Consider the following 55138-nt stretch of genomic DNA (forward strand, 5'->3'; position numbering starts at 1 on the left):
CCGATATTGCGCAGGTTGAACAGAATTGCGTGCGCCAGTCGATCCTCAACATGATGGTCGCCGGGCGTATCATCACCGCGGCGGCGCTGAAGCGCGAGGAAAGCCGTGGCGGGCATTTCCGCAAGGATTTCCCGCAGGAAAACCCTGACATGGCAAGCCGCTCCTACACCACCTTGAAGGAAGTCGAAGCCATCACCGCCGAGGCCCTGGAAACTGCCTGACCGGAGAGGCGCATGACCCGTAGATTTTTGCCCGAGCTGCCACGCCTGATGGTGGATGAAGCCGTCAAGGCCGCTCTTCTGGAAGACTGGGGCCGGGCGGGTGACGTCACCAGCCAGGCAACACTGCCACCCGATGCAAAAGCCTCCGCCGTGATTGCTGCGCGCAAACCGGGGGTTCTCGCCGGATTAGCCTTCGCCGAAAGCGCCTTTCGTCAGACGGATGCCGGTTTGCATTTCGAGGCCGTTCTGGCAGATGGTGACCGGTTGTCGCCCAAGGCGGTCGTCGCCAGGATCGAAGGTCCGGCCCGCGCGCTTCTGGCCGCTGAACGGGTGGCGCTGAACTTCCTGGGTCACTTGTCAGGCATTGCGACGGCTACGTCGAAATTCGCCGATCTGATCGCACACACCAAGGCGGACATCGTCTGCACCCGCAAGACGACACCGGGTCTGCGTGCGTTCGAGAAATATGCGGTTAAATGTGGCGGCGGTTCCAACCATCGCTTCGGTCTCGACGATGCGATCCTGATCAAGGACAACCACATCGCGGTCGCCGGCGGTGTGACGCAAGCCATCGAAGCCGCCAAGGCTTTCGCCGGTCATCTGGTGAAGATCGAGGTGGAAGTCGACACGCTGGAACAGCTGGACGAGGCACTTGCTGCCGGTCCTGACGTGGTCATGCTCGACAACATGCCACCTGAAGTCCTGAAGCAGGCCGTTGCAAAGGCCGGAGGCAAGGTTCTGCTGGAAGCATCCGGTGGAATAGAGCTCGATACGGTCAAGGCCGTCGCCGAAGCCGGGGTTGACCTGATCTCCTCAGGCTGGATCACCCATTCGGCTCCGGTTCTGGATCTGGGTCTGGATATCGAGATCGGCTGAGATCCCTTTACCGGCTACCCGTTCGGTGTTCTGCCCTTTCTGCCATCCCGTCTCTACGTCATCCTGAGAAGGACCGTCAGGTCCATCTCGAAGGATGGGCCGCTTGCTCTGAAGTTTGCCGGCCATCCTTCGAAACAGCGCTGCGCGCGTGCTCAGATGAGGGTGAGCAGTGGGACGACAGTCGCGGCTGTTTTAATCAGTCACCGAACTCACGCTGCTGCAAGATACAAGCCGCCGAGTGCCGTCAGCACACCCAGGCTGCGAATGATGCGTGGTGCCCAGGCGGGATCGTTCCGGGTGGCCACATTGGCGCCGTAGCCGATCAGGAGCCCGGCCGCATGCAGAAGCGCTGTCGCCAAAACAAAGCCACCGGCATAGGAAAGTTCGCCAGCCGAGCCGATTTCACCGCCGTGGGCATGGCCGTGACAAATGCCGAACACCCCCACCAGTGCCGCACACACGCCAAGTGGCAGGCGCAGTGCAAGGGCGACAACGACACCCAGAACCACGACCGATGTCAGAATGAACGGTTCGACGTAGGGCAGCGGAACGCCGGCAAGCGAGAGCAGGAAACCGACGATCATCGCACCGACGAAGGCGGTCGGCAGAGCCCAGACGGCGCGCCCGCCAAGAAGGGCGGCCCAAAGGCCAACGGCAATCATCGCCAGCACGTGATCGGTGCCGAACAGTGGATGTGTAAAGCCGGCAGCAAAGGAGCCGTGTTCGGACGGATCCAGATGGGCAAGGGCGGGAGAGGCGGTCAACAGGCCGAATGCGGTGGCAAGGCCGAGGCGGTAGAGCATGAAATGTTCCTTCGGTTGGTCACTCCGGTGCCCCGGGATGGGTCGCACCGTTCATGAAGAGCTCAAGACCTGTGTACTATCGATGATTCTGGGAGCCTGTAAACCACAACGGCGGTCTCTTTCGTGAGGCGTGTGCCGGGTAGCGCAACGGAAGAACTGCGACAATGTAGTCCGGTTTCCCGATAGGGAGCAGCTTTTCAGGCTGCTAAATTTCCGGCTGAAGGTTCTTCAAGATCGGTTCGAGCCGATGAAGATGGTGAAGGCAGGATACCTGTGAGCGCTAGATTGGACGAAGCACAAGTTTCCCCAGGGCGGAAATCCTCTCCGGCCCCCAGCCGAAGCGAAGGGGATGACGGCGGAGAGGCGCTTGCCTCGCGAACCGTCGAGATCTGCTTTCTGCTCATGAGAAATTTTTCCCTGCTCTCCTTTGCCTCTGCAATCGAGCCTCTGCGGATCGCGAACAAGGTGTTGAAACGCAAGGCCTTCACATATCGCTGCTGCAGTCTGGACGGCAGCGATGCCGTTGCCAGCAACGGCAGCACCATACGAGCCGACTGCGCCATCGGCGATGTCGAGCGGCCGGATCTTCTTGCGGTCTGCAGCAGTGATGATGTGGAACGCATTGGGCTGACACTGGCTCAGAAGGTTGCGATCCGGAAACTGGCCAACCGCTCCAGCCGGATCGCAGGCATCTGCACTGGTGCCTATGTGTTGGCCGACTTCGGCCTGCTGGACAACAGGAACTGCACGATCCACTGGGAATATGCCGATTTCTTCAAGGAGCGGTTTCCTGATGCGCGGCTGGTGGACAGCCTCATTCAGACGGACGGCAAGTACATGACCTGCGCCGGGGGAACCTCCGCGCTCGATCTGATGATCGGCTTCGTGGCCCAGGTCCACGGCGGCGCGGTTGCTGCGGACGTCGCCGAAATTGCCCTTCATCACGACTGGCGCAGTGGCAACGAGCGGCAGCACAAGCACATGCGTGATGATCTGGAATCCGTTTCGCAGCGGGTGCGCAGCAGCATAGCGCTGATGACGGAGAACGTCGTCGAGCCGCTCTCCTTGCAGGAAATCGCGCAGAAACTGGACGTAAGTCCCCGCCAGTTGCAGCGAGAGTTCCAGAAATATCTGAAGTGCAGCCCGCAGGAATATTACGCAAAGGTTCGTCTGGACATTGCTCGCCAGCTCGTCTGCCGCACTTCAATGCGCATGATCGACATCGCGATGGCCTGCGGCTTTGCCAGCGCGTCCCATTTTTCGAAACGCTACCGGTCTGCCCTCGGCACAAGTCCTGCTGCGGACCGTCAGCAGCATGGCCGGGTTTTCGAATTCTAGCAGGACTTACTCGGCTGCGGGCTTCAGGCTTGCCATCAGATGATGGAATTTCTCGCCCTGTACGGAAACGTGCCGACGGATGGCCGCCGCCGCCCGTTCACCGTCGGCAGCCTCGATGGCGGCAACGACGTCTTCATGTTCGGCCATGGATTGTTTCATGCGCCCGCGCACGCGCAACTGCACCCTTCGGAAGGGCTGCAGACGCCGTTGAAGGCGAAGGCATTCCTGCTCCAGAAAACGGTTGCCTGACTGGCGGTAGATGATGGCGTGGAATTGTTCGTTTTCCAGATAGTAGCCATCCGTGTCCTGCGCCTCGACGGCGTGTTTGCAACGCTCGTTCGCAGCGTGAAGATCGGCAAGGGCAGTTTCGGAAATACGCGCGGCAGCCAGGCGCGCACTCACGGCTTCCAGCTCTGCCATCACTTCGAACATTTCGATCAGTTCCACCGGACCGGGTTGCCGGACGAAGACACCGCGGCGGGGTATCTGCACGACCAGACCGGACTGGGAAAGCCTGTGAAGGGCTTCCCGGACCGGTGTTCTGGAAACCGAAAACCGGCCCGCAAGCTGAACCTCGTCCAGCCTGTCGCCATCGGCGAAAGTGCCGTCGAAAATCAGCCCTTCAAGCGCATCCGCGATGCGGTCGGATCGTTTTCTTTCCATGTTTCGCATTTAGCATAGGAGTTTTTCGCGCGCAATATTGTCGATCTTGTATACAAAATGACTTGACAGAAAAACATCACATGAGGGTAAGATCGAATTCCGGTTCCCGTCCGGAACCATCAGGGAGGAAAAAATGAACTTCAAATTCTCAGCGTCGGTTGCTGCCGTGACGCTTTTCGCCAGCGCGCTCACCGCCAACGCGACCGAGCTGCGCCTGTCTCACCAGTGGTCCACCGGCGACGTTCGCCACAAGGTGGCCCAGATGGTTGCCGACGACGTGGCGGCGGCCGGTGTCGATCTCGACATCAAGATTTTCCCGTCCCAGTCGCTTTTGAAGGCGCGCGAACAGTATAAGCCGCTGTCTCGCGGTCTGCTGGACATGACCGTTCTGCCGCTCAGCTATGCCGGTGGCCAGCAACCTGCCTATAACCTCACCCTGATGCCGGGTCTGGTGAAAAACCATGACCATGCGGCCCGCATGAACGAAAGCCCGTTCATGGAGGCCATTGAGGGAATCATGGCCGAGGACGATGTGATCGTGCTGGTGCACGGTTACCTGGCCGGCGGCTTTGCAGCCAAGGACAAGTGCATCACCAAGCCGGAAGACATGCCGGGCCTTCAGACCCGCGCTGCGGGCAAGGCCTTTGAGCAGATGCTTGCAGGCGCAGGCGCTTCGATTGCCTCGATGGCGTCTTCGGAAGTCTACAATGCCATGCAGTCCGGTGTTCTGGACGCGGTCAACACCTCGTCCTCGTCCTTTGTCAGCTATCGCATTTACGAGCAGGTATCCTGCTACACCCCGGCTGGCGAATATGCGCTCTGGTTCATGTACCAGCCGCTCCTGATGAACAAGGCCAAGTTCGACAGCCTGACCGAAGACCAGCAAAAAGCGCTGCTGGCGGCTTCTGAAAAGGCGCAGGCTTTCTATCTCGAAGAAGCCAAGAAGGAAGATGCGGCCTCTGCAGAAGTCTTCCGTGAGAACGGTGTCGAAATCGCCGAAATGACCGCAGCGGACTTCGATGCCTGGCGGGCTCTTGCCAAGGAAACCTCCTACAAGGCGTTCGTGGAAGAAACCCCGAACGGTCAGCAGCTTCTCGATCTGGCATTCGCCGTCGAATAAGCGACTGAACTTGCGGGGCGGCCTGAAAGCCGCCCCGAAACCTGTTCCAAAGGACCTCATTTCAAGGAGTGACCCATGGCGGGCCACAGTACGGCTGCGGTAGCGCATGCCGGCAGCAACCCCTTCTTGCGCGTTGTCGCAGCGATTTCGACCGTGGCCGGCTGGTGTGCGGCAGCGATGATCGTTGTCGCCGTCGTCGTCACTTGCCAGATGATCTTCGTGCGCCTCGTGCTCAACGCTTCCACCGTCTGGCAGACCGAAACGGTCATTTATCTGGTCATCGCCGCAACCCTTGTGGGGCTGCCTTACGTTCAGCGGCTTCGGGGGCACGTCAATGTCGACCTGTTTCCCCTGTCGCTGGCACCACGTGCCCGCTTCGTGCTGGCCTGCATCACGCTGTCAATCTCGATCCTGGTCATGGCGATGATGCTCTTCTACGGCACTGAATTCTGGTACCTCGCCTGGTCGAAGGGCTGGACCTCAGACACAGTCTGGGGCGTCAGGCTCTGGATCCCGTATCTGTCGATCCCCGTTGGGTTCGGACTGCTGCTGCTGCAGCTCGCCGCAGATCTTTACGCGGTTCTCATCGGTATCGACAAACCCTTCGGTCTGGAGGACAAATAATGGATCCCTTGCTGCTCGGCGCCCTGGTGGCGGTCGCCACCATCCTGGTCCTCTTCTCCGGCATTTCCGTTGCGATCGGTCTGTTGATCGTTTCCGCCGGCTTCCTGCTGGCATTCGACGGCTTCCGGTCGCTCGAACTGATGCCCGAAATCCTGTTCGGTAAACTTGATAACTTCGCCCTTCTGTCGATCCCCATGTTCATCATCATGGGCGCCTCCATCGCCTCCACTCGGGCGGGGGCCGATCTCTACGAAGCTTTGGAACGCTGGCTCACCCGGGTACCCGGTGGATTGGTCGTCTCGAACCTCGGTGCATGCGCCCTGTTCGCTGCGATGTCCGGGTCTTCCCCCGCCACCTGTGCGGCCATCGGCAAGATGGGTATTCCGGAAATGCGCAAGCGCGGTTATCCGGACGGTGTCGCCGCCGGCTCCATCGCCGCGGGCGGCACGCTCGGCATCCTGATCCCGCCGTCCGTCACGATGATCGTCTACGGCATTTCAACCGAAACCTCGATCGGTCGTCTGTTCCTGGCAGGTGTCATTCCCGGCCTGATGCTGATGGGTCTTTTCATGGCCTGGTCGCTCTATTCGACCTGGCGCAGCGGCAATGCCAGCGTGCTCAGCGCGGGCAACTATTCCTGGGCGGAAAAGTTCGAGATCCTGCCGCGCGTCCTGCCGTTCATGCTCATTATTCTGGGTGTGCTCTATGCCATGTACGGCGGCATCGCGACACCGTCTGAAACCGCTGCCGTCGGCGCTCTGCTGTGTCTGCTGATCGCGGTCATCATCTACCGGCTCTGGAGCCCGAAACTGCTCTGGACGGTGCTGCGCGACAGTACGCGGGAAAGCGTGATGATCCTCTTCATCATCGCGGCAGCCGGTGTCTTCTCCTACATGCTGTCGTCGCTTTTCATCACGCAGGCGATTGCAGAATGGATCGGTACGCTGTCCGTCAACCGCTGGATCCTGATGGCGGCAATCAACGTCTTCCTGCTGATTGCCGGTTTCTTCCTGCCGCCCGTCGCGGTGATCCTGATGGCGGCACCGATCCTGCTGCCGATCATCACCACAGCCGGCTTCGATCCGATCTGGTTCGCGGTTGTCCTGACCATCAACATGGAGATCGGTCTGATCTCTCCTCCGGTCGGGTTGAACCTCTACGTGATCAACGGCATCGCTCCGGATATTTCCTTGAAGACGATCCTCACCGGGTCCCTGCCTTTCGTGGCGTGCATGTTCGTGGCGATCGTCATCCTCTGTCTGTTTCCGGAACTGGCCACCTGGCTGCCGGACGTGGTGATGGGAGAAGCGCGGTGATGTTTCTGGCCGATCTGCTGACGACCGTTTTCGAACGAAGATACCTGTCGAAGGGGGCGGACAAGGCGGATGACCGTCCGCTCGAGGCGCTCGTCGCCGATCTGATCGGTGCAACCGGGGAGGTCTCCGGGCAAAATCTTGCCCGGCAGATCCTCAGCCGGTATGGCGCTCTCAATGACGAGGAAAAACGTGCCTTCTTCCGTCATCTCGCGGACGGTCTGGCCGTATCGGCTCCGGCTGTCAGATCGGCGTTGGAGCATTATGAGAAGGGGCAGTCGAAGGCAAGTTACCGCGAATTCATGGAGGCTGTCGAACCTCCGCGGCAGGAACTGATCCGGCGGCTCAACCAGGTTCCGGACGCAACCCGGCTTCTGGTCGGCATGCGCGAGGACCTGTTGCGCCTCAGCAAGGGCGATGATGCCCTTCAGGCGCTTGATCTGGACTTCCGGCATCTGTTTGCCAGCTGGTTCAATCGCGGCTTCCTGGTCCTTAGGCCGATCAATTGGGAAAGCCCGGCCCAGCTTCTGGAAAAGATCATCGCCTATGAAGCCGTTCACGCGATCGACAGCTGGAGCGATCTTCGCCGGCGTCTGGAACCTGTCGACAGGCGGTGCTTCGCGTTTCTGCATCCGGCAATGCCGGATGAGCCGCTGATCTTCGTCGAAGTTGCCCTGACTAAGGGAATTCCAGGCTCCATCCAGGGTCTTCTTGCCGAAAACAGAACCCAGATCGAAGCAGATACGGCGGATACCGCGGTGTTTTATTCGATCTCCAACTGCCAGGCCGGCCTTGCTGGCATTTCCTTCGGCAACTCGCTTATCAAACAGGTGGCCGCGGATTTGTCGCTTGAGCTGCCCAAGCTCAAGACATTCGTCACCTTGTCGCCGATCCCGGGGCTGGTCCGCTGGCTGGAAGGCGAGGGGATCGACCACGGCTCTGCCGACGAGGATACCTTGCGCAAGCTTGCAGCCCGGTACCTGATGACCGCAAAGCGCAAGGACGGTCTGCCGCTGGACCCAGTTGCCCGCTTCCACCTTGGCAACGGTGCATTGGTCCACCAGGTGCACGCAGGCGCGGATCTTTCCGACAAGGGAATGAAGCAGTCTGCCGGCGTCATGGTCAATTATCTCTACGATCTGGAGAAGGTAACCCAGAACCATGAGAGGTTCGCTTCGACCCGGACAATTGCCGCTTCATCTGAAATCAAATCACTCAGCACTGCTGGAGAAAACGCGTTCACTTTAGAGCTATCCGCACTGAACTGAATGCGGCTAATAAGCTCTAACAATATAGAATCGATCAGCTTTTTGGCCTTGCAAGGTTAGATCGAAAGCCTGCTGATCCAGGAGCCCCATAGATGACAAACCCACTCTACGACCAACTGTTCGGAAAGCATGCCGGCAAGAACACTCCCTTTCTGATCTTTCAGGACGGCTCCATCCTGACCCATGCGGCGTTTCTGGAAAGCGCGGCGCAGATTGCCCATGTTCTGACCGACAACGGCATGGTGGCTGGTGACCGGCTCGCCGCCCAGGTCGAAAAGTCAGCCACGTCTCTGGCTCTTTACGCGGCCTGTGCTCAGGCGGGGATCGTGTTCCTGCCGCTCAATACGGCCTACACCGTCGATGAGCTCAGCTACTTTATCGAAAACAGTGGTGCCAGGACTGTGGTCTGCGACGGTGGCAGCAAGACCTTGCTGGACCCTGTCGTCTCGAAACTCGGTGCCCGCCTCGAGACGCTCAACGCTGACGGAAGCGGGTCGCTGACGGATCAGGCCAAAGCCAAACCCTCGGAATTTGCAACAGTGGAACGGGCGCCGGACGATCTCGCCGCTTTCCTTTACACCTCCGGCACCACTGGCCGGTCGAAGGGGGCAATGCTGACACAGGCGAACCTGTTGTCGAATGCCGCCACCCTGGCGGAGCTCTGGCGCTTCACCGACAAGGATGTGCTGCTGCATGCCTTGCCGATCTTCCACACTCACGGGCTTTTCGTTGCAACCAACGTGTCGCTGGCTGCTGGTGGTGCCATCCTGTTCCTGCCGAAATTCGATCTCGACGCCATGATCGATCTGATGCCCAAGGCAACGACGATGATGGGTGTGCCGACCTTCTACACCCGACTGCTTCAGGACGAGCGTTTTACGGCGGACCTCACAAAGGGCATGCGGCTGTTCATTTCCGGAAGCGCGCCGCTGCTTGCCGAAACGCACCGGCAGTTCGAGGAAAGGACCGGTCACCGGATCCTGGAGCGATACGGCATGACCGAAACCAACATGAATACCTCCAACCCGTATGAAGGCGAGCGCCGCGCCGGGACGGTCGGTTTCCCGCTCCCGGGCGTGGAACTGAAGATCACGGACCCCGCGACAGGCGACACGTTGCCGGCCGAAACGGTTGGCCAGATCGAGGTGCGCGGCCCGAACGTCTTCAAGGGGTATTGGCAGATGCCGGAGAAGACCGCTGCCGAATTGCGGGAGGACGGCTTCTTCATCACCGGTGATCTCGGGATGATCGACGCAGACGGCTATGTCCATATCGTCGGGCGCAACAAGGACCTGATCATTTCCGGCGGCTACAACATCTACCCGAAGGAGATCGAGTTGATCCTGGATGCCCAGCCCGGGGTTCGGGAAAGCGCCGTCATTGGTGTGCCGCATTCGGATTTCGGTGAAACAGTCTTGGGACTGGTGGTGCCGGATAGCCCGGAAACGCCCGATCTGGACGCGATCCTTGCTGTTGCCGGAACATCGCTCGCCCGTTTCAAGCATCCGCGGAAGCTTGTTCTGGTCGACAGCCTGCCGCGCAACACCATGGGCAAGGTGCAGAAGAACGTTCTTCGCGAGCAGTTCAAGGACACTTTCGCAACCGCTTGATCTCAGCCGTTTGATCCGGCCGGCGTTAGATGCCGGCCGTGATTGCGGTTTGCAGGCCGACCTTCCGGGTTGGTCTGCAATCCATACTCGTGCTAGCTCTGAAGAAGGACAGTCGGGGCAGGCACATGAGCGAACGTGAGAACGAAGACCGCAAGATCCCGGCAAGCGATCCGGTAATCAGGCTGACCCGTTACGCGCAGGTTCCGATCCTGGCCGGTCTGTCTGTTGCCATGGTGCTGTTTCTCGTCACCTTCTTCGTCGATATCTACGACGCGATCCAGAGCTTCGAGTTTCTGGATCGAAAGAAGACGATTCTGCTGATTCTCAATCTGCTCGACATGGTGTTCATCGCCAATCTGGTGATCATGGTGGCGACCAACACCTACAACACCTTCCGGCTGAAGGCGCTTGTGCAGGGCGATGACTACATCCAGCAGGGCGAGAAGGCCTACAGGCGGATGAAGCACCGGATCGTCTCGACGATCATCATCATCTCATCGATCCACGTATTGAGCGAACTTCTGGAATTTTCCCAGACCACACCGCTTCAGGTTGCCGCCCTTCTGGGGTTTCATCTCGTCCTTCTGGCAACTTATGTGGTCACCAACGTCTTCAAGTCGAGCGACTGACGGGAAAGCACGGGCCACAGGCATCTGAGGATGCCTATGGCACGAGCAGGCCGAAGAAGGACGTGGGGAAGGCCCCGGGCGGCAGGATCAGTTCCAGCCGCCGGCGTAGGTCTTGTAAAAGATGTGCAGGCCGACTTTGCCGCGTTTTGCCATGGACTTCGCCCACCGCGGGTTGACGTAGGTCGCATGATAGTGCGTCGAAGCGTCGACCATCTTCGAATAGCGCTTGCCGTCAGCGACATCCCTTGCCAGCTTCTGGGCCGTTGCCCAGGCGGTCGGGCTGGAAATGCGATCCTTGATACCATCGCAGGCAAAGGAGAACTGGCAGCGGTTGCGTTTGTGGCGGTTCTGGTAAACGACGCCGCAGATGCTGTCCGGGTAGGCCGGGTTCTTGACCCGGTTCAACACGACCTGCGCGACGGCCACCTGGCCATCTTCGCTTTCACCGCGAGCTTCGAAGTAGATGGCCTCGGCAAGGCAGCGCTGCTCTTTCTTGTCTCCAACGGAAAGCGGCAGCGGCTTTTGCGCCCACCAATGCGGGTTGTCGGGATCTTCCGGCGGCGGCAGCTCCTGCTCGTACATGGCAGCGCCGAACAGCGCGTCGAAGGGTTCCTTGGTTTCCTTCACGCTTTCAGGAGCGTAGGCGGAAACGAGGGAGAAGCTGGCGGCAGCGGCATTGCGCGCCATCATGACCTTTTGCAGGTCCAGCGGCCCACCTTCCGGGAAACCATCCTTGCCGTTGCTGGCGAGCATGCTGGTTTCCTGGGAGTTGAGCGGCTGTGCCTTGACGAAAGCGACGCGCGGCAGATCCTCGTGTTTCTTCTCCGTCGAGATCAGGCTCGACATGGCGTAGAGATTGCCGGCTGCCCTGTCGACCATCTGGCGGTCCGGCGCCATCGTGATCAGGCGGTCGCTTTTGGCGGTGCTGTTGGTGAGGATCGTATCGGGCACTTCGGTCGGCCTGGCGTTCATGGCGACCTCTTCAAAACCGACGAGTGGCTTGGCCTCGAAATCCTCATCTGCCGACGTCAGTGTCAGGATCGGTGCAGAGATATGGTCGGGTACCGGCGTCGTGCCGAGCGCCAGTTTCGGTGCAACCTTCGTCGTGAAATTCGCTGGCTCGAGATACATCATCCAGCGCGGCGATTCCGCCTTGCGTGAGTTGACGAGCGAAAAGATGTCCTGGTTTCCAACCGATCCGCCGATACCGAGCCAGACCAGTGGGCAGGCAACAAGAACATATTTGAGCCGGCGCATACGCGCACGGACCGGGCCGAAATCTTGTGTCACTTTAGAAGAAAACCGCTTTCCGTTGCGGGACTTAAGGCCAGACATACGCAGCCAACTCCAACTCGTTACACATCGTCCCGAAAACGCCGGACGAACAGCGTGAACGCTGTGTAAACAACGACGCTGAAATTGAAGATGTCTGCTTAACCTTGAAAGAGCGTTAATAAGACTGGAATTCGTGGAAAATCGTGGAAGTTTTCGCGTCGATAGGAGGAGTTATGGTTAATATTACTAAGGACTTAACTTTAATGGCCGTGTCGAAAAAAATCGCAGAAAGCCGTCAGCGCCCGCCTACACGAAGCCCGGGGGCAGGCCGTTCGCTCAACAATTGATGGCGGAACCGGAACAGGGCGGCCGGGCGGCCCCCGGTCGCGGTCGACGTTGCACCGGTCGGTTCGACAAGGTCGGCGTTTTCTACCAGGCGGCGGAAATTCTGCTTGTGCAGATGACGTCCCGAAATGGCCTCGACAGAGGTTTGAAGCTCGGTGAGCGTGAAGGTCTCCGGCATCAGTTCGAAGATCACCGGTCGGTATTTCAACTTGCCGCGCAACCGGGAAATGGCTGTCGCCAGCACCCGGCGATGGTCGAAGCGCATCGACGCGCCGAGAAAAGGCAGGTTTGACCGCCGCAGGGCCGCGGGCCGTCCATCGGTCCGGGCTTCTTCGACGAGGCCAGCCTCATAAAGAAGTTCGAACCGCTCCAGCGCCCGTTCTTCATCCCAGGAAGTTCCGCCGGTGCCAAAGGCAAGGCGCACCCGTTCCTGACGTCCAAGTGGTTTGGGCGGCTCACCCGAAGGCGGCGGTTCGCTGGACCAGGCGTCGAGAGCAGGCAGGATGTCCCGATCCAGGACCTCGGGACGCCCGGTGCGCCAGTCTTCCCAAGGGAAATAGTCGTACCAGGAACGCCATGCCGAATCGTGCCGCAGGAGCATGCTTTCCGAATCCGGGGTCTGACGTGTCAAAGCCAGATATCCGACCGAAACCACATGCGGTCCTTCATCACCGAAGACCCGGTGCCGGCCACGGTCGCCGAAGGTGTAAAGCTGTTCGACATATCCCAACCTCAGCGCGGTCTGGTTTTCCACCCAGGAACGCAGGCCGATTTCGAAGGTGCGGTGACGGATCGGGTCGAATGGACCAAACGGAAGGCTGTCGAGTGTTGCCTCACCCGGCGCGTTCGTACCGCTCTCTGCTCCGGTTTGCTGGCCTGTCTGTGTACTGGCCTCCTTCGCATCGTTCACGTGAACGATCTGGGGCAGGCCTCCGGCAACCGATACGATGACGGCATTCAATCCGATTTCAATATTGGCTTGCCGGTGGGGCATTGCGTCTCCGTGGTTGGTCGTCAGTCGATCGGCATGACAAAGGGGTTGCCTTCAAAGGCATTTGCACCGCGGCCGATGCCCCGGATCGCGTCGATCATGCGGCCATCACGGCCGAGAATCTTGTCGCCCATCGCAACAATCCGGGCGTTCGGTGTGGCCGACGGCGACCGCGTCCGAAGGATCTTCGCAAGATCGTATTCATCCGCATTCGGGTTGAGCGCACAAGCTGCCACATAGGCACCGGCCGTCGAGCGGCTGATGCCTGCCCAGCAGTGTATCACCAGTGGTTCCTGCCGGTCCCAGGATCTCACGAAGGACAGAAAAGCCTCCACTTGCCTTTCACTGGCCGGAACCAGCCCCTTCACCGGCGTTACAATGTCGTTGAAGGCAAGAAACAGATGGCGTTCCGGCAAGATACCGACGGGTGTCGGCACGTTCATTTCGGCGTTGATCAGGGTGATCACGGATTTGGCGCCGGTGGACACCACCGTTTCGGGCAATTTCGACAGGGAACAAACGTGCAGCATGACAGAACCGGTTCTTCGCATCCGTCAATAAACTAGGGTCATTCGTGGGCAAGGTCACCCGTTAGCTTGTCTGCTTTTCGGGTTGTTCCCAGCTTCGCGCAGGGCTTCGATCTCTTCAAAGCGCTGCATGAACATTTCCTGGGCAGATTTCACCGGCAGAGGCTCAAGGCCGTAACGCAACTTGCCGTTCGCATCGAGCGGAAAACCACGTGGTTTGCCGAAAATCTTGGCAGCTTCGTCTTCGTCGAAACCGGCCAGTTCCACAGCCTCGAAATAGGCACAGATGATGTCGGCGCGCTTTGCGAGCTTCTTCACGGCCACGGGAATTGCCGCGGGCAGACCGAACCGCAGGTGGATTGCCCCCTGCAGGCGTGATTCCACCCCCTTGTAAGCTTCACCAATGACGGACTTGAAGGGGGATATCATGTCACCGATGACATATTCCGGCGCATCATGCAGCAGAACAGCCAGGCGCCAGTGTGGCGGCAGATCCGGTTTCAGCATCATGGCGATGTCTTCAACGATCAGCGAATGTTCCGCGACCGAGAAGGCATGGTTGCCATAGGTCTGTCCGTTCCAGCGGGCGACACGGGCAAGGCCATGGGCGATGTCGGAGATCTCGACGTCGAGCGGTGAGGGGTCCAGAAGATTGAGCCGTCTGCCGGACAACATGCGCTGCCAGGCGCGCGGGGGCTGGTCGGTTCGGGCAGAGGCCATCGGTCCTCAAAGGTCTCGCGGTTTCAATCCGCGGTGCTGGGCTCCGGCAAGGAAAACGATGCCCAGTCGGGCACCTTGACCAGAATCTCCGCGTCACCGCATTGCAGAGGGATGCCGTTGTCCTTGGCTTGGGCTACCTTGTCAAGACGGAGCAGGGCAAGGCCCACAGCGCTGTCACCGGTACCGGCACTTGACCCGAGCGCCCCGACGGATTTGCCGCCGGCCATGATATCGGCGCCCTTTTCGGGGAGCATCGCGCCGCTTTCGATCTGAACGAACCGCTTGCGGGCGCTGCCCCGGTGCTGCATGCGCGAAACCACTTCCTGGCCGACGTAACATCCCTTGGAAAAGGAGACACCGCCAAGCTGATCTAAATCGGCATCGTGAGGGAAAATATCCGAGTAGTCGTAGTCTTTCAGACCTTCCGGCACGCCTTTTGAAATGCGGTGAAGATCATAGGCTGCAACGTCCGCGGGTGAACCGTCGAGCATTGCGGAAACATCAGCCACTGAACCGGAAATACGCATCCCGAGCGCTGGCAGCCGCGGATCCGTGACGCAGGCCAGGGCTGCCTCCAGACCAAGATTCAAAGCGTTGCCCGCTTCCGAAGCGCCATCCCAAACCGCAATCACACCGATGTCTTCCGGCAGCAGTTCCAGTTCCACCTTTGCCCGCAGCCGATAGAATGTCAGCCGTTTCAGAAGGTCGGCTGCCGTTTCTGATGGGGCGTCCAGCAGATACCCGGTTTCGACGCGGTAAATCAGGAAATCGAACAGGATCTTGCCCTGGGGCGTCAGCAGGGCACCTGCGCGAGCGCCACCTTCCGTCATGCCGTCGATATCTGCCGTCACCAGGTTTTGCAGGAAATGCTGTGCCTCGGCACCGCCAACGCGGATCAACGAGCGGTCGGACAGGTGGGCATAGGACAGGGTCGACACGGCAGGCTCCATGGAACGGATGACTGATTCAGACAGGTTGACTGGCCAGTTTCACTTGAGTGCCACATAGGCGCTTTCCCCACCGTGGGCAAGGTTCTGAATCTGTCGACCCCTGTCTGGTCCTTTGCCGCCGGGCCGCGTATAAGCCCGTTGAATAGACCTGCCGACAGACCCGAATTAACGCGGAGGAGCCACATGAGCGCGACCTATGACCTGATCCTGAAGGGCGGAACCGTAGTCAATCAGGACGGCGAGGGGCAGCGTGATGTCGCTGTTCGCGGCGGCCGGATTGTCGGCATAGGCTCCTTCGACGCTTCACAGGCAGGCGAAACGGTCGATTGCACGGGGCTGCATGTCCTGCCGGGCGTCATGGACACCCAGGTGCATTTCCGCGAGCCCGGTCTCGACCACAAGGAAGACCTGGAATCCGGTTCCCGTGCTGCCGTCATGGGCGGCGTCACCGCGGTTTTCGAGATGCCGAACACCAATCCGCTGACGACTTCCGAGGCAGCCCTTGCCGACAAGGTGCGGCGCGGACACCACCGCATGCACTGCGACTTTGCCTTCTGGGTCGGCGGTACGCGGGATAACGTCAAGGACATTCCTGACCTGGAACGACTGCCGGCGGCAGCGGGCATCAAGGTGTTCATGGGGTCTTCCACCGGCGACCTTCTGGTGGAAGACGACCAGGGCGTGAAGGAAATCCTGTCCGTAACCCGCCGCCGGGCGGCCTTCCACTCCGAGGACGAATTTCGCCTGCGCGAACGTCAGGGAGAACGTGTTGAAGGCGACCCAAGCTCCCATCCGATCTGGCGTGACGAGATCGCAGCGCTTCAGTGCACCCAGCGTCTTGTGGGCATTGCGCGCGAAACCGGCGCCAAGATCCACATTCTGCATCTGTCTACGGCAGAGGAGGTCGATTTCCTGATCGACCACAAGGATGTCGCCTCCATCGAGGTGACGCCGCACCACCTGACATTGACGGACGAAGCCTACCACCGGCTGGGTACGCTGGTTCAGATGAACCCGCCGGTGCGTGCACCGCGCCACTCGGAACGTCTCTGGTGGGCCTTGCAGCAGGGCATTCTCGACATCTTCGGTTCCGATCATGCCCCGCATCTTCTGGAAGAAAAGCAGAAGCCCTATCCGGCGTCCCCGTCCGGAATGACCGGTGTGCAGACGCTGGTTCCGATCATGCTGGATCACGTCAACGCAGGCCGCCTCAGCCTCGCGCGTTTTGTCGACATGACCAGTGCAGGCCCCGCCCGTCTTTTCCAGACGGCGCTCAAGGGCCGGATCGCAGTCGGCTACGATGCCGACTTCACCGTGGTGGACATGAAGCGCAAGGAAACGATCCGCAACGAGTGGATTGCCTCCAAGTGCGGCTGGACACCTTATGACGGCAAGGACGTCACCGGCTGGCCGGTTGGGACTGTTGTCCGCGGGCAGCGCGTCATGTGGGACGGCGAGCTGACGACACCCTCGCGTGGCGAACCCGTCCGTTTCCTGGACGGACTGAAAGCCTGAGAAAAGCCGCTCCTGCGGGAACCGTTGGCGTGAATGGGCCGTTTTCCCCATTCAGGCCCCGTTCACGTTGCGGCTGCTAGCTGTACAAAATGTGATGTGAATAACAGCCGCGAGCTGGGTAATGTGCGACTTTGCGGCTGAAAGGTCGAAGGAAACCAATAAGTAACCGTGTTTCCTAACCCGATCTACACAGATGTTGGTTACAGTTTTAATCGAGCTTTATGGGTATTTGCGTTGGGGAGCTCAGGGATGTTGTCATTGGAAATGAATAGCCGGAGCAGGCACAAGCGCTCGCTGCTCAACTTGACCGGTGCCGCAGTTATTTCGTTCGCCGCCATGTCGGCCGCATTCGCGCGTGACGCCGCTCCGGAAACGGATGTGGCAAGCGAACCGCCATTGCATATGCTGGTGTCGCTGGACGAGCAGAAGATCAAGGTCTATCGCGGCCTTGATCTGATCGAAGTGTCGTCGATTTCCTCCGGGAAGCGCGGCCACAGCACACCGACCGGTGTGTTTTCCATTCTGGAAAAGAGGCGCAAGCACTTTTCCAACCTCTACGACAATGCGCCGATGCCATTCATGCAACGTCTGACATGGTCGGGTATTGCCCTGCATGTCGGAAGGTTGCCCGGCTATCCAGCTTCGCACGGTTGCATTCGTCTTCCGAAAGCATTTGCACAGTCGCTTTACAGCATGACCGAGCGCGGCATGCATGTTGTCGTGACACGGGGCGAGGCGAACCCGCTTGGTGTGCATCACGCTGTATTGCCGCAGCCCTATGTGCCTGAAACCGAGGTCGCAAGCCTGACGGACGAGACCATTGCAGCCGATCCGGCTCTGCGTGGTGCCATTCAGGAAGCGCCCCTGCAGGCTAACCTGCCGGCAGTACAGCCGGAAAATCCTTATTTCGATCAGCCTCTTCGGATGATCATCACGCCGCAGAAAGCACCAAGCCGCATTCAGGTGCTGCAACAGCTGCTCAACCAGATGGGCTTCAATGCCGGTCCGGAAGACGGTGTCATGGGCCGCAAGACCCGTGCAGCAATCAGCCTGTACCAGGAAGGTGCCGAACTGCCGGTAACCGGTCAGCTGACCAATGCGCTTGAGTTCCGCATCCATGCCGATGCCGGATACGAAGAGCCGAAGAATGCAACGCTGCGGATCCGTCGCAAGTTCCGCGATGTCTATTCCGCCCCTGTCTCGATCAAGGATATCGACCAGGAAATCGGAACGCACGTTTTCACTGCCATGGATTTCAAGCCCGGTGACTCGTCGGTCGAGTGGATGGCGGTATCTGCCGAAGGTGAACGCGGTGGCGCGTCGATGGACGTTCTCGACCGGATCGAGATGTCCAAGAAGGTCGCGCTTGAAGTTTCCAGGATGCTGACCCCGGGTTCGTCCCTGACGGTCACGGACCGAAACTTCACCCGCAACACGGGTCTTGGCACCGACTTCGTGGTTATCACGCGCTAGGTTTGGATCTCCCAACGGTCTGGACGGAAACACAGCCCCCGCTTCGGCGGGGGCTTTTTTGTTTCGTTTCCGCTGGGGAGGAATGCTTCCCATCGATGAGGACGCTCCTGACTGCCGAGGCAGGTCTTCACTGGCGTTTATTATCCGGATAACGGCTCGTTTCTCCGCAAACGTCACCAAACTGTCGCGTCCGTCACGTATCGGAAAGCAGTTTATTGGCGCAGGTGACTCGGGAGAAAGACATGGCGCAGAGCACGCTTACCGCATCGAAGAAACGTCTCAAGAATGCGGTTCACCGTTCCGAAGCCACCTCCAAGGACGGGTTTCTCGAGCGCCTGTTCACATTCGCTTTCAAGGGCCTTGTCTATCCGCAGATCTGGGAAGATCCGGATGTCGACATGAGGGCTCTTCGCCTGACGCCGGACTCCCGAATGATCACGATCGCGTCGGGCGGCTGCAACGTCATGTCCTACCTGACGGCAAATCCGGCCGAGATCACTGCGGTGGACCTCAACCGTGCACATGTGGCGCTGGGCCGGCTGAAACTGGCGGCAGCCAAGCATCTGCCGAATTACGAGGTCTTCTACAGGTTCTTCGGTGAAGCAGACGAAAAGGCCAATGTTGCCGCCTATCAGCGGTTCCTGAAAGACAAGCTCGATCCTGAAACGGTCGCCTACTGGGAAGGTCGTGACATGGCCAATTGGGGCCGCAAGAGGATCACGCTGTTCTCGCGCGACCTCTATCATCACGGTCTGCTGGGCTATTGCATCGGCGCGGGACACCTGGTCGCAAGGCTCTATGGCATCGACCCGAAGCACATGGTCAAGACCAGGTCGCTGGAAGAACAGCGCACTTTCTTCGATACCGCACTGGCACCGCTGTTCGACAAGCGTCTGGTGCGCTGGGCTACGTCCAAGAAGATGTCGCTCTACGGCCTCGGCATTCCGCCGGCGCAGTATGACGCCCTGGTATCGGCCAGTGCCGAACGTGACATGTCTGCGGTTCTGCGTCAGCGGCTTGAGAAACTCGCTTGCGACTTCTCCATGCAGGACAACTATTTCGCCTGGCAGGCCTTCGGCCGTGGTTATGCTCCAAGCGGTCAGGACAGCACTGGGCCGGCCGGGCCTTTGCCGCCATACCTAAAGCGCGAACATTTCGAGGAAATCCGTCAGCGTGCGGGCCGGGTCCGTGTGCTCAATCGCAATTTTACCGAACACCTTCAGTCGGTTCAGGACAATACGCTTGACGCCTATGTGCTGCTGGACGCCCAGGACTGGATGACAGACCATCAGCTCAATGCACTCTGGACCGAGATAACGCGGACCGCTCTTCCAGGTGCCCGGGTCATCTTCCGCACCGCTGCCGAACCGACACTTCTGCCGGGCCGCGTATCCGACCAGATCCTGAACCGCTGGACCTACGAGGAAGAGGAAAGCCTGGAGCTTGGCCGTCAGGACCGCTCCTCCATTTATGGTGGCTTCCATCTTTATGTGTTCAACGGCTAAGCTGGCCGTCCTGCGTACGGAAACATAGCGTCATGACCCAAGCCGTCGAAACAGCCCGGCTGATGGATGCCGTCTATCGCCATCAGCGCCATTTTTACGACCTGACCCGCAAGTTCTACCTGCTCGGGCGCGACAAGCTGATCCGAGAGCTTCAGCCGCCGCGAGACGGCGTCGTGCTGGAACTTGGCTGCGGCACCGGCCGGAACCTGATTGCGGCTGCAAAAGCCTATCCGGACGTTCGTTTCTACGGTCTCGACATTTCCAGGAACATGCTGGAAACCGCCCAGAAGAACATCGACAAGGCAGGCCTGACAGACCGGATCACGCTTGTGGAAGGCGATGCCGCAAACCCGGCGGCAACGGAAGGTTTTGGTGTTCCGGCTTTCGACCGCGTCTTTTATTCCTATACGCTGTCCATGATCCCGATCTGGCGCGAAGCATTGGCGGCAGGTGCCGCGCGGCTGGCGCCGGACGGGCGGATCCACGTGGTCGATTTCGGTCAGCAGGAACGCTTGCCTGGCTGGTTCAAGCGCGTCCTGTTTGCCTGGCTCAAATCCTTCCACGTGTCTCCACGAGCCGACCTGGAAGGCGAGTTGAAAGTCCTGGCTGCCAGCATCGGCGCAGTTGCCTCTTTCCATCGCCTTTACGCCGGCTACTCCGACTATGCGGTGATCTCGAAATCGCAGTAACCGAGGCACGCAAAAACACGTCGGATCGCTACAGAACCGGCGTCGAAGTTACGGACACCCCTGTTCGGCCCAAAGCCGCAGCGCATTCTTGAAAGTGCCGCCGTAGGGGTGCTGTTTCTCGATGGTTCTGGACTTGTCTGCGACATAGGTCTTGGCCTGGTCGCACAGGTTCGCTTGCTCCCATTGATGACAGGCGGCACAAGTCTTGTCCTTCCAGACCGCTTCCGGCAGGCCCTCGATCGGCGGGAATTTCGGCGATCCGGTGATCAGCTCCGAAATGCTTCGGGTGGCGATATCCGGCTCTCCCATGGCAAGGGGGGCGTTGAATGCTATGACGGCTGACGGTTCCCCCGGATCGGCGGCAGGTGAGCCTTGCTCGGCGATGGCCGGCGCGTCTTCCTGCTGCGGCTGACTGGCGACCGGGTCCGTGCTCTGCTCCTTGTTGACGATCGTTTGCAGCTCCAGGCGTGCGAGTTCGGCAAAGGCACCGTTCGGATATGCGTCCAGATAGGTTTGATAGGCGCTTGCGGTGCCCTCCCGGCGCGCTGTTTCGATCATGTCACGCTCGCTTGTCTGGGGCGTGGCAGGTTCGGATTCCTGTTGTGGGGCAGGTGTCGCCTGCGCGGTGGGCTGCGTTTCCTTCTCCATCAGAGCCGTCAGGAGTTCCCTGGCTTTTGCGGAGTATCGGCTGTCCGGGTGCGCGCGCAGGAACAGGAGGACCTGCAAGGGGTCCTTGCTGAGTTTCACCGTGTCCCAGATCTGGCGCAGCTCGACTTCCTCGGCAGAGGGAGCCTTGGCCGGGACAAACTGAAAATCAACGGTGAGAGAGGATGTATCCCACGGGGTCTGCTGGTTGCCGGTCTCCTTCAGAACATCGACCCGCACCGCCTTGAAAAGGGTTTCGACGGGCATGCCGGGTGTCGGCATGTGCCGGGCCAGCGCTTCGGTGAAAGGGCTGTTGCCGCCGATACCATCGAGCGCGATGTCGCCCGGTGCGGTGGAATAGGAGAGGAAAGTGCCTCTTGGGGCCTTCATTTCTGCCAGACCGTTGTCGCTGAGGTCCGGGATGGAAACGAACGGATTGTTTCGGCAGGCATCCAGAATGACGATGTTGGTCCGGTTCCGTGCCGAGAACATCTGCCGCAGAACGGCCTGCGCAGGGACACCGACCAGGCTGAGGTCGGCAGCGTCCTGAAGTTCGATATCGACCGGAAGGAGAAAGTTTGCACCGAACGATTGCACGCCGTGGCCGGCATAATAGAACAGCCCGGTTGCGTCCTCGCCTGCGGCCCGCAACTTGCTGCCGAACTGCGAAATCGCCGTGATCATCTCGTTCTGGCTGGAGTCGGTGACGAGGGTTACCTCGAAGCCGACCTTGCGCAGCGCGTCGGCCATCAGGCTTGCGTCGTTTACCGGATTGTCCAGCGGCGTCACGGTCGTGTAGGCGCCATTGCCGACAACCAGAGCCAGCCGCGGTTCCGCGTGAGCCCTCTCAGACATCGCGCCGATGGTCACTGTCAGTGCCAGGAGGATTGCGATTGCAAAGCGGTTCATGTTGGACCTATTCGACAACGACAAACTCTATCCGCCGGTTGCGTTGCTTTCCTTCCGCGGAGGTGTTCGGAGCGACGGGACGGCTTTCGCCATACCCGACACTCCTGATCCTGCTGTCGGGAACGTTCTTGGAGACAAGATACTGCTTGACCGCGCCCGCCCGGCGTTCGGACAGAGCCAGGTTTGATGTATCGCTGCCATCACTGTCGGTATGTCCTCCGACTTCAATGGTCAGCTCCGGGCATCTCATGATGATGTCAACGAGGCTGTTCAGGAGTGGCTGGCTTCGCGGATCAAGCTGCGAACTGCCGCTTGGAAAGTAAATGTTGTCCGTGCGGGACAGGATCTCGAACCGGCCGGTGCAAGCCTCGTTATCCAGGTTGCCTTCCGGTTCAAGCGCGGTGCTTGCAGCTGGCTGAGAAGCGGCCGCCTGCTGGGTCTGGTCGTCGGCATCGTCCTCGTCCGTTTCGCCCGATTTGCGGGCGAAGACGAAATCGAAGGAGACCGTTGCCGATGGCACGATGACGACGCCGGCGGCTTCCTCGAGCTTCTTGATACCGCCACCGAGGGCGAAGTCGGAAGCTGCGACAGACACCGGCGCGGTGCTCGAAACGGCAACCAGGTCTTCGCTCAGATAGGTCACCGTAACATTGGCCTCGAACGGTTTTGAGACGCCGTGAAGGTCGAGATTGAAGGCAAGCGGGATCGTCTTGCGTTTGACGGTCGGAAGATCAGCCAGGGCTGACGCATCAATTTTCGTCGAGATGACGGCTTCAGGGAACTCGAACGTTTCGAAGAAGAGAAACCGCATGCGCACGTTTCTAAGGTCGATTTTCGTATCGATCGAGTCAAGAAAGACGCGGACCCTGGCATTGCCGGCATCGTCAATGCCGCCTTCAAATTCCGCGAAAGAACTGGATTCCACAATGGTCAGGTTCTTGACCGACTGGAACCGCAGGGAAGATGCATCCCGTTGCAGGGTCCAGCCGCCTTCAAAGAATTCTTCCGATGCATTGGCAGGCGACTGAATAAGGACCACTGTCACCAGCGCAAGGAAGAGCATTTTCCAGGCGAACCGCACACCATTCATCTTCCTACCCCTTCAACCCGGACGGCGTTGATCGCCAATTTTCGTAGCGTCCTGAAAGTTTTACAACGTCAGCGGGGGAATGCAACGGGCCGCTGCCGGGTTTCCCGTATTGGTCGCTCGGGTTGGTAAAGAAGCCGGCAGGCCAATGCTCCGCGATATGTGTCAGCGATAGGTCCGCTCCTCTATCGGCGTCAGCCTTATCTTTTCCAGCAGCATTTCCAGAAGAGCCTGTTCGGCGCGGTTGAGTTTCGCCTTCGGGTTCCAGACCACATGAACGTCGATCTCCGGCAGCGCGTCATAGGGCGGCAACTGCCACAAAAGGCCCTCTCGAATGTCCCGCTTGGCAACGTGGACGGGCAAGGGGCCGATGCCCAGTCCGGCAATGATCATGCGCCGGACTTCTTCCAGGTTGGCCGATGTGCCGACGATCCGGTCTTCGAGATCCGCTTCTGCCCGCATCAGCGTTACCGGACGAAGGGCGTCTTCCAGCCGGTCGGTCACGAAGCTGACAGCGGACTGACCGGCAAGATCGGCCTTTGTCAGGTTGGTCTTGCCGTAAAGCGGGTGAGGCGGACCGCAGAAGAGGCCGAAAAACTCCCGGAAAAGGCGCAGGTACTCAAGCTTTGGATTGCGTTCGCGCACCAGGCAGACGGCGAGCGAAGCCCGGCGGGACGTGACGGCTTCCAGTGCGTCCTTGCTGGCCGAAACGTTGATGGTGAGTGTTGCTGCCGGGTGCCGTTCGTGAAACTCGCGCAGGGTGTCGTCATAGAGCGGCGAAACCACGTGACTGGCCATGGCGATTTCGACGTGGCCGCGGATCTCGTCGGTGACGTCACGCATCAGGGTCCCGAGCCTCAGGATGGAACCCTGGATCTCGATGGCTTCCTTCAATAGCAATTCGCCGGCTTCCGTCAGCTCGAACTGACCCGGCTTGCGATTGATGAGCTTGCGTCCCAACCGGTCCTCCAGCCGCTTCAGTGCGCTGGAAACGGTGGGCTGCTTGAGGCGCAGTCTGTCTGCCGCCCGTGTCACACTTCCGGACTGAGCCAGGACGATGAAGGTTCTCAGCAGGTTCCAGTCCAGTTCGCGGGCAAGCCGTTCCGCCTGGATCGGGCGTAATCCATCAGCCATTGATCAGATCTATAGTTATAATTTTCATTATCTATTTGATCAATGAACACCTGCCTGCGACGCTGAAGTCAAGCAATTTTGACAAGGCATCTGGCAGGGTTTGAGCGCATGAGCGTCGAGGCGCGGGAAAAACGACAGCCATGGATACTCCTTTCCCCTGCGCTCACAGCAGTGGGGCTGCTGCTTTTCGTGCCGCTCGTTTTTATTGTTGTCTATTCGTTCTGGCTGCGCACGGCCACGGGCGCTGACCAGGCGGGCTTTTACCTGGACAACTGGAACGAGGCGCTGACCGATCCCTTCTATCGGGACATCCTGCTCGGTACCCTGCGGATTGCCGCCATCACCACATTTGCCTGTGCCGTCATGGGCTATCCGGCGGCTTATTTCATTGCCCGTTCACGTGGCAACAAGGCGTTACTGCTGCTGTTGCTGATGCTGCCGTTCTGGATCAGTTACATCATCCGGACCATGTCCTGGATCAACATCCTGGGTGTATCCGGTGCGGTCAACTGGGCCCTGCTCAACCTCGGCATTGTCTCCGAACCGGTCCAGATGCTCTACAACGAGCCGACCGTGATCCTCGGCCTTGTGCATTTCCTGCTGCCCTTCATGGTGTTGAACGTCTATGTGGCGCTGGAAGGGATCGATGTTTCGCTGGAGGACGCGGCCTGTTCCCTCGGCTCCACCCGCTGGCAGGCATTCCGGGAAGTCACCTTGCCGCTGTCCCTGCCGGGGCTCGCCGCGGGCGGCCTGCTCTGTTTCGTGCTGAGCGCCGGTACCTACATCACACCGCTGGTTCTGGGTGGTCCGACGGACGCCATGTTCGCCAATCTCGTTTTCGAGGCGATCATCACACAGCTCAACTGGCCGCTCGGCTCTGCGCTCTCGCTCATGCTGCTCGCCGTCCTAGGCGCCCTGGTGCTGATCTACAACCACTATCTCGGCATGGGCCAACTGATGAAGGGGCTTGGCTGATGGGGTGGCAACTGATCCGGGCCTACACGCTGCTGGTCTATCTGTTCATGTTCCTGCCGGTCGCGGTGGTGGTTCTGCTCAGCTTCAACGCCAGCCAGTTCGGCAGCTTTCCGATGACCGGCTTCTCGTTCCGCTGGTTCGTCGAACTGGCCGGAAACGACGCCATCCTGCGGGCGTTCCAGACCTCGATTGTCCTTGGTGCCCTGACCGCGCTGATCTCCACGACACTTGGCGTTCTGGCAAGCCTTGCCCTGGTGCGCTACGAGGTGCCCGGCCGCAACCTGATCTCCACCCTCCTGATTGCGCCGATCCTGGTGCCGGAGGTGGTGCTGGCGGTCGCCTTGTTGCTGTTCCTGAATTTCCTGTCGATCAACAAGAGCTTCTTCCTGCTCCTGATGGGGCACGTCATCTTCACGCTGCCCTTTGTCATCCTTGTGGTGCAGGCCCGTCTTGTCGGCATCCGCCGCGACTACGAGGAAGCCGCACTCAGCCTTGGCGCAAGTCCCGTGCAGGCCTTCTTCCAGATCACGCTGCCGCTGCTGGCCCCGGCGGTCTTCGCGGGTATGCTCTTCGCCTTCACCATCAGCTTCGACGATATCACCGGCACCTTGTTCTGGAAGCCGGGCGGCGTCGAAACCGTGCCCACCCAGATCTTTGCCATGCTGCGCAATTCCATCTCCCCGGAGATCAACGCGCTCGGCACCGTGATGATTTTCCTGACCGTCGGCCTGCCGCTTCTCGGGCTGGCAATCGCCCGGCGGATGGCCATGCAGCGCGGCGGTTAGAACCGCGCGATCAAAGCAAGAAACCGACACAAGAACCAGAGTGGAAAACAAGATGGACAATACCAAACGCTATGAGCGTCTGCGCGAACGCTATCTCAACGGTGATCTCGACCGTCGCAAGTTTCTCGGTCTGATCGGGGCAGCCGGTCTGGCCTACGGTGTGCAGACACCCTTTGCCCGCCATGCCATGGCCGCGACGGAAGAAGTCCGCTTCGATGGTTGGGGCGGGGTCGTCTCGGAAGCCTTCCGCAAATATGCCTTCGATCCCTACACCGAAAAGACCGGCATCAAGGTTGTCGACGGAACGTTCGGCGGCGGTGATGAATATCTGTCGCGCGTCAAGGCCAGCCAGGAAGGCGAATACAATATCGCGCACCTGTCAGGCGTCTTCGACTACGCACGCTATGTCAATCTCGGGCTGAACTCGACGCTCAACGAGGACAACATCCCGAACCTGAAATACGTGATCCCGAAACTCACCGACGTCTTCCGCGGTGTCACCGACGGCAAGCTGTCCTGCGTGCCTTATGACTACGGCACCACGGGCATTGCCTATAACCGGAAATACATTTCCGACGACGAAGCCAAGGAAAAGGGCGCAAAGCTCCTGATCGACGAAGCCTACAAGGGCAAGATCGGCGGCTGGTCCGACTGGCGCACCCGCATCTGGTACGCGTCGTTGCAGACCGATCAGGATCCGAACAACGCAACGGATATGGATGCCGTCTGGCAGGCTGTGCGCACCAACCGCGATCTGCTGTTGAAATACTGGCAGTCCGGCGCGGAATTGATGAGCCTTCTGGCCGAAGAGGAAATCTACGTTACCGAAGGCTGGTCCGGTCGGATCTACGCCCTTCAGGAGCAGGGCCATGACATCGGCTATATCGATCCGCCCAACGGTTTCGGCTGGCAGGAATGCCTGTTCGTGATCAAGGGCTCGCCCATGGAAGCTTGCGAGGAACTTCTGAACTTCATGCTGGCGCCCGAAACCTCGATCGCGGTCGCCGAAGGCCAGAACTACCCGCCGGCGCTTGACCCGACAAAGGTTGATCTCGGCAAGAAAATCCCGACCCTTCCGGCGTTCGATCCGACGGGCACGCTTGACGGTCTGACCTTCGCCAATCCGGAATACTGGAACAGTCACGAACAGGATTGGTCCAAGATGTTCGGACGGATCCAGAAGGGGTACTGAGCCCGGTACGGCCCCATCACTGACCCAGTACCTTCCGGCAGTTATTGCCGGAAGGTCGTCTTCTCCCCAGGACCTGGAGAATTTGCGTGAGCGCGGTTTCCCTTAACAATATCGTCAAGAAGTTCGGTGGCTTTACCGCCGTTCACCGGATGAGCATGGACATCCCGGACGGAAGCTTCGTAACGCTACTCGGCCCTTCCGGATGTGGCAAGACGACCACCCTCAGGATGATCGCCGGTCTCATCGACCCTTCCGAAGGCGACATCACCATCAAGGGTCAACGCATCAACGATGTGCCGATCCACAGGCGAAACCTTGGTCTCGTCTTTCAGAACTACGCGCTCTTTCCCCACAAGACGATTGCCGAAAATGTGGCTTTCGGCCTGAAATATCGCGACATCCCGAAAGCGGATGCCGAAAAGAAAGTACGCGATGCGCTGGAACTGGTTCAGCTGCCCCATGTCAGCGACCGTTATCCCAAGCAGCTTTCCGGTGGTCAGCAGCAGCGTATCGCGCTGGCGCGGGCCATCGTCATAGAGCCGGACGTGCTGCTTCTGGACGAACCGCTGTCCGCGCTCGACGCCAACCTGCGCGAGGACATGCGTGTCGAGCTGAAACGCATCCAGCATCAGATCGGCATCACCACCGTCTTCGTTACCCATGACCAGTCCGAAGCGCTCGCCATGTCCGACCGGATCGTGGTGATGTCCAACGGACGTGTGGAGCAGATCGGCACGCCGCAGGAGGTTTACAACACGCCTGCAAGCGAGTTCGTTTCGCGCTTCCTGGGCATCTCCAACATTCTGCCAGCGACGTGCCAGGCGGTGAACGGGCAGGAGCTGTCCCTTGAACTGCCTTACTTCGGCAAGATCAATGTGCCGAGGGAAAAGGCTCCCAATCTTTCGCAGGCCGGTCCTGCACAGCTTGTTATCCGGGCTGAAAAACTTCTGCTGGCGGAAAAATCCGCTCCGGCGGATGATCGCATCGCGCTCGACGGCAAGGTCGAGGCGGTGGACTACCAGGGTCAGGCGGCGCGGTATTTCGTGCGTGTCGGCGACCAGCAACTTCAGGTGATCAACATGATCGATCAGCACCCTTTCGAGGAAGGCTCGGACGTCTCCGTTCGCTTCCGTCCGCGCGACTGCGCAGCCCTGCCTGGAGCTGCTTCATGAGCCGTCCGCAAACCTCTCATCTGTTCTATCAGTCTCGTCAGCGCCGGCCTGTTCTGGACCAGGCGCGCGGTGTCTACATGTGGGACGTCGACGGCAAGCGCTATCTCGACGGTTCGTCCGGGGCGATGGTCTGCAACATCGGCCATTCCAACCCGCGCGTGCTGGAGGCAATGCGCAAGCAGATGGACAAGTCCACCTTCGGTTACCGCCTCCATTTCGAGACAGAGCCTGCGGAGCTGCTTGCCGCCAGGACCGCCGCACTGGCACCCGAGGGACTGGAAAAGGTCTTCTTCGTTTCCGGTGGGTCGGAAGCGGTGGAGAGCGCCATCAAGCTGGCCCGCCAGAACGCTATCGCGATCGGCCAGGCGCAGCGTTACAAGATCATCTCGCGCGAACCGAGCTATCACGGCTGCACGCTCGGCGCTCTGGCCCTGACAGGCTACGCACCCCTTACTGCGCCGTTCGACCCCATGATGCGGCCGATGCCGAAGATCCCGGCACCGCGCGCCTATCTCGACGGGCTGGACCCGGACGACGAGGTAACGGGCAGACACTACGCCGACATGCTGGAGGCGAAGATCCTGTCCGAAGGCCCGGAAACGATCCTGGCCTTTATTGTCGAGCCGATCGGTGGCGCCTCCACCGGCGCGCTCGTGCCGCCGAAGGGGTACATGCAACGTATTCGCGAGATCTGCACGCGTTACGGCGTCCTGCTGATCCATGACGAGGTCATGACCGGTGGCGGGAGGACCGGAAAGTTCTTCGCCGGTGAACACTGGAATGTCGATCCGGATATTCTGGTGATCTCCAAAGGCTTTGCTGCTGGTTATGCGCCTCTGGGCGCCATGATTGCGCATAAGGACATCGTCACCAACGTGCTCGACAATGGCGGTTTCCTGCATGGTTTCACCTATGCCGGCAATCCGCTTGCCTGCTCTGCCGGTCTGGCGGTGCTGGAGGAGATCGAGCGGGAAAATCTTTGCCAGAACGCGGCCGAGACAGGGGCGCTCCTGAAGAGCGAACTGAAGAAGCTGATGGACCGCTATTCGATCATCGGCGACGTACGCGGCGAAGGGTTGTTGCTGGCCTTCGAACTGGTCGAGGACCGTGCAAGCCTGAGACCGCTCGCAAAGGAACTGAACGCCTTCAACGAACTGGTCGATATTGCTTATGAGAACGGCCTTATCATCTATTCCCGCCGGACGCGGGGCGGCTACAGCGGCGACCACTTCCTGATTGCGCCCCCCATGATCTCGACACCGGATCATGTAGCCGAGATCATCGAAGGCCTCGACCTTTCTCTCCGCCAGTTTCTCGACAGGATTTCGCAGCAACAGGCCAGAGCCAGCTGACATTCAAGACATGACAGACAAGATCATCATCACCTGTGCCGTCACGGGCTCCATTCATACACCCACCATGTCGCCTCACTTGCCGGTGACGCCTGCCGAGATTGCAGGCCAGGCAATAGGTGCTGCCGAGGCGGGCGCCGCAATCCTGCATCTTCATGCCCGAAATCCTGAAACCGGCCAGCCGTCGGCGCGGGAGGCCGACTTCATGGCCTTCCTTCCGGAGATCAAGGCGGGCTGCGGCGCGGTGCTCAACCTGTCCACTGGCGGCAGCGCCATCATGAGCCTGGAGGACAGGCTTGCCGGTCCGCTGAAGGCAGAGCCGGAAATGTGCTCGCTCAACATGGGCACAATGAACTTTGCGCTCTATCCGCTGGCCGACCGTTACGACGCGTGGGTGCATGACTGGGAGCAGCCTTTCCTGCGCGGAACGGATGATCTCGTCTTCAAGAACACACCGCGGGATATCGAATTCGTGCTGACACAGATGGGCCAGCAGCGCGGTGCGCGTTTCGAGTTCGAATGCTACGACGTCGGGCATCTTTACATGCTGCGCCACTTCGCCGACCGGGGTCTCGTCAAGCCGCCGTACTTCATCCAGTTCGTCTTCGGCGTTCTTGGCGGTATCGGTACGGACCCGGAAAACCTGCAGCACATGAAGCGGATGGCGGACAAGCTTTTCGGCGACGACTATATCTTCTCCGTTCTTGCTGCGGGCCGACAGCAGATCCCTTTCGCCACCATTGCCGCCAGCATGGGCGGGCACGTCCGTGTCGGGCTGGAGGACAATCTCTACATCGCCAAGGGTAAGCTGGCCCGTTCCAACGCGGAGCAGGTCACCAAGATCCGCAAGATTGTCGAGGAACTCGGGCGAACGGTCGCAACACCGGAAGAAGCCCGGCAGATGCTGGGCCTCAAAGGGGCCGGCGAGACGGCCTTCTGATCATGAGCAACATAACGATCAGGCGGGCTGAACGAGCTGATGCCGAAAGGCTTCACGCAGCGCTGCTCCAGCTTTCGGCCGATATGGGTGACACTCACGTCGCCAGTCTTGATGATGTGATCCGTCACGGTTTCTCGGAAACTCCCGCCTTCTTCGCGCTGCTAGCGATCCGGCCGTCTGACGACCGAACGCTCGGCGTGTTGCAGGCCTCGCCTGTCTTTTCGACGACGCGTGGCGGCACCGGTCTCTATGTTTCCGATCTTTGGGTCGATGGAGAAGCGCGCGGAGAAGGGCTGGGCCAGCGCCTGCTTGCCGCCAGTCTGGATCTTGCGCCTGATAGCTGGACGCCGATCTTTCTGAAGCTCGCCGTTTATCACGACAATCCGGATGCACGCCGTTTCTATGAACGGCTCGGTTTTGCGCCTCGGGAAGGCGAAACCGTCTTCGATCTGCGCGCACCGGCACTCGACAAATTGAGGGACCGCTCATGAAAGCCATTTTTGACGACCGCCAATGGGTGCACGATCCCAAGCATTTCATGGCGAACGGCACCAGGCTGGCCAATCCGGAACAGCCGAAGCGCATCGAGGTCCTGACCGAAGGTGCCAAGGCGGCAGGGTGCCGCTTCGAAGCGCCAAAAGATCATGGACTCGGCCCGATTGCGGCTCTCCACTCTGCGGAATACCTCGTTTTTCTTCAGACCATCCATGAACGCTGGGGCCGGATCGAGGGCGCATCCGACGAGGTCATCCCGAACATTCATCCGGACCGGCGCACGGCAAGTTATCCGCGCTCCGCAGTCGGTCAGGCCGGTTTCCACCAGGCCGATACCAGTTGTCCCATCGCAGCCGGTACCTGGAAAGCGGCCTATTGGTCTGCCCAAAGTGCGGTCCACGGCGCGGATTTGATGGCGGCCGGGGAACAGGCCGCCTATGTGCTGTCGCGCCCTCCCGGTCACCATGCATTCGCCGATCTGGCGGGCGGCTTCTGTTTTCTCAACAACTCCGGCATTGCGGCCGAAAGGCTTCTGAAGGCAGGCAAGCGTCCGGCGATCCTCGACATCGACGTCCACCACGGCAATGGCACGCAAGGCATCTTCTATGAGCGCGGTGACGTTCTCACCGTTTCGCTGCATGCCGATCCGGTGCGGTTCTATCCGTTCTTCTGGGGCCACGGCCATGAGCGCGGCGAGGGCGCGGGACGGGGCTGTAATCTCAACCTGCCCCTGGTACGCGGCACTGGGGATGACGAGTACCTGAAAACCCTGGAAACGGCCTTCGACCACATTCGGGCCTTCGGTACCGATATTCTGGTTGTTGCCCTGGGGCTCGATGCTTATGAAAAAGATCCTCTCAAGGGACTCGCCATCACCACACCCGGGTTCGGACGGATTGGTGCCGCCATCGCGAAGCTCGGCCTGCCGGTGCTGTTCGTGCAGGAAGGCGGTTACCTGTCGGAAGAACTCGGCCAGAACCTCACCAGTTTCCTGAAAGGGTTCCAGGACGCATGATCGAGACATCGGATTTTCTGATCATCGGCGGCGGCATTGCCGGCACCGGGGCTGCGGCACGGCTTGCGCCGGACGCAAAGGTCACCGTGCTGGAAATGGAAGATGCGCTTGGCCGGCACGCGACCGGTCGCTCCGCCGCCATCTTCATCCGCAACTACGGTAATGCCACGTTGCGGGCCTTGAATGCAGCTTCGGAGCCGGTTCTGAAGAACCCGGAAGGGATATCGGAGGAAAGCCTGCTGTCACCCCGTGGTGAAATGCTGATTGCGACCGAGGACGAACTGGACGCGTTCAAGGCCTATCTGGACGGTGCCGACGGTATGGAAGTCCTGACGGCGGAAGAAGCTGTCGCCCTGTTTCCACTGCTTCGCAAGGAAACGATTGCCGCTGCAGCCATCGAGCGGGACGCACAGGATATCGACGTCGACAGATTGTTGCAGGGCTTTGCCCGGCTTGCACGAAAGGCCGGGGCGCGGTTCGTCACGGAAGCGCCCGCGCAGCGCATTCTCAGAAGCGGCGGGCAGTGGCGTGTCGAGACGCCCAAGGGGGCCTTCGAAGCGCCGGTCCTCATCAATGCAGCCGGGGCCTGGGCGGATCAGATCGCGGGTCTCGCAGGCGTTCGCAAGGTCGGCCTGGTGCCCATGCGCCGCTCGGCGGCCATCGTGCCGCCGCCGGATGGTATCGATGTCACGAAATGGCCGCTCGTCGCCAGCGCGTCGGAGCAATGGTATGCCAAGCCGGATGCCGGCAAGTTCATGGTTTCGCCTGCCGATGAAGACCCGGTGGAGCCGCACGATGCCTGGGCAGATGACATGGTTCTGGCTGAAGGTCTGCACCGGTTCGAGCAGGCCGTGACCATGCCCGTCACGCGCGTCGAGCGCAATTGGGCAGGTCTGCGCAGCTTCGTTTCGGACCGCACGCCTGTGGTTGGATTTGCACCGGATGCGGAAGGGTTTTTCTGGCTTGCCGGTCAGGGCGGCTACGGCGTACAAACGGCCCCAGCGCTCTCCCGGCTCGTTGCGGATCTTTGTCTCAAGCGTCCGAGCGAACTGCCCGAGAAGGTAGTGGCTGCTCTCGATCCCGCCCGCTTGTTCTGAGCGGGCGTCTCTTTCAAGACAAGAAGGAATTCAATCATGTCCGACATCAAACGGCTGGAAGTTGGCCCGCGCATGAGCCAGGCTGTTATCCACGGCGGTCTCGTCTATCTTGCCGGTCAGGTCGGCAATCCAGGCGACACCGTTACCAACCAGACCCAGACGATCCTGGAGCGCATCGATGCCCTTCTGGAGCAGGCTGGCAGCAACAAGAGCCGCATTCTCCAGACCACTATCTGGATGGACGACATGAAGGACTTTGCCGAGATGAACAAGGTCTGGGACGCCTGGGTCGATCCGGCAAACCCGCCGGCACGCGCTACCGGTGAAGCCAAACTGGCAGCCCCGGAATACAAGGTCGAGATCATCGTCATCGCGGCACTCGCTTAAAGCGAGGTTGGCCGGTTCGAAGTCAGGGACTCCGGTTTCACCCACCGGCGTCATCCCGGCCAAGCGCAGCGCGAGCCGGGATCGGGGAGCCAAGGAGCTATCTTTTGAGGCCGCTCAAACGAGAGGCCCCGGCTCACCGGTCCCGGATCTCCGCTACGCTGCGTCCGGGATGACGAGCCGAGGGGTTCCGTTCAAAAGAAGCCGCCGCTCAATTGCGCTGACGTCATACTTTGAGATTGCTGGCAGCTTCGGCAACAAGCGAGCGCGCACGATTTGCGTCGGCGATCTCATGCGCCAGCAGCAAGGCGAGCTTGGCGAGGTAAAGCTCCCGTTGAGCGGATCCGATGGCATCGAGCTGTTCGGCCAAGGCCTCGTAAACGGTTTCCAGATCGGCGGGCGTCATGCCTTTCCTCCAGCGACTGCAAGCTCGAGAGCTTGGCGGATTGCCTCTGGTGAAGCGGTTTGCCAGCGCGCTGCAATGTGCATGTCGGGCCGGACAAGATAGGCACTGCCGGCCGAAGCCGCGAGCACTTCAGCTGCTTCCGAGCCCGGCTGCAGCACGACCCGGGTAAAATCCAGGTCGGCGAGACGATCCGCCACCTCTTTACTGAAGGCGATCAGCGAGAACCCGTCACCGAGCACGTCGGACAGGAACCCGTCACCAACGCGCGCGTTCGGCAAGACAGCGCCGGGTTTTGGCCCACCTTCGAAGTTTTCGTCGTCCGGGGTAACAACCGGGCTGTCGGCATAAGTGTAGGGTGTCATCTGGCGTGGGTTGGCGAGCTCTCCCGCAAAGGAGTGGCTGAGCGAAAGATTGAGAGCTGCGTCGCGCATCAATTGCCAGCCTGCCGTCGGAGGTGTCATGAAACGGGCAGACTTGGAAGCATTCCGAAACACATCCAGCGTCGCCCCACGCCGCTCGGGCGTGTAGCTGTCGAGGAGATCCGGACCGGCCTTACCGTTCAGTACCCAGGCGAGTTTCCAGGCAATGTTGTGGGCGTCGGCGAGACCGTTGTTGAGGCCACGTACTCCAAAGATCGGCACGATGTGCGCGCTGTCGCCGATGAAAAACACCCGGCCGTCGCGGTAGTCATCCAGCGCCAGGGTGTTGGCCGAATAGATGCTCCACCATTCCAGATCCCAGTTCCCGTCATAACCGATTTCCGTCAGAACGGCGGCTACTGAGGCACGCACGGTGTCCTCGCGGATGGCTTCGGCTTCGTCCTCGCCATCGCGAAGCTGATAGTCGATGCGCCAGATGTTGTCGGGCTGCTTGTGAACAAGGATCGTTCCGCCCCGGCGACAATCCGGATCGAACAGGGCACGTCGGATCGTCGGGTAATCATGCTCCATCTGGACGTCGGCAATCACGTAGCGGCCTTCAAAATTCTCGCCCTTGAGCCGCAGACCGCGCAAGCTCCGGACGGTGCTGCGAGCACCATCCGCCGCCAGCAACCAGTCGCAGGTCATCTGGTAGGTGCCATGCGGATCCTCGATTGCCAGTCGCACACCCTGCTCAAGATCTTCCAGACCGCAGACCCGGCTTTGCCATCTCGTTTCGATCAGCGGCTCCCGCTGGATCGCATCCCACAGGTACTGCTCGATATATTGCTGTTCGAGGTTGTACATCGGCCGGTATTTCTCGCGCGGACTGTCCGGCATTTCAAATTCGAGGATCTGCCTGCCGCGATAGAAGCTGCGGCCTGTGGTCCAGCCGAGTGATTTTTCCAGAAAGGGCTCGACTGCGCCAAGCCGGTCGAGAATGTGGTAGCTCTGCCGGGCGATACAGATCGCGCGGCTGCCGTCGTTGAAGGTGGACTTCGCATCCAACAGGACGCAAGCAATTCCTTCGCGGGCAAGTGCCAGCGCTGCGGTCATTCCGACCGGCCCCGCTCCGGCAATGGCAACACGTGCAGGCCGGGTCAGATGCGCACGGTCCGTCGGCGCTTCGAAATGCGGATAGGTGAAATAGAGCGAGTCCGTTTCGGCACGTCCGGCTGGCCTCATTTGAGGATCCTCCCTGATTGTTGGCAGAAGATTAGGAGCCTTGCCGTCTCGCGTCTGTCCCCTTTCGGGGAGGACATGCTATCAGCATTTCATGAGCACTCCGGACGGACACACCACTGCCTGTCACATTGAAGCCTGCCTCGCGGATCTGGGCACGGATCGGTTTGCCCAGACCTTTGTCTCGTTTGTCGAAACGCTCGGTGTCGACCAGATCATGGTTTTTGCAATCGAGAACACGCAGGCTCGCTGCCTGCTGTCGTGGCACTTCAGCCGCTCCGTCATGGCCGGAAAACTTGCCGAGACCTATCTCGACGGCTGGTTTCTCAAGGATCCTCTGTTGCCCGATCTGGTGGCGTCACCGCCTCAGTCCGTGACCTTGAGCCGGCTCGCCGAGATCGAGGGCCGGATGAGCGCAGACTACCGGAAGCTCTTTTTCGAAAATCCCGGCATGCTGGCAAAGACGACATTGCTTGCGGTCGGAGAAAAACTGCGCCTTTTCGTCAGCCTCTATCAAAGCGATCCTGCCGCTCCCCTGTGTGATCCGGATCTTGCACGCCTTGCAGGCCGTCTGGCTCTGCTCCATTTCGAAAAGGCATCGGACACGGACCTGCCACCGCCTTTGGCGGCGCTCAGCGAGCGGGAGCGTTCGGTGTGTCTGGGCATCCTGTCAGGTCGCAAGGCGGAGGCGATTGCAGCAGATCTCGACGTCGCTCCCTCGACAGTCATCACATACCGCAAACGCGCCTACGCAAAGCTTGGCATTGCCTCCAGAGCCGGCCTCTTCGCAATCTGCGGGAAGTAGCTGCATCCCGCCAGGGCGAGCTGCGTCAGACACCTGCAACTCGTTGACAGGCACCAAGGGCGCTCCTAATGATGCTCTCATGTGCGAAGAAGATACTCATATCGTTTCCCGGTTCGCTTGCATCCCAAAAGGCGGGATGCAGGCTGATTGTGTACGCTGAGTTTCAAGCGTTTCGCGCACCTGCACCCCCGCCGGATCGGGCGGGGCTTTGCCTGTTGCGGTGCGCGCCGTCCATCGGCACTCTGATGGAGAAATAAATGGCACAAAACATCTATGACGAACCGGCCTTTTTTGAAGGCTACAGCCAGCTGCCCAGGTCGCAGTTCGGCCTTGACGGGGCTCCCGAATGGCCCGCTATCCGGGCACTGTTGCCCGAAGCAAATGGGCTGCACGTTGCAGATCTCGGCTGCGGGTTCGGCTGGTTTGCCCGCTGGGTCCGGAGCGCTGGTGCTGCGCATGTACTCGGTTTCGACCTGTCTGAAAAAATGCTTGCCCGTGCGCGGGACGAAACCGAAGACGATGCGATCGTTTACCGGACTGCTGACCTGGAAACCCTGAACCTGCCTCAGGCAGCCTTCGACCTGGTCTACAGCTCGCTCGCCTTTCACTATATCGAGGACTTCAACCGGCTGGCCGGAGAGATCTTCAGATCACTCAAGGCAGGAGGCAGTTTTGTCTTCAGCATCGAACACCCGATCTTCATGGCACCAGTAGAACCTGGATGGGTCGAACTGAACGGCCGGAAGTCTTGGCCGGTCAACCAGTATCTTCGCGAAGGTGCGCGGGAAACCAGTTGGCTGGCCGATGGCGTCGTCAAATACCACCGTACCATCGGCACCACGCTCAACACGCTGATCGCGGCAGGTTTCACGGTTGATCATGTACTGGAATGGTTCCCCGGCGAAGAGCAGATCGAAGCCATGCCATCGTTGGCGGAAGAGATGGAGCGCCCGATGATTCTGATCGTCAAGGCACGCGTTTGAGTCCGGAGCGCGGGCGGTTCAAGAACGGCCACCCGCGCTTCCAACGCTCAAGGCGCTCATCTGCCTTGCCGTTTCCTCGTCTGCGGGAAAGAAGGCCTCGATGGCGATTTCGGACAATGTAACATCCACGGCCGTGCCGAACACCGTCGTGGTGCTCAGGAAGCTCAAGGTTCCGTTGGGGCCTTGCAGATAAAGCGGAACGGCGATGCGTCCTTTCTGTGACGGTACCTCGGTCCGTGATTTGCGCGACCGCTCCGGAGCCATCTCGGCGAGTTCCTCCCTGAGCGCGGCAAGCTTCGGGTCGGCGGACTGATCTACCTCATGTGCGAGGCGTGCAAGAATATGGGCGTGCCATTCACCGAGGTTGAGGATGCGTGGTGCCAGGCCATCAGGGTGAAGGCTGAGACGAAGCACATTTACCGGTGCTTCCAGCAGGTGCGGCGCGACGCCGTCCAGCAGGGCAAAGATCGCCTGATTGGCAGCCTGCAGCTCCCAATGCCGGTTCACGGCAAGGGCAGGGTGGGGCAGATGTCCGTCGAGGATCTGCCGGACAACAGCGGTTGCCGCGGCAAGTTCAGGCTCATCCAGCCCGTGCTGCGGATATTGCGGGGCATGGCCTGCCGCAACAAGAATGGCATTGCGTTCACGCAAGGGGACATCCAGCTGTTCGGCAAGATGCATCACCATGTCCCGGCTTGGACGAGACCGTCCTGATTCCAGAAAACTCAGGTGGCGCTGAGAGATATCCGCTTCACTGGCCAGTGCAAGCTGGCTCATTCGCCGGTGTTGTCGCCACTGGCGCAGCAGGTCACCCGCCGTTTCCGCTGTTCGTTTCATGAGCATTACCCTGCCGGCGCAGTTTCGAAGATTCAATTACCTGCGAAGTAATCGACTTCAGAACATCGATTGGCAATCCTCTTGTCATCGCCACTCGCAGTGTGCGGGTGGATTTCACGAGTGGAGACAGATGATGACCAAATCTAATTCAGGTGTTCCGTTACAGGTGGTTCTACGGTTTGACGCGCTCACCTGTGCGGTGATGGGTGTCCTGCTGGTCGGCGCATCCGGATGGATTGCCGGATTGACGGCACTTCCGAGCGAGCTTCTTTTCTGGGCAGGTCTGGCCTTGTTTCCGGTAGCGGTTTTCATGGGAGTATTCGCGTTTGCCGGTCAGGTGCCTGTCTGGGCGTCAAGCCTGGTAGTTGCCGGCAATCTTCTTTGGGTGCTGGCCAGTTTGCTGCTGCCGTTGACGGGCCTGTTTGCGCCCAACGTGCTGGGCTGGGCGTTCCTCTTGGCGCAGGCCGTCGTCGTGCTCTGCTTCACCTGGCTGGAGTGGAAAGCCGCAAGGCCGCAGCCCGTCATTGCGCAACCGCTAGCTTGAAGAGGCTGGACCATGACCTGTTACGCCATCGGCCATCTGCGCGAAATCGAAATGGGGCCCGACATCGTGGCCTATCTGGAAGGGATCGACGCAACGCTGGCACCCTTTGACGGTCGCTTCATCATCCATGGTGGCGAGAAACATCAGCTGGAAGGCGCGTTCCAGGGAGACCTCATCGTGATTGCCTTTCCTGACCGGGTACGGGCCGAGGCCTGGTATGCATCGCCGGCTTACCGGACGATCCTGCCACTGCGCCTGAACAAGGCGGTGGGCGAGGTGTTCCTGATCGAAGGTGTCGACGCGGATCACAAGGCAACGGATGTACTTTCGTGATCTTCCGGCGAAGTCGCAGCACGAAAAGGAAAGGCCGGTCCCGATGAGGAACCGGCCTTTTGACTTGTTGTCCTTGCCTGCGTCCTAGAAGCTGATGGCAACTCCCATCAACGGGCCGTGTGTGACCGTGTCATAGCTGAAGGCGGATCGGCCGGACTTGCCGTTGTCATAATCGACGCCGGTTGCCTTGTATTGCAGATGCAGCGCGACACGATCGTTGAAGTGATAGCCGACACCGCCTTGCAGACCCCAGGTGAAGTCAGACACCAGGCCAAAACCACCGACGTTACCGCTGCCGAACAGCGACCATTTGGGTGCCACGAAAACCTGCCCGCGAACGCCGATCACCGGATCGATCCATTGTTCAGTGATTGTTCGGGTAAAGGTGTTGGCCGGCGTGTTGGCACTGACCTTCAGCTGATTGTACCACCAGCGCCCCCCGGCATAGGCTTCGGCCCAGTTCCGGTCCTGATGCCAGAAGCGGTAGCCGAAGAAGGCTTCGGTCACCAATTGCTTGACGCCAGCATCAATAGTGCCGCCGACACGTGGGAAACTCCGGCCCTTGCCAAGGTCCATGTAGGCCACGTCCAGTGTTGCGCCGAAACGATTGTCGTAAAGCGCCTCGAAATGACCCATCGCCCCGAATTGTAGGTTCTCGAAAATGGTTCCGGGGGAAACATCGAGCGACGTGTTGGGCAATCGGCCGATACGGCTGTTTCCCTGAATGGTCGGGGCAAGCAGGTAAGGCGCGATGACGAATTTCCACGCTCGGTCGACACGCACATCCGGTGTTTCAACCGGAGCAGGCGCTTGGGCCAGATCGGCAGCCTGAGCACCCCCGGACAGCAGGCTGACCAAAATCGGAAGAAATGCAGCTCTTTTCATATTACCCCGCCCCTGTTGGGTCCCTATTTCGGGAAAAGAAAGGTCACTGCAGCCCGTGCGCCGAAGCCCTCCGGGCCGTTGTCGGAACTTGCTGCATAATACCGAACACCTGCCTGAAAGCTGATGGGTTGCTTGTCGATGGTCACAAGTTTGGCAACCATGGCGTTGATCGGCACGGACCATTCGTCCGACGTCCAGTCATAGGTGCTTTCCGAGTTCAGCGTGAAGGTCCAGGCGTCGTCGGTCGTGTAGGACAGAAACGGCTGCAGGAAGGTCGAATTGACGTCGCTACGATTATCGTCACCTGCGTATGACCAGACGTGGTTGACTAGCCCGCCATAGGTCCACGGGCCGGATTGACGCAGCACAACGCCCGTCGGACCGGCGCCCCATTTGCGGGTGCTCAACAGGTCGTCGGTACCTGTGGGCAGCAGCAACACCGGACCAAGGCCCCAGATGATCCCGCCGGACGTTGGCTCCTTTGGCGAAAAGAAGAAGCTCTGCGTCGTGTCGCTGAGACCAAACTGCGTGCCTGAATTTCCGGCAATGTCATCCTGCCAGACAACGGGCAGGATCGTTCGAGAGATCAGGTTCCAGTCCTCGTTGAGCGAGAACGGCACCACGGGCTGTATGTTGAGCGTGACCTTGTTGCCGTCGGCAGGGCCAAATCCGTGATCGTAGTTCCATTGAAACGGAACGCTGATGAGAGACGCCACGGGATTGGAGAGCTTCTTGGCAAGTTCGGAATCCTGAGCACCTGCCGGTGTCATCTGGAAGAAAAGCGCCAGAACGCCCAAGGTAACCAATTGCTTCATGGTCTCATGCCTTCCATGCTCAAGAGAACTGCCCTTGCAGGGGGTTGATCATCTATGTGACCCAGAAGCTCCTTCCGGGTTTTGTGGATGTACTTCTGGAAATGGCAATCAGGAGTATAGCATGCCTTTTCGTCTTATTGCTGTGAAAGCTGTTGCCTGTAGGATTGCAATGTCGGGTCCGAAGGATTGGCAACCAGGGCCTTTTGCAGACTGAGCTGCGCTCCCGCCATGTCACCGACTGCCATCTTGATGCGTACCTGCATCACCCAGGCATTGATCATTTGCGGATCCAGCAGCGTGACTTCCTCAAAGGCTGCTATGGCTGCCGGGATATTGCGAAGAACGAGCGCAGTTCCACCAAGCACGAGCTGGGTCTCCGGAAAATCCGCCTTGTTCGCGAGTGACTGCTGCCATTCGGTTGTGGCTCTGGACGCAGCCTCGGCCATTTGGTCCGGCATATGGGCAATGGGAGCGCCGATCATGAGACGGGCCGCAGCAATCCGGACGGCTTTGACCGGATCACTCAAGGCAGGAATGATCCGCGGAAGCCGCTGGGTTGGCGGAACCGGCTGCTGTAACGCCAGCGCTCCGGCGCGGACGATTGGCTCCGGATCTGCCAAAAGGTCGGTGACGGCCTCGGCAATCTCCGGTGTCGCAACAGGCAGCAGCAGGTCCAGCGCGCTCGCCCGAACGATGCCTGGGTAGCTTGCCTGATGGGCGACTGCCAGAAGGTCCGTGGCGTTCACGCCCGGGTTCTGCCGTGCCGCCGAAAAGATATCCGCGAAATGCGGCCCACGGTGACGACTGTCCGGAAACCGCTTTTCAAGTTCTCCGGCCGCCCAGGCGGCAGACTTGTCGGCGTGGCAGTCGTTGCAGGCATTCGGGGTGCCGAGCTTTTCCGAAAGGTCCGGCCGTGGAACGCGGAAGGAATGATCTCTTCGCCCGTCGATGCCCATATAGACGCGCTCGACCATGTGGCAGGATTTGCACTCGGCGCCCGGCGTCTCCGGTTGATGGAAATGATGGGAAGGGTCGTCATAGAGCTTGCCCGTCAGCGACGGAAACGCCTCGTTGCCCGCGGGACTGTGGCATTGTGTGCAAACGGCGTTGCCTACCGCGCGCAATTCTCCGCTGTGTGGCTCGTGGCAATTGCTGCAGCTCACGCCCTTGGCATACATCTTTGACTGCAGGAACGAACCGTAGACATAGACCTCGTCAAGGATCTGCCCATCGGCGTGATAAAGGCCTTCGCGAAGTGGCGATAAACGGTACGCATCATGGAACGGTGTGCCAGGCACCGGATTGCCGTCCTCAAAGGCTTCGCGGCGCGAATGACAACCTGCGCATTGCTGGATTTCCGCTTCCGGCTGGCCTTTTGCAAACACCGGCAGAAGACCGGTCGGTCCGGTTCCGGGGAAGGGGCTTTTGCCGTAGGTCTCCGGGTCTTTCGCCCAGGCAAGATGGGCTGCGCCCGGTCCGTGACAGGCTTCGCATCCGACGCCGATTTCCGCCTGCCGGCTGGAGTAGGTCCTGGTGGCGGGGTCATAATTCTTTTCAAAGCCGGTGGCGTGGCACTCGGCGCAGCGGGCGTTCCAGTTCTTGTAAGGTCCGGTCCAGTGCAGCCCGTCTTCAGGTGGCGGAGCATCGTCTGCGTAAAGGTGGTACCAGCGCTTGTTCTGCTGGTCCCAGACCACGTCGAAAGACTGAACCCGTCCCGGTTCCGTTTCGACAAGATACTGTTGCAGCGGAGCAATTCCGTCGACACCGATCACCTTGAATGTTTGCGTCTTTCCCGGAACGTCGCTCGTCTCGATGAAATAGTCGCCGTCGCGTGTGAAGAAGCGGCTGGTGCGCCCCTTGTGCGTGAACTGCGAATTGTCGAAGTCCGCGTCGACCGTATCCGGTCCGGGCTCCATCCATGCCTTGGAATGGTGTGAAGCGCGCCAGGCGCCGGCTTCCGCCTCGTGGCAACCGGTACATGTTGCTGTGCCGGCATAGTCCGGAACAGCGGCAGAAAGGTTTTCGGCTGCATTGGCGCTCTGGAACCAGAGCACGGCAAGGAGCGCGACGAGCAATCGGGTGAACAACATTCTGTGCGCTCAAACCTCTCCGTCAAAGCCGCTGGGTAAAACGAGACGTCTGTTTCTGCCGGCACTGCCTGGTGCTTGTGCAGGCTCCATGCGGAGAAGCTGCTGCCTACCGGCTGCTTCTCCGCACGGCTTCGTCTCGCCGATGCCTAGTCGAGGTCTGAACAGGGAACGACGTGTTTCTGGCCGGCAGCATCCGTTACCTGGCAACCATTGTCGCTGTTCGAACTGGCGATTGCAGATCCGACCAGCGCACCGGTTGCTGCGCCAACGGCCGCTCCGGCCAGGTAGCCGCCAGTCGGGCCGTAATAGGGGCGGCCGTAGTAGCCATGGCTGCTGTTGTTTTCCACGACCACGTTGTGGCCGCCGTGGTAACCGCCGTGATATCCTCCGTGGTAGCCCCCGTGATAACCGCCATGGTATCCGCCGCGGACAACGTCATGGGACATTGCGATCCCGCTGCTGCCGAGGAGCAGGGCAGCGCCAACACCAAGAAGTCTGATCGTGCGAAGCCTCATTCCTTTTCCTCCAGTTCCAGCGTTTCCTTGACGTCTTCCCAATAGGCGAGCCGCTCTTCACAGTTGATGCCTTCGAGATCCCGAGCAGAGCCAAAGCCGACGGAGGCCGCATAGTCGTAGGCGGCATCTTCACCGTGGTCGTAAAGGACGTGCACAAACAGGTGGCGGGCCTGGTCACGGAAAGCTTTTTTCTGGTCGTCAGGCGTGCAGGCATAGGCATTGCCGACATCCAGTCCGAGTGTCCGCATGCGCTCTTCCATGCGTTTTTGTATCTTTTGGGGATCGTGCGCCAGCGCCGGGCCGGCAAATGCCAGTCCTGTCATGAGGGCGAGGCAAAAAATTCTTTTCATGATCTATCCTTGCAGCTTGCATCGCCCTCGGTCAGTCCCTTCGGGTCTCCGAGCCGGGCGCGGTGCACTCCAGTTGCTGTTCAATTCATGTGTCTTTTCCGGTTAATCTATTCCGGAAAGATCTGCTTCCAATCGTTTTTCATGCTGATGATATGCCAACCTTCCTTCGGGGCGTCGTCCAGCCCCTTGTTCAGCGACCCGAAATGGGTATCACGATCATAAGCATATTCTCTATCTGCATCATCATGATGGACAAACATGCCGAGGCGCTTGCCGGAACCGGCAGTAGTGTATTGCAGCATCTGATAATCGCCGTCGGAATTGCCGAAGGCCGCCAGCGGACGCTTGCCGATGTGGGTCAGGATGCCGACGGGCTTGCCAGCCTTGTCGTCGACAAAGGCAATCTTGGGTGTCCGCATCAAGGTGGGAACGCCGTCGACGACCTCGTATTCAGTGACAATCGATGAGCCGACCACCTGCTCAGGCGGTATACCGTAGATCTCTTCGGTCCAAGGACGCATGAATTCGATGCCGCCACCGGAGACGATGAAGGTCTTGAAGTCGTTGGCACGCAGATAGGCGAGAAGTTCCAGCATCGGCTGATAGACAAGCTCGGTATAGGGCTTGTCGAATTTCGGGTGCTTGGCGGTTGCGATCCAGTCGGTGACCGTCTTTTCGAACTCATCCGTGCTCATCCCGGCATGAGTCGCTGCGACGATCTCCATCAATCCTTTTTCACCGGCCTTGCCGAGGGCTTCCATGTCGTTTTCCAGAACGGCCTGGAAAGGCTGGGTCGTCTTCCATTCCGGGTGGTCCGGTGCCATTGCCTTCACCCGGTCGAGCGCGAAAGCAAGCTGGGTGTACATGGGATGCTCGACCCACAAGGTGCCGTCATTGTCGAAGGTTGCGATCCGCTCTCCCGGTGCCACGAAATCCGCGCCACCTTCGCTCGTTACGGCTTCGACGAATTCGACGATCGCCTGCTTGTTCGCGCCATCGTTCCACGATGGCAGCGGGTCGGTTTGTGCAAGGGCACCCGATATCCAGACGCTTGCTCCCAACAGGCCGGAGACCATTGCGCCGAAGAGGAATTTGACCTTCATAGCTGCAACCTTCCAAATTCGTGTTGTTCAAGGCGATGTCCGCCCCGGACTTTGCCGGGGCGGACACTCAGTTACTTCGTAGATCAGTTGCCGGTTGGCAGGCCGATCGAGAAGCCGTCCTTGGCGAGAGCCTCCTGAACATATTTGAACCGCTGATACTGGCTGAGCGTGATCGGACCGGTATAGGTTTCCGACTGCAACTTGCGCGGCGGATATTTGATGTAGGACTTCATGAGTTCCGTCACCTCGTTGTTGATCACCGGCAGATACCAGGTGCGTTCAGTGAAGTTGTTCATGAACATGTCGTAGCGCTCCTGCGGATCGTCCAGCAGGTTGAACACTTGCGGAACAGTAGCAACATAGCTGTCGGGGCCCTTCCAGCCAAGGTTGCTGTCGACTGCCAAGCCTCCGGTGGTTGCGCCATCGTCGCCGCGCAGGTTGAAAACGGCCTTGTAGTTGCCGACGCGCGCTGCACCGGGAGAAAGTTCGTTCTCGGTGAAATAGAACCAGGCCTTTCGGCCGGAGTCACCGGAACCTTCCCACACAGGTGTCATGTCGTAGCTGTCGAAGATGATCGGCTGGCCTTCGCGGTCTTCAGTCGGCAGCGTAATGCCGGCAGCAGAAGCGAAAGTGGCCATCAAATCGAGACCGCCGACGACTGCGGCACTTTTCGTGTCCGGTTTGACGTGCCCGGGCCAGCGGACGATTGCCGGAACGCGGTTGCCGCCTTCACGCACGGTGCCCTTGGTGCCTCGGAACGGCGTGTAACCGGCGTCCGGATAAACGTCCTGCCAGGCGCCATTGTCCGTGGTCCAGAAGACGATCGTATTGTCGGACAGACCGAGCTCATCGAGTTTATTGACCAGATTGCCGATGCGGCTGTCCAGTTCGACGACGGAGTCTGCATATTTGGTTTTGGAGATCGATTTTCCTTCGAACTCCGGCGCCGGCATGTTCGGCTGGTGCACCTTCATGAAGTTGACGTTGATGAAGAACGGCGTGTCCGGCTTCTTCGCAGCTTCTTCCAGGAACTCGAGCCCCGCTTTTTCGACGTAGCCATCGAAATAGGGAATACCAACCACGCCCTTGTCCGGCGTGTCGACGTATTGGCCGTTGATCTTGAAGTCCTCTGTCGGCTTTTCACCGGCCTTGCCGGACAGCGACCCCTTTGTAACCTTCTCGAACATCTCGCGCAGGTCCTTCGGCATGTCCGGGAACCAGGTCGGATCGGCATAGGTGTAGGCGTTGAGATGGTAAAGACCGACGTATTTCATCACGTCATAGCCCTGGGCATTTGGCAGCGCGTAGTCCGCTTCACCAAGGTGCCATTTGCCGGTGAAATAGGTGTCGTAGCCACCGGTTTTAAGAACCGACGCCAATGTCCACTCGGCCGCGGGAAGGCCGCCACCCTGGCCCTGGAAGGCCACCGTTGTCATGCCGGAGCGGTTGGGAATACGGCCTGTCTGCATGGCTGCGCGGCCCGGCGTGCAGCTGGGCTGGGCGTAGAAATGCGTGAACATCATGCCGTCGTCAGCCAGCTTGTCGATGTTCGGAGTCGGCATGCCGCGGGCTTCACCGCCCAGATACGGGCCAGTGTCACCGTAGCCGGTGTCGTCCGAAACAATGAAGAGGATGTTGGGTTTCTTCGCGTCTTGCGCGAAGGCCACACCTGACAGCGCTGTGCAGGCCATGCCTGCGACCGCCAGTCCGGTTACTATTCTGGTCAACATACCTAATGGCTCCTTTTTGGACCATTCGTGGAGTAGGCCGATGACGACCCGTCGATAGGTGCGCCTCCTGTCAGGAAGCTTGAAATTTCCCGTTCAAGTTCTTCAATCACGGAGCGATAGTCGGCAGCCTTTGCTTCATCGTTCTGCCAGCGTTCAAGGGCGCAACATGCGGTTGCGTAGTCCTCGCAAAGTGACAAGAAGGAAGGATGAGCGTTGCACAGGCGGCGAAGGGCAAGTTCGTCCACTTTGAAACGACGCATGATGAGAGCTGTTGTCGGCATGACGACACTGCCCCGTTGTCGAATAATCACGGAAATTCCAATTGGATTACGTACGGGACTCAGGGGCGTTACAAGGTATGAACAGGTACGAACAGGAGTCTGAGGTGGTGTGTTCACCACGATTGTCGGCTATAGTGCTTCTTACGGATGACAAAACTTATGGCGATGGACTATCGTTCAACTAAATTTATTGTCCGGCCCTTTCAGGGGGAATTATGCGGTCTGGCAGACAACAAATAGTTGCGTCGGGTGATGTCGAAGAGTTCGATTGCCCGGAACGAGTTCGGGAAGAACTTTCCCGTGTCCTGCACAGCGATCATTTTCACGCAACGCCCAAGCGCCGCGCCATGTTGACATTCCTGATAGAGGAAGCGTTGGCCGGGCGCGCGGACACGCTGAAGGGCTACGTTATCGGGTTGGCCGTCTTCTGTCGTGACGAGAACTTTGATCCGCAATCAGACCCGATCGTTCGTCTTGAGGCCCGCCGACTGCGGCATGATCTGGACAGTTACTACATCGCCGAAGGCGCGCGGAATCCGATCCGCATTTCCATCCCCAAAGGCCAGTATGCGCCGAAGTTTCATGACAATCTGGCCAGTGTGACTGCACGGGACGGCTCGACCACCGGCAACGATGAGACGGCAGATTCTCATGTGCCGGAAGAGGTCAATGCGTCGCCAAGACCTGCACGAACCTCACCCAGGTTGCCATGGCTGGTTGCTTTGGGCGCGGTGCTGTTCGCACTCCTGGTGCTCGGAGCCGCTTTCGTGATGTACCTCGTGCCCCCAAAGCAGGAGCGTCTCGAGACTTCGAAACCTTCCGTGATGGTTCTTCCATTCAGCGTTACCTCGGCTAATCCGGAACAACAGATATTGGCGGCGGGTATTGCCGAGCAGATCATGACTGCCCTGAGCCGGTTTCCGGACTTCCGTATTTTCTGGCCACCCGTCGGAACCAAGACAGCCGAAACCTTTGATCCGGTTGAAATCGGCCGGCAGGAAAACGTCTCTTTCCTGATTACCGGATCTGTCGGGTCGGAAGACGGGATTGTCCGTGTCAGTGCGAAGCTGGTGCACAGCCCCAGCAAGCGGGTGCTCTGGTCGGGCAGCTATGATCGTATGCGCAGCCGGACGACTCTGCTGGAAATCGAAAAAAGCATCGCCTCGGAAATCGCTACCGTCGCTGGTCAGCCCTACGGTGTTATCAAGTCGGAACTCGCCGGTAACCTGTCCGTTGGAAGTGAACCGAGCAACGACAGTTTCGAATGCGTACTGCGCGGCTACGTGTACCGGAGGAACTTTTCAAGGCAACTGCATGCAACAGTCGAGGCGTGCCTGAATAGTGCGGTCAAACGGGACCCGGGTTATGTTGAAGCCTGGGCTATGCTCGGTTGGATCTATCTGGATGCTGGTCGCTTTGGTCTGGCAGCAGACGGAAACAAGGAACTTGCCTTCGACCGTGCCTTGGACGCCGCGTCACATGCCCTGAGCCTTGATGGCAACAACATTCTGGCGCTCAAGGCGCTGTCATCGATCAATCACTACATGGGAAACATCGAGGAAGGGGAAAGGCTTGCCAAGAAAGCACTCGAACTAGATCCCAACGATCCGGACACACTGGCTCAACTTGGTTGGCGGCTGTCCGTTGTGGGCAAGTTCGAGGAAGGCATTCCCTATCTGGAAAAGGCGATCGAACGTACGCGGAACGCGCCCGGCTGGTATTTCCACCTGATTGCCATAAACCACCTGCTGAACGGCCACTACGCCGAGATGCTGACAGCGGCGAAGAAGGGCGTTCTGGACGGATCCGGAGTGAGCTGGTGTCTTGTCGCTGTTGCCCAATCGAAACTTGGCAACAAGGAAGCGGCTCGTGCTGCGTTGGAAAAGATGGCCGACGTTTCTCCCGGCCTGAGCCGTGACCCAGGTGCCTTCCTCCGCTCCCATCGGGCTAGCGAGCAGATTGTTACTTCCCTCATGGCAGGACTGAGAGAAGCAGGATGGACCGCCCCTGCCGGACAGTGAGGTCCGGCGAAGCAGCCCGGAAGCTTTCCGGGACGGTTGTGCTATTTGCGGCAGCCGTTCCGGAAAGCGTGTTCTGAACGAGTTGTGGGCGGTTAGCAGCCCGGTGTCATCGAAGTGCCTTCGGACATTTCGCCTGCGCAAGCGTCCGGGTCGCCATCCGGGCCCTGGTCTACTGAACTCAGGCCGCCGATCGGAGGCGCCGCGCTACCGTTCTCCAGGCCGTCGCCGGACTGGTTGCTGGATTGGCAGCCGCCCAGGGCCAGAAGCGAAATCAGAAAGGCAGCAGAGAAAAATCTTACAATCATATTGGTCACTCGCATGCGCCGCAGATGGCGGGAGTTGGAAGGCGGGGCGCAAGTACGTGCTTTTCGCGTAATGAACTTCTTGCGCTCGTATTGATTGTCACGATTTTTTGTTTTGCTGCAATAGCCCCATCGGTACAGGCGCCCGATTTATCTGGTGGTTTGCGTTCTGAGGGGGGCTTTTGTCAGTCACCGGCCACGAAGTAATGAAGCGTGCCGTCAGGACCGATGCCGACGCGATAAAACGTCCAGGCACCGAAATCCTGCATTTCAGCAAAGTCGCCTGCGGTAACGATCCGGAACAACTCCACTTTCTGATCGGGTGTCAGATCGTGAAGCGGGTAACGGGCAAAATACGGCCAGAGATACATTTCCTGGGGTGTGCCTGCATCCACATGCAAAAAACCTGCATCCATGATGTCGGCGAGAATGGCCAGGATCTCGAAGCCTTCGCCGTCACCGGAGATTTCCTTCAGAAAGTCTATCGGGTCGTCGATTTGCCCGAATGAGACCGTAGGCGGCAGTTCGTTGCTTTCGAACACCATGCGCAGCCGTTCCATGTTGCCCGAAAGCGCTGCTTCCTTCAGCTGGGCTTGCATGCGCTGCACAGGCTTTGGCAGATAGGACGTGCTGTAGAGCACCTGAGGCAACTCGGCGTTGTCCGGCGCAGGTGCTTTGGAACCTTCTGCGGCTGCCGGCTCCCCGGCTTCGGGCGTGGCGAGGTCTTCCGCCGGAATTGCGGGTGCATTTTCAGGCTCGGACGGCGCAACCGGAATTGTTTCCACCTGGACAGTCTTGGCGAAACCCGGGGCTGCGAGCGCTGTGCCCGCCAGAAGACCGGCGGCAAGAACCGCAGCCTGATAAATCCGACTCATGAAAGTTCCTCGTTTATCCGCACCTGCCGGTCCCCGTCGTATAACACTGGCACAAGCAGGCATCGCCCCGCGCCTTTCCTTAAACAATTCATGCGAGACTGAAAACATCGGGACTGGAATTTCCTCTTGTCTTGTCACGACGCCGCGGGGCCGCTATCGAGAGGTCCGTTCGCTTTAAAAGTAATATCAAGGGTCTAGAAAAGGACCGGCCGTGTCGTTTTTCGAATATGCACTGATCGGGTTTTTTGTTGGCATTATCACAACAGCCCCGGTTGGTCCTGTAAACATCATGGCCATTCAACACGCCGTGCACGGCGGGTTTCGACAGGGTGTCTTCGTGGGGCTGGGGGCTGTCGTTGCCGACACCATCTTTGCGGCTGCTGCGATTTTCGGCATCTCCGCGGTCACCAATTTCATCGAAGGCCAGTTCGACCTCATCGAGATCGTCGGCGGAGCTCTGCTGATTATTTTCGGCATCAAGATCTGGAACACCCATCCGCATCTGACCCGGAACGGCAATCCTAGAGAACATGGATTTTTGGCCGATGCCACCGCAGCCTTTTTCATGGCGATCACCAATCCGGGTGCAGTGCTTGCCTTCGTGGCGATATTTGGTGGTCTCGGAGATTATCGCCCTCAGATGGGGGATCATTTCGGCGCATTGGTGATGGTTGCCGGTGTCACGGCAGGGGCGACCACCTGGTGGGTGCTGGTCTCGGCGTCCGTTTCACACTTCAAGTCGCGTATAGACGATCTCTGGCTGGATCGTGCCAACCATATTGCCGGATTTCTGCTGGTCGTGTTCGGCGCGCTGATCTATCTCAAGCTGGCGCTCGAAGCGGCAGGCGTTGGGCTGATCACGTAGCACGAGCCAAGCGTAAATACACCTGAATCAAAAAGGCCGGGCAACCGGCCTCTTCAGAATGCGTGTCGTGAGCGTGCGTTTTACTGAAGTACGCGGTTCACGGTGTAGTCGCCCTGCAGGATTCGATCCGGCAGGCCTTCAGCCAATTTGGCCACGGCATCTTCACCATAGGCAGCAACCAGATCCGCAAGTGCAGTGAACATCGCCGCGTGAGCGACGGCGTCCGCATCTACACCATTGGCGATGGCTTCGGCCCAGGCGTCGGAAATGAAGCCGAGTGCAGCACGTCTGATGTCTTCGTCTTCAGCAAATTCGGCTTCCATTGCCGCGTCGGCGTAATCGTCGTTTATCATTCGCTTCCTTACCGGTCCTTCCCGAACGCAAGAGGGACAACTCCCGCGTGTTCCTGCCCCGAATCTTGAGTAATGATCCTAGCACGGCGAACCGCGCTGATAAGTAACCGTGAACGCAAACTTAACGGCCACCCACAAATTTGATTCAAAAGGTTAACCAACTCGTAACGATTTGAAGATTTCTGCGAAAATTACCGACCATAGCGACTGGTGACGTCGCTGATGATGACCTCGCCTTCGCTCAAGTACTGTCCCATTGCGAGACGGGCAGCCTCTGTGCACTCTCGGTAAGCAACTGAGAAACCACGATAACCCTGGTTAAATCGCTCAATGAACCTTCGGCGGCGATTCTCGTCCAGCGTTTCAGCGTCCAGGAAATCTTCCATGCGGTCACGCCAGCTCGGGTTATCGCTTTCCTTGCACAGCGGTCGCAGGAAATGCAGAGCTCCGAATATCTCCGACAGACGCATGAGTTGCTGTTCGTAAGGGGGCGCGTCGATCGCGGTTTCCTGCGCCGATACAACCTGCACCGGGCACATGGCCGCAAGGGCCAGAACAACAGCAGTCCGGGACAGGAAAACGTGCATTCGGCGTTTGATCATGGGCGGATCATGCTGAACCCGGCGCCGCACCGCAAGCACTATGGCAAGTTGATCCAAAGATTAGAGGTCTGGTTGCTTGGCTGAAGGGATAGGCAGGTGCCGCCGAATGCGGTCCGGCGTACCAGGTGTGGTCAACAGCCCGTCGAGATCTTCCAGGCCGACCCAGTCGAGCGCAGCGGCATCATCGGCGGCAACTGCAGTTCCCGATACATAAGGCCCACAAAAGACGGTCAGGATGAAGTGAGTGACGACACGGCCGTCATCATCTCGCTGGATGGAATCGAAGGTCTCGACAGGCTCGCCGATTGCAGCAGTGACACCGGTTTCCTCCAGCAGTTCCCGCGCGGCCGCTTCCTGAAGGGTCTCGCCAAGCTCGATCACTCCACCAGGCAAACTCCAGTGATCCTTGAAAGGAGGCCTGCCGCGCTTCACCAACAGGGCACGGCCATCACGATGGCACAGGACACTGACACTGGCGCGTGGCGCTTCCGGATAAAACCTGGACATGGAACCTCGGCGGACGGAAAGACGGCTGATTCTGCCCGGGCACAATAAGCCCCAAGGCGTTATGCGAACAGAGCGTCGATTTCCGCCTGTGCGCCTTCGCCTTCGTGCTGCGTCGCTTCGGGTTCCACATGGCCGTGGATGACGGCGCCGGCAACGGCTATCAGCGGCTTGATTTCGTTCGTGGCCCGGTCGGCAATGTCAGTCGCAATCATTGCGGGATCCGGTGTCTCGCGCAGCTGGTCTTGAATCTTGCCCACGAGCCTGTTTATGCCCGCAACCTGTTTTTCCAGGTGTTCGCGCAAGAAGTTAGGGGCGGCATGATAGGCCATGATGGCCAGGTTCTTGTCCTTGAAACTCGAGTTCTCGAAATGGCCCTCATAGTCGAGCGGCTCCCACTCCAGAACATCTTCGGCGCAATCCGGCATATCCGGAAGCATTTCCAGAAGCATCATGACTTCATTGAAATGATTGAGATAATCGGTCGCCAAACCGGTTTGGGGATTAATGTTTGCCTGTTCCAGCCTTTCGGCTGCCAGCTCCCCGGCGCCCAAAACTGGATGCAAACATTCCATACCGGTCCCCCTGTTATTGACTTGGGGCCTACGGTACTTCTTTTTTATTTCCAATTGCCTAACTTGGCGGAACCCTGTTTGCCCCGCTTCAGGGGCCCCAACCGGAGAAAAACGATGTGCGGCCGCCTGGCTCTGACGACACCACCGGACGCTGTGCGCAGCTTCTTCGACTATGTCGATCAGCCCAATTTTCCGCCGCGATACAACATTGCGCCAACCCAGCCGCTGGCCATCGTGCGGCAGACGCTCGACGGCACACGCCGCTTTCATCTTGTGCGTTGGGGCTTGATGCCGCCCTGGGTCAAGGACCCGGCAAGCTTCACGCTTCTGATCAATGCCCGGGCGGAAACAGCATCGCAAAAACCGTCGTTCCGCAATGCCATGCGTCATCACAGGTGCCTCGTGCCGGCGTCCGGCTTTTACGAGTGGCGTCGCACGCCGGAAGGCAAGCAGCCTTTCTGGATCCGACCGGCGGAGGGCGACGTCATGGGCTTTGCCGGCCTTTGGGAAACCTGGTCGGATCCCGATGGCGGTGACATCGACACGGGTGCAATCCTGACGATCCAGTCCAACCGGATGATGTCTGCGATCCATCACCGCATGCCGGTGATCCTGAAACGGGAAGATTTCGGAACGTGGCTGGATGTTGCCAACGTCGACAGGCGTGAAGCCGAAAAGCTGCTGCAGCCGGTAGAAGACGATTTTCTGGTCGCGACGCCGGTTTCCAACCGGGTGAACAAGGTCGCCAATGACGATGCTGATGTGCAGCGCGAGATATCGCCGGAAGAAATGTCGGTGCCCTTGAAAAAGGTTGCCAAGCCGTCAGCCGCGGAGAAATCGCAGGAGGACAAGAACCAGCTCGATCTGTTCTGAACCGTCGCAGGCATCAGAATTGCCGTGCAAAAGTCGGCTCATGGCTGTAGGGCAGGGGCGCAGCCGCAAGGATGGATCATGAGCAACGACGACACGCCTGAATTTGAGCTAGACGAGGCCTTGGAAGACGACGCATCGGAGAACGAAGCGTTGGCCGAAGCCTATAATCGAGGTCTCGCCCTGCAGAAATCGGGCGATCTGGCAGGTGCCGCGCAGGCCTATCGCGAAGCCCTTGCGCTGGATCCGGACGACCCGGGCGGCGTCAGCATTCGTCTGGCGGCAATCGGCGCGGAAGCCGCCCCCCAGAAAATGCCGGATGCCTATGTCGCGACCCTATTCGATCAGCACGCAGATGTGTTCGACGACATTCTGGTCGATGAGCTCGGTTACTGCGTGCCTCTGCTGGTTCGCGATCTCGTCCAGAAGCTTGAGATTGGCCCATTCGATCGATTGCTCGACCTTGGCTGCGGCACGGGTCTTACAGGTATGGCTCTTGCCGATTGCACGGGCCACCGGACCGGCGTCGATCTCTCCGAGCGGATCGTTGAACTTGCCTACGACCGGGAAGTCTATGACGACCTTTATGTGGGCGAGGCCGTCGCATTCCTTGAGGAGTTCGAGGAAGACGACGGCTCTCGTCCCGGCTGGGACATGATCGCGGCAACCGACGTGTTTCCCTATCTGGGGGCGGTTGAACCATTTCTTGCCGGTGCAGTTGACCGTCTGAAACCGGGCGGTTACCTGGCTTTCTCCACCGAAACCCTGTCTGACGAAGCACTTGAAGGGCGTCCCTACATGGTCGGGCCGAAAAGCCGGTTTGCGCAGGGGGAAGGCTATATTCGCTCATCTCTGGATGCGGCGGGCTTCGACATTCTCGCGATGGACCCCATCACCGTTCGTCTCGAGGACGGAGACCCAGTCCCCGGGCACCTTGTGATTGCGCGGCTGCGCTAGAGCCCATGCGCTGAAGAGCATCTCTTCGGCTCGACATTCAACGGGAAGGCCAAGGATCATCTGCCGTTCCATCATGGCCGATGGCACGGCAGACTATCGCCTTTCCGTCAGTCAGCCCTTTGCATGCGCAGATAGGGTTCACCGTCGGACGTTCGCTTGACGGCGACACCGTCACCGTTGATCAGAACGACGACCCGGCTGCGAAAAGCAGAAAAACTGTCGAAGGTGACCACATCCACGGGCGTGTCGAACTTGATGGTCACCCGGTATTGGCCTGCAGGACCAACCCGTGTCAGCGA

At 59.4% G+C, this 55138-nt stretch carries 59 protein-coding genes (2 of these 59 running past the window's edge); 31 read left to right on the top strand and 28 right to left on the bottom strand.

The genetic code is table 11. From position 1 onward, the window contains the following. Both J7447_RS00535 and nadC read left to right on the top strand, forming a co-directional pair. Nucleotides 1-221 carry the 3' portion of an L-aspartate oxidase gene (locus tag J7447_RS00535; RefSeq protein WP_023001938.1) on the top strand. Its footprint begins 1381 nt before the window's first position, so the window shows 221 of its 1602 coding nt (coding positions 1382-1602); its start codon lies beyond the left edge, outside the window; its stop codon occupies nt 219-221. 12 nt (nt 222-233) lie between these two features. Then, nucleotides 234-1097, top strand: coding sequence for a carboxylating nicotinate-nucleotide diphosphorylase (gene nadC / locus J7447_RS00540; protein WP_031269705.1), 864 nt, complete (start codon nt 234-236; stop codon nt 1095-1097). Nucleotides 1098-1306: 209 nt separating this feature from the next. Here nadC and J7447_RS00545 read toward each other — a convergent pair whose 3' ends face one another. Further along, on the bottom strand, nt 1307-1900 hold the full coding sequence (locus J7447_RS00545) for a HupE/UreJ family protein (RefSeq protein ID WP_023001936.1): 594 nt from the start codon (nt 1898-1900) through the stop codon (nt 1307-1309). Nucleotides 1901-2302: 402 nt separating this feature from the next. On the opposite strand from J7447_RS00545, the gene J7447_RS00550 reads away from it, so the two are divergent. Beyond that, nucleotides 2303-3238, top strand: a complete 936-nt coding sequence (locus J7447_RS00550) for a GlxA family transcriptional regulator (RefSeq protein WP_023001935.1) — start codon at nt 2303-2305, stop codon at nt 3236-3238. A gap of 6 nt (nt 3239-3244) precedes the next feature. On the opposite strand, the gene J7447_RS00555 is transcribed toward J7447_RS00550, so the two are convergent. Next, nucleotides 3245-3901, bottom strand: a complete 657-nt coding sequence (locus tag J7447_RS00555; RefSeq protein ID WP_055657918.1) for a GntR family transcriptional regulator — start codon at nt 3899-3901, stop codon at nt 3245-3247. 133 nt (nt 3902-4034) lie between these two features. Between J7447_RS00555 and dctP the strand changes: the two genes are divergently transcribed. The 6 genes from dctP to J7447_RS00585 all read left to right on the top strand — a co-directional run bounded on the left by dctP (nt 4035) and on the right by J7447_RS00585 (nt 10465). Further along, nucleotides 4035-5021 carry a TRAP transporter substrate-binding protein DctP gene (gene dctP / locus J7447_RS00560; RefSeq protein WP_075282301.1) on the top strand — a complete coding sequence of 329 codons (987 nt, stop codon included), beginning with the start codon at nt 4035-4037 and terminating at the stop codon, nt 5019-5021. Nucleotides 5022-5096: 75 nt separating this feature from the next. Then, the gene (locus J7447_RS00565) at nt 5097-5645 is read left to right on the top strand and encodes a TRAP transporter small permease (RefSeq protein WP_055657921.1); all 549 of its coding nucleotides are present in this window, start codon (nt 5097-5099) and stop codon (nt 5643-5645) included. Continuing rightward, the gene (locus tag J7447_RS00570; protein WP_023001931.1) at nt 5645-6961 is read left to right on the top strand and encodes a TRAP transporter large permease; all 1317 of its coding nucleotides are present in this window, start codon (nt 5645-5647) and stop codon (nt 6959-6961) included. Before J7447_RS00565 ends, J7447_RS00570 begins: the two co-directional genes overlap by 1 nt. After that, nucleotides 6961-8226, top strand: coding sequence for a malonyl-CoA decarboxylase (locus J7447_RS00575; RefSeq protein WP_023001930.1), 1266 nt, complete (start codon nt 6961-6963; stop codon nt 8224-8226). The genes J7447_RS00570 and J7447_RS00575 overlap by 1 nt, the downstream gene beginning before the upstream one ends. 92 nt (nt 8227-8318) lie before the next feature. Next, nucleotides 8319-9836, top strand: a complete 1518-nt coding sequence (locus J7447_RS00580) for a malonyl-CoA synthase (protein WP_023001929.1) — start codon at nt 8319-8321, stop codon at nt 9834-9836. A 125-nt stretch (nt 9837-9961) separates the two neighbouring features. After that, a complete protein-coding gene (locus J7447_RS00585; RefSeq protein ID WP_055657928.1) occupies nt 9962-10465 on the top strand; it encodes a YqhA family protein in 504 nt (167 codons plus the stop codon). Nucleotides 10466-10552: 87 nt separating this feature from the next. Here the strand turns inward: J7447_RS00585 and J7447_RS00590 are convergent, their stop codons facing one another. The 5 genes from J7447_RS00590 to J7447_RS00610 all read right to left on the bottom strand — a co-directional run bounded on the left by J7447_RS00590 (nt 10553) and on the right by J7447_RS00610 (nt 15261). Further along, nucleotides 10553-11800: a cell wall hydrolase gene (locus J7447_RS00590; protein ID WP_077290690.1), complete on the bottom strand. Its 1248-nt coding sequence runs from the start codon at nt 11798-11800 to the stop codon at nt 10553-10555. Between the two features lie 235 nt (nt 11801-12035). Beyond that, entirely contained in the window at nt 12036-13079 is a 1044-nt protein-coding gene (locus tag J7447_RS00595) for an NAD regulator (RefSeq protein WP_075282304.1), read from the bottom strand. Nucleotides 13080-13099: 20 nt separating this feature from the next. Further along, nucleotides 13100-13606, bottom strand: a complete 507-nt coding sequence (locus J7447_RS00600) for a tyrosine phosphatase family protein (protein WP_209168450.1) — start codon at nt 13604-13606, stop codon at nt 13100-13102. A gap of 54 nt (nt 13607-13660) precedes the next feature. Further along, the gene (locus J7447_RS00605) at nt 13661-14323 is read right to left on the bottom strand and encodes an HD family hydrolase (protein ID WP_055657932.1); all 663 of its coding nucleotides are present in this window, start codon (nt 14321-14323) and stop codon (nt 13661-13663) included. Nucleotides 14324-14346: 23 nt separating this feature from the next. Further along, complete coding sequence (locus J7447_RS00610) at nt 14347-15261, bottom strand: folate-binding protein YgfZ (RefSeq protein ID WP_353653735.1); 915 nt, start codon at nt 15259-15261, stop codon at nt 14347-14349. Between the two features lie 195 nt (nt 15262-15456). On the opposite strand from J7447_RS00610, the gene J7447_RS00615 reads away from it, so the two are divergent. From J7447_RS00615 to J7447_RS00630, 4 genes are all read left to right on the top strand, one after another. Continuing rightward, complete coding sequence (locus J7447_RS00615) at nt 15457-16788, top strand: dihydroorotase (protein WP_023001922.1); 1332 nt, start codon at nt 15457-15459, stop codon at nt 16786-16788. Between the two features lie 264 nt (nt 16789-17052). Then, nucleotides 17053-18261 (top strand): L,D-transpeptidase, encoded by a 1209-nt coding sequence (locus J7447_RS00620; protein ID WP_023001921.1) that lies wholly within the window; start codon nt 17053-17055, stop codon nt 18259-18261. 242 nt (nt 18262-18503) lie between these two features. Further along, nucleotides 18504-19766, top strand: coding sequence for a DUF3419 family protein (locus J7447_RS00625; protein ID WP_168686135.1), 1263 nt, complete (start codon nt 18504-18506; stop codon nt 19764-19766). 32 nt (nt 19767-19798) lie between these two features. Then, the gene (locus J7447_RS00630) at nt 19799-20455 is read left to right on the top strand and encodes a class I SAM-dependent methyltransferase (protein WP_209168451.1); all 657 of its coding nucleotides are present in this window, start codon (nt 19799-19801) and stop codon (nt 20453-20455) included. A gap of 48 nt (nt 20456-20503) precedes the next feature. Here the strand turns inward: J7447_RS00630 and J7447_RS00635 are convergent, their stop codons facing one another. The 3 genes from J7447_RS00635 to J7447_RS00645 form a co-directional block, all read right to left on the bottom strand. Then, complete coding sequence (locus tag J7447_RS00635; protein WP_209168452.1) at nt 20504-22009, bottom strand: caspase family protein; 1506 nt, start codon at nt 22007-22009, stop codon at nt 20504-20506. 7 nt (nt 22010-22016) lie between these two features. Further along, a complete protein-coding gene (locus tag J7447_RS00640; protein WP_152504537.1) occupies nt 22017-23099 on the bottom strand; it encodes an OmpA family protein in 1083 nt (360 codons plus the stop codon). Nucleotides 23100-23261: 162 nt separating this feature from the next. Beyond that, a complete protein-coding gene (locus J7447_RS00645; protein WP_209168453.1) occupies nt 23262-24230 on the bottom strand; it encodes a LysR family transcriptional regulator in 969 nt (322 codons plus the stop codon). 108 nt (nt 24231-24338) lie between these two features. On the opposite strand from J7447_RS00645, the gene J7447_RS00650 reads away from it, so the two are divergent. The 10 genes from J7447_RS00650 to J7447_RS00695 all read left to right on the top strand — a co-directional run bounded on the left by J7447_RS00650 (nt 24339) and on the right by J7447_RS00695 (nt 33640). Beyond that, on the top strand, nt 24339-25205 hold the full coding sequence (locus tag J7447_RS00650; protein WP_031269698.1) for an ABC transporter permease: 867 nt from the start codon (nt 24339-24341) through the stop codon (nt 25203-25205). Beyond that, on the top strand, nt 25205-25990 hold the full coding sequence (locus J7447_RS00655) for an ABC transporter permease (RefSeq protein ID WP_077290682.1): 786 nt from the start codon (nt 25205-25207) through the stop codon (nt 25988-25990). Before J7447_RS00650 ends, J7447_RS00655 begins: the two co-directional genes overlap by 1 nt. A gap of 52 nt (nt 25991-26042) precedes the next feature. Further along, nucleotides 26043-27182, top strand: a complete 1140-nt coding sequence (locus J7447_RS00660) for an extracellular solute-binding protein (protein WP_062491878.1) — start codon at nt 26043-26045, stop codon at nt 27180-27182. A gap of 86 nt (nt 27183-27268) precedes the next feature. Then, entirely contained in the window at nt 27269-28354 is a 1086-nt protein-coding gene (locus tag J7447_RS00665) for an ABC transporter ATP-binding protein (protein WP_055657954.1), read from the top strand. Next, nucleotides 28351-29706 carry an aspartate aminotransferase family protein gene (locus J7447_RS00670; RefSeq protein ID WP_209168454.1) on the top strand — a complete coding sequence of 452 codons (1356 nt, stop codon included), beginning with the start codon at nt 28351-28353 and terminating at the stop codon, nt 29704-29706. The genes J7447_RS00665 and J7447_RS00670 overlap by 4 nt, the downstream gene beginning before the upstream one ends. 10 nt (nt 29707-29716) lie before the next feature. Next, on the top strand, nt 29717-30646 hold the full coding sequence (locus tag J7447_RS00675) for a 3-keto-5-aminohexanoate cleavage protein (RefSeq protein ID WP_209168455.1): 930 nt from the start codon (nt 29717-29719) through the stop codon (nt 30644-30646). Between the two features lie 2 nt (nt 30647-30648). Beyond that, nucleotides 30649-31137 (top strand): N-acetyltransferase, encoded by a 489-nt coding sequence (locus tag J7447_RS00680; protein ID WP_023001909.1) that lies wholly within the window; start codon nt 30649-30651, stop codon nt 31135-31137. Further along, nucleotides 31134-32156: a histone deacetylase family protein gene (locus tag J7447_RS00685; protein ID WP_209168456.1), complete on the top strand. Its 1023-nt coding sequence runs from the start codon at nt 31134-31136 to the stop codon at nt 32154-32156. The genes J7447_RS00680 and J7447_RS00685 overlap by 4 nt, the downstream gene beginning before the upstream one ends. After that, a complete protein-coding gene (locus J7447_RS00690; protein ID WP_168686123.1) occupies nt 32153-33253 on the top strand; it encodes an FAD-binding oxidoreductase in 1101 nt (366 codons plus the stop codon). Before J7447_RS00685 ends, J7447_RS00690 begins: the two co-directional genes overlap by 4 nt. Nucleotides 33254-33289: 36 nt before the next feature. Further along, nucleotides 33290-33640: a RidA family protein gene (locus J7447_RS00695; protein ID WP_023001906.1), complete on the top strand. Its 351-nt coding sequence runs from the start codon at nt 33290-33292 to the stop codon at nt 33638-33640. A gap of 223 nt (nt 33641-33863) precedes the next feature. Here the strand turns inward: J7447_RS00695 and J7447_RS00700 are convergent, their stop codons facing one another. Beyond that, nucleotides 33864-34043, bottom strand: a complete 180-nt coding sequence (locus tag J7447_RS00700) for a hypothetical protein (RefSeq protein WP_209168457.1) — start codon at nt 34041-34043, stop codon at nt 33864-33866. Further along, nucleotides 34040-35647, bottom strand: coding sequence for an FAD-dependent monooxygenase (locus J7447_RS00705; RefSeq protein ID WP_209168458.1), 1608 nt, complete (start codon nt 35645-35647; stop codon nt 34040-34042). The genes J7447_RS00700 and J7447_RS00705 overlap by 4 nt, the downstream gene beginning before the upstream one ends. A 91-nt stretch (nt 35648-35738) precedes the next feature. Here J7447_RS00705 and J7447_RS00710 point away from each other — a divergent pair, with 91 nt between their 5' ends. Then, nucleotides 35739-36449 carry a helix-turn-helix transcriptional regulator gene (locus J7447_RS00710; protein ID WP_023001903.1) on the top strand — a complete coding sequence of 237 codons (711 nt, stop codon included), beginning with the start codon at nt 35739-35741 and terminating at the stop codon, nt 36447-36449. Nucleotides 36450-36706: 257 nt separating this feature from the next. Further along, nucleotides 36707-37432, top strand: coding sequence for a class I SAM-dependent methyltransferase (locus J7447_RS00715; protein WP_209168459.1), 726 nt, complete (start codon nt 36707-36709; stop codon nt 37430-37432). Between the two features lie 18 nt (nt 37433-37450). Here J7447_RS00715 and J7447_RS00720 read toward each other — a convergent pair whose 3' ends face one another. Next, a complete protein-coding gene (locus J7447_RS00720) occupies nt 37451-38269 on the bottom strand; it encodes a helix-turn-helix transcriptional regulator (protein WP_209168460.1) in 819 nt (272 codons plus the stop codon). A 130-nt stretch (nt 38270-38399) separates the two neighbouring features. Here J7447_RS00720 and J7447_RS00725 point away from each other — a divergent pair, with 130 nt between their 5' ends. Both J7447_RS00725 and J7447_RS00730 read left to right on the top strand, forming a co-directional pair. Next, the gene (locus J7447_RS00725) at nt 38400-38813 is read left to right on the top strand and encodes a hypothetical protein (protein ID WP_286188849.1); all 414 of its coding nucleotides are present in this window, start codon (nt 38400-38402) and stop codon (nt 38811-38813) included. Nucleotides 38814-38825: 12 nt separating this feature from the next. After that, nucleotides 38826-39146, top strand: a complete 321-nt coding sequence (locus J7447_RS00730) for a DUF1330 domain-containing protein (RefSeq protein WP_062490148.1) — start codon at nt 38826-38828, stop codon at nt 39144-39146. Nucleotides 39147-39230: 84 nt separating this feature from the next. Here J7447_RS00730 and J7447_RS00735 read toward each other — a convergent pair whose 3' ends face one another. From J7447_RS00735 to J7447_RS00770, 8 genes are all read right to left on the bottom strand, one after another. Beyond that, the gene (locus tag J7447_RS00735; protein ID WP_209168461.1) at nt 39231-40031 is read right to left on the bottom strand and encodes a hypothetical protein; all 801 of its coding nucleotides are present in this window, start codon (nt 40029-40031) and stop codon (nt 39231-39233) included. 23 nt (nt 40032-40054) lie between these two features. Continuing rightward, the gene (locus J7447_RS00740; protein ID WP_152504528.1) at nt 40055-40846 is read right to left on the bottom strand and encodes a transporter; all 792 of its coding nucleotides are present in this window, start codon (nt 40844-40846) and stop codon (nt 40055-40057) included. A 134-nt stretch (nt 40847-40980) separates the two neighbouring features. Then, a complete protein-coding gene (locus J7447_RS00745; RefSeq protein WP_209168462.1) occupies nt 40981-42936 on the bottom strand; it encodes a multiheme c-type cytochrome in 1956 nt (651 codons plus the stop codon). A gap of 146 nt (nt 42937-43082) precedes the next feature. After that, nucleotides 43083-43451, bottom strand: coding sequence for a hypothetical protein (locus tag J7447_RS00750; protein ID WP_023001895.1), 369 nt, complete (start codon nt 43449-43451; stop codon nt 43083-43085). After that, entirely contained in the window at nt 43448-43801 is a 354-nt protein-coding gene (locus tag J7447_RS00755; RefSeq protein ID WP_209168463.1) for a hypothetical protein, read from the bottom strand. The genes J7447_RS00750 and J7447_RS00755 overlap by 4 nt, the downstream gene beginning before the upstream one ends. A 107-nt stretch (nt 43802-43908) precedes the next feature. Continuing rightward, nucleotides 43909-44877, bottom strand: a complete 969-nt coding sequence (locus J7447_RS00760) for an HAD family hydrolase (RefSeq protein WP_286189006.1) — start codon at nt 44875-44877, stop codon at nt 43909-43911. Between the two features lie 110 nt (nt 44878-44987). Beyond that, the gene (locus tag J7447_RS00765; protein WP_023001892.1) at nt 44988-46595 is read right to left on the bottom strand and encodes an arylsulfatase; all 1608 of its coding nucleotides are present in this window, start codon (nt 46593-46595) and stop codon (nt 44988-44990) included. Between the two features lie 41 nt (nt 46596-46636). Then, nucleotides 46637-46915 carry a hypothetical protein gene (locus J7447_RS00770; RefSeq protein WP_023001891.1) on the bottom strand — a complete coding sequence of 93 codons (279 nt, stop codon included), beginning with the start codon at nt 46913-46915 and terminating at the stop codon, nt 46637-46639. A gap of 215 nt (nt 46916-47130) precedes the next feature. Here J7447_RS00770 and J7447_RS00775 point away from each other — a divergent pair, with 215 nt between their 5' ends. After that, nucleotides 47131-48936 (top strand): tetratricopeptide repeat protein, encoded by a 1806-nt coding sequence (locus J7447_RS00775; RefSeq protein WP_209168465.1) that lies wholly within the window; start codon nt 47131-47133, stop codon nt 48934-48936. 92 nt (nt 48937-49028) lie between these two features. Here J7447_RS00775 and J7447_RS00780 read toward each other — a convergent pair whose 3' ends face one another. Together J7447_RS00780 and J7447_RS00785 are read right to left on the bottom strand one after the other, a co-directional pair. Next, nucleotides 49029-49241 carry a hypothetical protein gene (locus J7447_RS00780; protein WP_077290667.1) on the bottom strand — a complete coding sequence of 71 codons (213 nt, stop codon included), beginning with the start codon at nt 49239-49241 and terminating at the stop codon, nt 49029-49031. Between the two features lie 182 nt (nt 49242-49423). Then, nucleotides 49424-50113: a hypothetical protein gene (locus J7447_RS00785; RefSeq protein WP_209168466.1), complete on the bottom strand. Its 690-nt coding sequence runs from the start codon at nt 50111-50113 to the stop codon at nt 49424-49426. Between the two features lie 211 nt (nt 50114-50324). Between J7447_RS00785 and J7447_RS00790 the strand changes: the two genes are divergently transcribed. Beyond that, nucleotides 50325-50978: a LysE family transporter gene (locus tag J7447_RS00790; protein WP_267480498.1), complete on the top strand. Its 654-nt coding sequence runs from the start codon at nt 50325-50327 to the stop codon at nt 50976-50978. 80 nt (nt 50979-51058) lie between these two features. Here the strand turns inward: J7447_RS00790 and J7447_RS00795 are convergent, their stop codons facing one another. From J7447_RS00795 to J7447_RS00810, 4 genes are all read right to left on the bottom strand, one after another. After that, nucleotides 51059-51331, bottom strand: coding sequence for a hypothetical protein (locus tag J7447_RS00795; protein WP_006933467.1), 273 nt, complete (start codon nt 51329-51331; stop codon nt 51059-51061). A 191-nt stretch (nt 51332-51522) separates the two neighbouring features. Beyond that, entirely contained in the window at nt 51523-51933 is a 411-nt protein-coding gene (locus J7447_RS00800; protein ID WP_077290665.1) for a TIGR02301 family protein, read from the bottom strand. Nucleotides 51934-51993: 60 nt separating this feature from the next. Continuing rightward, nucleotides 51994-52440 (bottom strand): NUDIX hydrolase, encoded by a 447-nt coding sequence (locus J7447_RS00805; protein WP_209168468.1) that lies wholly within the window; start codon nt 52438-52440, stop codon nt 51994-51996. 59 nt (nt 52441-52499) lie between these two features. Continuing rightward, complete coding sequence (locus tag J7447_RS00810; protein ID WP_031269690.1) at nt 52500-53012, bottom strand: hypothetical protein; 513 nt, start codon at nt 53010-53012, stop codon at nt 52500-52502. A gap of 114 nt (nt 53013-53126) precedes the next feature. On the opposite strand from J7447_RS00810, the gene J7447_RS00815 reads away from it, so the two are divergent. Continuing rightward, nucleotides 53127-53885 carry an SOS response-associated peptidase gene (locus J7447_RS00815; protein ID WP_209168469.1) on the top strand — a complete coding sequence of 253 codons (759 nt, stop codon included), beginning with the start codon at nt 53127-53129 and terminating at the stop codon, nt 53883-53885. A gap of 78 nt (nt 53886-53963) precedes the next feature. Next, nucleotides 53964-54839, top strand: coding sequence for a methyltransferase (locus J7447_RS00820; protein WP_209168470.1), 876 nt, complete (start codon nt 53964-53966; stop codon nt 54837-54839). Nucleotides 54840-54946: 107 nt separating this feature from the next. Here the strand turns inward: J7447_RS00820 and J7447_RS00825 are convergent, their stop codons facing one another. Next, nucleotides 54947-55138 carry the 3' end of a glyoxalase superfamily protein gene (locus J7447_RS00825; RefSeq protein WP_023001881.1) on the bottom strand. Its footprint extends 240 nt past the window's final position, so the window shows 192 of its 432 coding nt (coding positions 241-432); its start codon lies off the right edge, out of view; it ends in the stop codon at nt 54947-54949.

The organism is Labrenzia sp. R5_0, assembly GCF_017743835.1.
Lineage (GTDB): Bacteria > Pseudomonadota > Alphaproteobacteria > Rhizobiales > Stappiaceae > Roseibium > Roseibium algicola.

What these genes read in the sequence shown, in the direction of transcription:
- J7447_RS00720 (WP_209168460.1), bottom strand. Translation starts at nt 38,269, where the DNA reads ATGAAACGAACAGCGGAAACGGCGGGTGACCTGCTGCGCCAGTGGCGA.
- J7447_RS00730 (WP_062490148.1), top strand. Translation starts at nt 38,826, where the DNA reads ATGACCTGTTACGCCATCGGCCATCTGCGCGAAATCGAAATGGGGCCC.
- J7447_RS00545 (WP_023001936.1), bottom strand. Translation starts at nt 1,900, where the DNA reads ATGCTCTACCGCCTCGGCCTTGCCACCGCATTCGGCCTGTTGACCGCC.
- J7447_RS00705 (WP_209168458.1), bottom strand. Translation starts at nt 35,647, where the DNA reads ATGAGGCCAGCCGGACGTGCCGAAACGGACTCGCTCTATTTCACCTAT.
- J7447_RS00670 (WP_209168454.1), top strand. Translation starts at nt 28,351, where the DNA reads ATGAGCCGTCCGCAAACCTCTCATCTGTTCTATCAGTCTCGTCAGCGC.
- J7447_RS00695 (WP_023001906.1), top strand. Translation starts at nt 33,290, where the DNA reads ATGTCCGACATCAAACGGCTGGAAGTTGGCCCGCGCATGAGCCAGGCT.
- J7447_RS00715 (WP_209168459.1), top strand. Translation starts at nt 36,707, where the DNA reads ATGGCACAAAACATCTATGACGAACCGGCCTTTTTTGAAGGCTACAGC.
- J7447_RS00650 (WP_031269698.1), top strand. Translation starts at nt 24,339, where the DNA reads ATGAGCGTCGAGGCGCGGGAAAAACGACAGCCATGGATACTCCTTTCC.
- J7447_RS00675 (WP_209168455.1), top strand. Translation starts at nt 29,717, where the DNA reads ATGACAGACAAGATCATCATCACCTGTGCCGTCACGGGCTCCATTCAT.
- J7447_RS00815 (WP_209168469.1), top strand. Translation starts at nt 53,127, where the DNA reads ATGTGCGGCCGCCTGGCTCTGACGACACCACCGGACGCTGTGCGCAGC.
- J7447_RS00575 (WP_023001930.1), top strand. Translation starts at nt 6,961, where the DNA reads ATGTTTCTGGCCGATCTGCTGACGACCGTTTTCGAACGAAGATACCTG.
- J7447_RS00690 (WP_168686123.1), top strand. Translation starts at nt 32,153, where the DNA reads ATGATCGAGACATCGGATTTTCTGATCATCGGCGGCGGCATTGCCGGC.
- J7447_RS00710 (WP_023001903.1), top strand. Translation starts at nt 35,739, where the DNA reads ATGAGCACTCCGGACGGACACACCACTGCCTGTCACATTGAAGCCTGC.
- J7447_RS00735 (WP_209168461.1), bottom strand. Translation starts at nt 40,031, where the DNA reads ATGAAAAGAGCTGCATTTCTTCCGATTTTGGTCAGCCTGCTGTCCGGG.
- J7447_RS00785 (WP_209168466.1), bottom strand. Translation starts at nt 50,113, where the DNA reads ATGAGTCGGATTTATCAGGCTGCGGTTCTTGCCGCCGGTCTTCTGGCG.
- J7447_RS00795 (WP_006933467.1), bottom strand. Translation starts at nt 51,331, where the DNA reads ATGATAAACGACGATTACGCCGACGCGGCAATGGAAGCCGAATTTGCT.
- J7447_RS00800 (WP_077290665.1), bottom strand. Translation starts at nt 51,933, where the DNA reads ATGATCAAACGCCGAATGCACGTTTTCCTGTCCCGGACTGCTGTTGTT.
- J7447_RS00555 (WP_055657918.1), bottom strand. Translation starts at nt 3,901, where the DNA reads ATGGAAAGAAAACGATCCGACCGCATCGCGGATGCGCTTGAAGGGCTG.
- J7447_RS00760 (WP_286189006.1), bottom strand. Translation starts at nt 44,877, where the DNA reads ATGGTCTCCGGCCTGTTGGGAGCAAGCGTCTGGATATCGGGTGCCCTT.
- J7447_RS00750 (WP_023001895.1), bottom strand. Translation starts at nt 43,451, where the DNA reads ATGAGGCTTCGCACGATCAGACTTCTTGGTGTTGGCGCTGCCCTGCTC.
- J7447_RS00810 (WP_031269690.1), bottom strand. Translation starts at nt 53,012, where the DNA reads ATGGAATGTTTGCATCCAGTTTTGGGCGCCGGGGAGCTGGCAGCCGAA.
- J7447_RS00630 (WP_209168451.1), top strand. Translation starts at nt 19,799, where the DNA reads ATGACCCAAGCCGTCGAAACAGCCCGGCTGATGGATGCCGTCTATCGC.
- J7447_RS00580 (WP_023001929.1), top strand. Translation starts at nt 8,319, where the DNA reads ATGACAAACCCACTCTACGACCAACTGTTCGGAAAGCATGCCGGCAAG.
- J7447_RS00595 (WP_075282304.1), bottom strand. Translation starts at nt 13,079, where the DNA reads ATGCCCCACCGGCAAGCCAATATTGAAATCGGATTGAATGCCGTCATC.
- J7447_RS00775 (WP_209168465.1), top strand. Translation starts at nt 47,131, where the DNA reads ATGCGGTCTGGCAGACAACAAATAGTTGCGTCGGGTGATGTCGAAGAG.
- J7447_RS00605 (WP_055657932.1), bottom strand. Translation starts at nt 14,323, where the DNA reads ATGGCCTCTGCCCGAACCGACCAGCCCCCGCGCGCCTGGCAGCGCATG.
- J7447_RS00590 (WP_077290690.1), bottom strand. Translation starts at nt 11,800, where the DNA reads ATGTCTGGCCTTAAGTCCCGCAACGGAAAGCGGTTTTCTTCTAAAGTG.
- J7447_RS00820 (WP_209168470.1), top strand. Translation starts at nt 53,964, where the DNA reads ATGAGCAACGACGACACGCCTGAATTTGAGCTAGACGAGGCCTTGGAA.
- J7447_RS00550 (WP_023001935.1), top strand. Translation starts at nt 2,303, where the DNA reads ATGAGAAATTTTTCCCTGCTCTCCTTTGCCTCTGCAATCGAGCCTCTG.
- J7447_RS00615 (WP_023001922.1), top strand. Translation starts at nt 15,457, where the DNA reads ATGAGCGCGACCTATGACCTGATCCTGAAGGGCGGAACCGTAGTCAAT.
- J7447_RS00635 (WP_209168452.1), bottom strand. Translation starts at nt 22,009, where the DNA reads ATGAACCGCTTTGCAATCGCAATCCTCCTGGCACTGACAGTGACCATC.
- J7447_RS00755 (WP_209168463.1), bottom strand. Translation starts at nt 43,801, where the DNA reads ATGAAAAGAATTTTTTGCCTCGCCCTCATGACAGGACTGGCATTTGCC.
- J7447_RS00725 (WP_286188849.1), top strand. Translation starts at nt 38,400, where the DNA reads ATGATGACCAAATCTAATTCAGGTGTTCCGTTACAGGTGGTTCTACGG.
- J7447_RS00765 (WP_023001892.1), bottom strand. Translation starts at nt 46,595, where the DNA reads ATGGCCTGCACAGCGCTGTCAGGTGTGGCCTTCGCGCAAGACGCGAAG.
- J7447_RS00780 (WP_077290667.1), bottom strand. Translation starts at nt 49,241, where the DNA reads ATGATTGTAAGATTTTTCTCTGCTGCCTTTCTGATTTCGCTTCTGGCC.
- J7447_RS00740 (WP_152504528.1), bottom strand. Translation starts at nt 40,846, where the DNA reads ATGAAGCAATTGGTTACCTTGGGCGTTCTGGCGCTTTTCTTCCAGATG.
- J7447_RS00565 (WP_055657921.1), top strand. Translation starts at nt 5,097, where the DNA reads ATGGCGGGCCACAGTACGGCTGCGGTAGCGCATGCCGGCAGCAACCCC.
- J7447_RS00640 (WP_152504537.1), bottom strand. Translation starts at nt 23,099, where the DNA reads ATGAATGGTGTGCGGTTCGCCTGGAAAATGCTCTTCCTTGCGCTGGTG.
- J7447_RS00585 (WP_055657928.1), top strand. Translation starts at nt 9,962, where the DNA reads ATGAGCGAACGTGAGAACGAAGACCGCAAGATCCCGGCAAGCGATCCG.
- J7447_RS00625 (WP_168686135.1), top strand. Translation starts at nt 18,504, where the DNA reads ATGGCGCAGAGCACGCTTACCGCATCGAAGAAACGTCTCAAGAATGCG.
- J7447_RS00645 (WP_209168453.1), bottom strand. Translation starts at nt 24,230, where the DNA reads ATGGCTGATGGATTACGCCCGATCCAGGCGGAACGGCTTGCCCGCGAA.
- J7447_RS00570 (WP_023001931.1), top strand. Translation starts at nt 5,645, where the DNA reads ATGGATCCCTTGCTGCTCGGCGCCCTGGTGGCGGTCGCCACCATCCTG.
- J7447_RS00805 (WP_209168468.1), bottom strand. Translation starts at nt 52,440, where the DNA reads ATGTCCAGGTTTTATCCGGAAGCGCCACGCGCCAGTGTCAGTGTCCTG.
- J7447_RS00620 (WP_023001921.1), top strand. Translation starts at nt 17,053, where the DNA reads ATGAATAGCCGGAGCAGGCACAAGCGCTCGCTGCTCAACTTGACCGGT.
- J7447_RS00655 (WP_077290682.1), top strand. Translation starts at nt 25,205, where the DNA reads ATGGGGTGGCAACTGATCCGGGCCTACACGCTGCTGGTCTATCTGTTC.
- J7447_RS00685 (WP_209168456.1), top strand. Translation starts at nt 31,134, where the DNA reads ATGAAAGCCATTTTTGACGACCGCCAATGGGTGCACGATCCCAAGCAT.
- J7447_RS00660 (WP_062491878.1), top strand. Translation starts at nt 26,043, where the DNA reads ATGGACAATACCAAACGCTATGAGCGTCTGCGCGAACGCTATCTCAAC.
- J7447_RS00770 (WP_023001891.1), bottom strand. Translation starts at nt 46,915, where the DNA reads ATGCCGACAACAGCTCTCATCATGCGTCGTTTCAAAGTGGACGAACTT.
- J7447_RS00700 (WP_209168457.1), bottom strand. Translation starts at nt 34,043, where the DNA reads ATGACGCCCGCCGATCTGGAAACCGTTTACGAGGCCTTGGCCGAACAG.
- nadC (WP_031269705.1), top strand. Translation starts at nt 234, where the DNA reads ATGACCCGTAGATTTTTGCCCGAGCTGCCACGCCTGATGGTGGATGAA.
- J7447_RS00745 (WP_209168462.1), bottom strand. Translation starts at nt 42,936, where the DNA reads ATGTTGTTCACCCGATTGCTCGTCGCGCTCCTTGCCGTGCTCTGGTTC.
- J7447_RS00680 (WP_023001909.1), top strand. Translation starts at nt 30,649, where the DNA reads ATGAGCAACATAACGATCAGGCGGGCTGAACGAGCTGATGCCGAAAGG.
- J7447_RS00600 (WP_209168450.1), bottom strand. Translation starts at nt 13,606, where the DNA reads ATGCTGCACGTTTGTTCCCTGTCGAAATTGCCCGAAACGGTGGTGTCC.
- dctP (WP_075282301.1), top strand. Translation starts at nt 4,035, where the DNA reads ATGAACTTCAAATTCTCAGCGTCGGTTGCTGCCGTGACGCTTTTCGCC.